This is a genomic window from Paenibacillus sp. p3-SID1389 (assembly GCF_025151705.1).
Classification (GTDB): Bacteria; Bacillota; Bacilli; order Paenibacillales; family Paenibacillaceae; genus Fontibacillus; species Fontibacillus phoenicis.
In genome coordinates, this window is the sequence record NZ_JALXVO010000003.1 from 115112 (window position 1) to 169726 (window position 54615).

Consider the following 54615-nt stretch of genomic DNA (forward strand, 5'->3'; position numbering starts at 1 on the left):
TATTGGGTGTTCTACGAGACGGAACCGGAAGGGAGAAATGGCAAATGACCTTTAAATGGAAGCCGCTGGTTCGGCACTTCTTTATGATTCTGTTTAGCTTGGTCATGATCTACCCCGTGCTGTGGTGGATCGGCGCGTCGCTGAAGACGAACGGCGAGCTGGCTTCGCCAAATATTTTCCCTTCGGTTCCTCAATGGAGCAACTTTGTGAAGGGCTGGAATGCGGTGCCGGGTCACACATTCACCGATTTCTATCTGAACACTTTCGCCTTAGAGGCCGCGGTTATTGCTGCGACGCTGGTATCCAGCACGCTCGTAGCGTTTGGGTTCGGAAGATTGAATTTCCCTTTGAAAAACCTCTGGTTCTCCTTGTTTATGCTTACGTTAATGATGCCGGGGCAAGTGCTGATTATTCCTCAATACGCTTTGTTCCACCAGCTCGGATGGGTGAATACGTATTTGCCGTTTATCGTGCCGCATATGCTTGCGGGCGGTGCGGGCGGGACGTTCTTCGTCTTCCTGCTGATCCAGTTCGTGCGCGGCATTCCGAAGGAGTTGGACGAATCGGCCAAAATCGACGGCTGCTCGTGGTTCGGGATCTACTTTCGGATTGTCATGCCGCTGATGGTTCCGGCGATCGTGACCGTCACCATCTTCTGCTTCTTGTGGAACTGGGACGACTTCCTTGGACATCTGTTGTATCTCAATTCGGTAGACAAATATACGGTTAGCCTGGCGCTGCGGATGATTAACGATTCCCAGTCGGCTCAAGAATGGGGACAACTGCTGGCGATGTCGCTCGTCTCCATCATTCCGGCTACCTTGATCTTTATGTTCTTGCAAAAATACTTCGTTGAAGGGATTGCCACAACCGGAATAAAGGGATAAGGGTGGCGGATAGCCAATTATATAACGGTAAAGCGTGAACGACCTTCGCAGCTTTACCGTTTTTTCCTTACCTGAAGGGAGTGCAGCCTTGCGCATGACGAATCCGTTTAAGAAATTCAGAATTGACAGTTTGTTTTTTCGCAGTTTTTCTATCTTTATGGTGGCCGTCTTGGCTTGTATTGCCTGGGCCAGCTATCTTATTTCATCGAATGAACTGGCCAAGACCAGTTCCCATTACCAGCAGTTGTTGCTGGATGAGCTAAATAACGAAATTACCACTCGGTTGGTGACGATTGAGCAAATTTCGTTGTCGACGTCACGCGATAATGAACTGATTACGTTCCTGCGCGATCGGCAGGATGAATACGATCGGCATCGCCGCTCTGTGAGTGTGGAGCGCGCTTTAGCGAATTTGACCTATTCGATTCCGATCATCCAAGGAATCGACTTATATATGGAGCGTCCGTTACGTGGGGACGCCAACAGCTATATCCAATTCCGTAGTCTAGGCGATCTGGCTAAGCAAGATTGGGTGGAGGCGCTCGACAAGAATGATTTTGCCTGGGTTAGCGAGCATAAAGTCCCAAGTTTCCAAGGGAACGTGCGGGTGCTCAGCTTCGCCCGCAAAATCGTCGAGGAGAACAAATACCTCGGCGTGCTCGTCGTCCACGTCAAAGCCAAAGAGATTGAACAACTCTTAGCTGGACATTCTGCGCCGGCGAATCGGATAATGATTGACACGTTGGGCCAGCTGACACTAAAAACCGGCCTGGTGCCTGAGCATACCGAGTTATCCCAATGGATCAATGTAAAAACGGATCAATCGGGATACGTTCATATCCGGGGGAACAAGGAGCTGGGGGATTCCCTGCTGGTATATTCCAAGATGCAGGATTCCCATTGGATGCTCGTGGAAGTCACGCCTTGGAGTGAAATTACGAGCGGCAGTTTCCGTCTGGCACTGGTCATCGGCGTGATTGGCGTGATCGCCATTTTGCTTGTCTTGTTGCTTACGCTTTACTTAAGCCGCCAATTTACCAAACCGATCAAACAGCTGGTGACCGCCATGCGGCAATATTTCGTAGGCGGCCGGGAAGAAGCAGGCAGCGGCGAGCATCCCGTTGATCTGCCCAACGATTACGAGAACGAGTTTGGGTATCTGTTTGATGGATATCGCAAGCAGATGGAGCAGATTGAAGAGTTGTACCGATCACTGCGACTAAGATACGAGCAGCAACGTAAAGCGGAAATCGAAGCGCTGCAGGCCAATATCAACCCGCATTTTTTGTACAACATGCTGGATCAATTAAACTGGATGGCCATCGAAGCTGGACAGGACGAGCTTAGCCGGATTCTCGAGCTGATGGGCAGGATGTTTCGGATTGGCTTATCCAACGGCAACAGCTTTATTACCATTGGCGAGGAGCTGGAGCATATCCATTGTTACTTGGAAATTCAGCAACTTCGTTGGCAAGCCGGAGGCGGCGGTGAACTGGACTACACGATCGATGCTCCGTTCTCCGTTCAGGAGTTGTTTATTCCCAAGCTGACACTGCAACCGTTCGTTGAGAATGCCATCGTCCACGGATTTAACGGACGTACTTGCGGGAAGTTGTGGATCACGCTGGAGGAACAGTCGAACCGGCTTGTGATTACGATCGATGGACGACGGCGCTGGACTGCAGCAGGCCGTGCCTCGTGAGCGGAAGCGGAGAACGGGAGGTTACGGCATCCGCAATGTGAAGGAGCGTATCGCGGGTTACTTTGAAGGCGCTTACGGCGTAGAGTTATCTCAACGGGAGGAAGGGGGAACCCGTGTGGTGATTACGTTGCCGAAGCTGTTGGAGCCCCCGGTGCCTCAACTGATCGAACCGCTTGAACCAGGACCGGCTGCATAAACCGTAGGTCCGTGCCGAAACATCTAAAACATCTTGGAGAGAACTGTCAAGGAGGTAGTTGAGGGTGTGGAAAATCGCCATCATTGATGATGAACGCCAAGTGCTGCAGGGGATGAAACGGGCGATTCCGTGGGAACAGCTTGGGGCGACCTGGGTTGGGGAAGCCCAGAACGGGAAGGACGGGCTGGAGGTGGTCCGGCAAACCAATCCGGATATCGTCATCACGGATATTTATATGCCTGCGATGAATGGCATTGATATGATTGAGCAGCTGCGGAAGGAAGGGTATGACGGGAAAGTCATTATTTTTAGCGGCTACTCCGATTTCGAGCATGCGCGGCAAGCGCTGCGCTTTAATGTCAGCGATTACGTCTCCAAGCCGATCAGTATGCCCACGCTGAAGTCAATTCTGGGCAAGGTGATCGATGAGTTGGCCGAGGAGGAAGAAAACCGTCGTAAACAGGGCGAGCTGGAGCGAAAGTTGAGCCTGTATGAGCCGTTTATTGAGAAGGAATGGGTTCGCTCGGCGGTTGTCGGAACGCTGGACAGCTCTTACCGCGAGGCTGGGCGATTGCCGGAGCCTTATCGGCATTGGACGGATTTTCGCCACGTGACGATCGGGATCGATCTTGTCCGGGATGCGCGCGTTGGCCAATTTTCCTTGACGGATTGGAATCTGTTCCGTTTTGCGATCAGCAATATTGTTTGCGAGGTGGCCCGCAAAAGGTTCGGTACTGTGGAATATACCGAGTTGCACAGCACGAGGGCTGTTTTAATCGTCCACCCGCGTCCAGAGGAGCCCAAGGAATTGCTGGAGCAGAAGCTATATGAACTGGGTGTGAAGCTGATCGATGCGATCAAAAGCTATCTGAAACTGGTTGTCCGCGTCGGGATTGGAGGCGTGAAAGCGCAGTGGCAGCACATTCCGGATTCTACGGAAGAAGCGTTCCGCGCGATCGACATGAGGTTGGGACGGCGAGATTCCACATACGCGTTATATCATTATCAGGACGAAGAAGACGGAAACACGGCAGCGGCGAATTTATTTTCGGTGAAATTTTACGTGGAATTGGCTTCGGCGTTGAAGGCGTCCCAGGAAGCGGAAGCTAAGAAGCTGGTGGCTGATTACATGAACCGGCTGGAGCTGCAGAAAGCGATGACTCCGGAAACGGTGCAAATTTTAGCTTGTGAGCTATGGGGGGTATTTACGTATTGCCTCTATGAAACTGGGGTGCTGCTGAATGATCTGGTCCCCGAAGGGCAGATCACCAAAGAGTTGGTAGGCTTAACGGGGCCAGAGCAGCTGACCGAATGGTTGTCGGATAAAATTACGCTGATCTGCAGCAGCCGCCAATGGCGGGGGAACAGCAAGCACCGGCAGGTGGTGGATTACATGACCGGTTATATTCACGAGCATTATGCTGAGGACATTACGCTGGCGGAGTTGTCGGAGAAGCTTTACATTTCCCGCAACCACTTGTCGATCATATTCAAAAACATGACCGGCGAAACGTTCAACAACTACTTAACGCGTGTTCGGATCGAAAAAGCCCGCGAGTTGTTGCTTGAGCGCAATCGGCTTGTTTATGAGGTCGCCGAACAGGTCGGCTACAAGAATGTGCCTTATTTCAGTACACTGTTCAAAAAAATCACCGGTATGAGCCCAACCGATTTGATCAAATAAAGAAACTGGGGAGAGAGATATCATGATAAACATCGCCATTATTGGCACTGGCTCGATTGCAAGTACCCATCTGGAGGCGTTTGCCCGCTTTCGTGACCGTTGCCGGATTATGGCGCTGGTCGATCGAAGCGGAGGGAAGGCGGCCAAGCTCAAAGAGCGTTTTGGATTGGACTGCACGATCTACTCGGATTACAAGGAAGTGTTGAGCTTAGAATCGGTGGATTTAGTATCGATCTGTACACCGCCGTCAACTCACGCCGACATTGCTTCGGATTTTCTGCTTGCGGGCAAGCATGTACTGGTGGAAAAGCCGATGGCTCCATCATTGTCCGAATGTGATCGGATGCTGGAGGCAGCTGCCCAAGGTCAAGCGCTGTTGTCCGTTGTGGGGCAGAACCGCTTCTATGATCCGATTCGCCGGGTGAAGCGGGTGATTGATGCCGGCTTGGCTGGCCGCATTGTCCATACCGAGGTGAATTCCTATTGGTGGCGCGGCAGCAGCTATTACGATGTGGAATGGCGGGGGACGTGGGAAAATGAAGGTGGTGGTTGTGTGATGAACCACGCGGTGCATCATCTGGACCTGCTGCTATGGCTTCGGGGGATGCCTTCTAGAGTCCACGCAGTTACCGCCAATACGTCGCACAGGAATTCCCAGGTCGAGGATTTGTCTATCGCGGTCTTGGAGTATCCCGACGGAGGTCTTGCGCAAGTGACCAGTTCCGTTGTTCATCATGGTGAAGAACAACGGCTTGTTTTTCAGGGGGAGCGCGCGAAGGTGGGAATTCCTTGGCAACTGTATGCCTCGGAAGAAGGTGAAGGCGGATTTCCGAAGCGGAATCCGGATCTGGAAGTGGAGATCCAACGAGCAGCGGAGGAGGTCGTGCCGCTTCAATACACCGGACATGCCGGGCAAATTGACGATGTGCTTACCGCCATTGAAACGGGCTCTCGGCAGGTGCTGATCGACGGGAATGAGGGGCGAAACACGATCGAGCTGATCATGGCGATTTATGAATCAGCCGCAACGGGGAAAGTGGTTACGCTGCCATTGGCTAAAGATTCAATCTTTTATTCACGGGAGAGGATTATCGGTCGAGCCCCTAGGTTTCACCAACAGGCTTAAGACGATGATTATGGAGGAGGAATCAGGCATGGCCATCACATTTAGCATTATCGGCGGAGCGGGCTTTCGTGCCCAATATTATTTACGGATTGCCGAGGCGATGCCGGATCGGTTCCAAATCGGGGGTCTGGTTGTCCGCGACGAAACGAAGGCACTCGCGATGGAGCGTCAGTGGGGCGTCCGAACGTACCGCTCGGTGGAAGCTCTGCTCCAGCAAGAGCAGCAGGATTTCGTTGTGCTGTCGGTGAGCGGCTCAGAGATGCTGCCTTACTTGCTAAAACTGGCCGAAACGGGGATTCCCGTCCTCTCGGAAACTCCACCGGCGGCGGACCTCGCAGGACTGGAGTTGCTGTATGCACGGCTCGGCCAAAGCGGGGCGAAAATCCAGGTGGCAGAGCAGTATCATCTGCATCCGATTCAGCAAGCGAGACTCCAGTTGATTGAAACGGGACGGCTGGGACGGATTACCGAAGCAACCGTCTCTATCTCCCATTTATACCACGGTGTCAGTCTGATTCGCCGGCTGCTGGGAGTTTCTTTTGAGGAAGTGCGGATTCGCGCCATGCGGTTTGAATCAAGTTGGGTACAGGGGCCAACACGCAGCGGTCCGCCTACGGAGGATCGGCTCGTCCCTTCGTTACGAGAACTGGCATGGCTTGATTTCGGCGACCGGTTGGGGATCTATGATTTTACCCGCGATCAGCATCGCTCCTGGATTCGCTCCAATCATTGCTGTGTCCGCGGCGAACGCGGTGAAATCTTCGATTCGCGGGTATTCATTCAGCAGGAAGATACCACCCCGCTGCAACTGGAGCTGAAACGGGTGAATAAGGGCGAGCTGGAGAACCAGGAGGGATATTTTCTGCAAGGTATTCTCTGCGGGGAGCAGTGGCTGTATACCAATCCGTTTGCGCCGGCTAGATTATATGATGATGAGCTGGCGATTGCGACCTGCCTGATGAAGATGGGTGAGTATGTTCAAGGCGGGCCGGAGTTTTACGGATTGTGGGAAGCTGCACAGGATCATTATCTCGGAATGATGATTGAACGGGCGGCGCTTACTGGGGAAACGGTGGTTGCTGCACGTCCGAGCTGGGCCTAAATTTTCCTTGAAAAAAGATTTGACCTTCACGTTACGTCAACGTTTATCATGAGTGTTGTCAGGAGGTGAGCTTGTGGAATACACCATTCAGAAGCTGGGGAATCTTGCAGGGGTCAGTACCCGGACGCTGCGTTATTACGATGAGATCGGACTACTGAAGCCGGCCAGAACGAACTCGTCGGGATATCGCATTTACGGTCGTCGGGAAGTCGATCTGCTGCAGCAGATTTTATTCTATCGGGAACTTGGCCTTAGTTTGGAAGATATCCGGTCCATCGTCACCGATCCCGGATTCGACGGTACCCGCGCGCTGAAAGAACATCGGAATCAACTCCTTGACAAACGCAAGCAACTCGACGCATTAATCGCCAATGTGGAAAAAACGATCGCGTCGCATGAAGGGAGAATCACGATGCAAGATCAAGAAAAATTTGAAGGCTTCAAGAAGCAGTTGATCGAGGAGAACGAGCGTAAATATGGCCGGGAGATCCGGGAAAAATATGGGGTAGACACGGTGGAGAAATCCAATCGGAAGCTGATGAATATGACCAAAGAGGAATACGAAAAGGTGACGCAGCTGGAGAACGAAGTAAAAGCCACGTTAGCCGAAGCCATCAAGACGGGCGATCCCGCCGGTGAACTTGCGCAGAAGGCCGCAGATTTGCACAAGCAGTGGTTGACGTTCTACTGGAGTGATTACAGCAAGGAAGCCCATGCCGGGCTGGCGCAAATGTACGTCGATGATGAGCGCTTTAAAGCTTATTACGACAAGGATCAGCCTGGAGCGGCCGAGTTCCTGCGGGATGCGATTCAAATCTATACCGGGATGAAATCATAAGAAATAGCTCTCCTTTCCGTTTGTCGGGGAGGAGAGCTGTTTTTTGTTGGAGCAGGGTGTGGTTTAAGGTTTACGCCCTACGACCTACGCCTTACGCCCAGTTCCCGTTGCGGAATACCGGCTCGATCGTCCCGTCGGCCAGCTCGCCGTCAATGTTGAGCTCGGCGGAGCCGATCATAAAGTCTACATGTGTTAGACTGACGTTGGCTCCTCTAGCGAGCAGCTCTTCTTTGCTTAGCTTGGCGCCGTTTTCGATATTTACCGGATAAGCGCTGCCCAAGGCGAAATGGCAAGATGCGTTCTCGTCAATCCCGGTGTTATAAAAGATCCGGTTTAGTCTTGAGATCGGCGAGTCATGCGGCACCAGGGCGATTTCACCGAGATAATTGGCTCCCTCGTCTGTTTGGAGCAGGTTCTCCATATGCTCCCGTCCGGATTTGGCGTCGAAACTTACGACTTTACCATCCTTGAACGTCAGCGTTAAGCCTTCGACAAGTTGGCCGTTCAAATTCAGCGGCATTGTGCTGGCTACGGTCCCGTTCACCCCGGTACGGTGCGGCATCGAATAGATTTCCTCCGTCGGCATATTGGCGACAAAATAGTTCCCCGCCGCATTGTAATCCCCACCGCCCAGCCATAGATGGCCTTCGGGTAACTCGACTTGGAGATCGGTGCCCGGTGCGCGGTAATGCAGCTTTTTGTACCGTTTGGCATTCATATGCCCTTGCCGTTCTTTCAACTGCTGGATATGCTCGTGCCAGGCGGCTATCGGATCCACGCGGTCAACGCGGTTCATTTGAAAGACGGCTTCCCACATGGCCGGGATCCGCTGTTCTTCGGGCAAATCGGCAAACACTTTGTTTGCCCAAGCTTTCGTTGGTGCTTTGATCAGCGACCAGGTGATCCGGTTATTGCGTGTTTGGGCGGAATGCTTCTCCCGCGCTTTCGCTGCCGCTTTGACTGCGGTAGACACCTTGGCTGAAGGGATGCCCCGGAACAGCTCCGGATCCGGTACCTTAATCCGAAGGATCGCGCCGCCTTCCTCTCCGAACTGTTCCGCCATATCCGCGAGCCACTGCGGATAGTAGGACAAGGATTCGTCCGTGGCATGCTCGTAGCGGATGCGGGTAATTTGCTCGTCTTCCCAGTCGACGTGGACGTATTTGGCTCCGGCGTCGTAGGCTTTGGCCACCAGCAGGCGGGTGAAGTCCACCGTTTCCAGCGGTGCTGTCAGCATCAGGTTTTGGCCGGGCTGGATATTCACGCCGACCCGGATGACCAATTCGGCGTATTTTTCAAGAAGTACCTCGAAAGCTTCCATCAATGTAATCCTCCAGTATGCACAGTTTTTCAAACCAAACAAAACTTATTGTAGCACGAACCGGAGGGGAGTGAAAAAGAAAGAGCCGGAAAACTCAGGGGTTCCATCGCGGATATCCAATGGATTGTGCATGATTTGAGCTTTAGTTTCACACCCTAACCTCATCATTGCTTGAGGAGGAACTGAACATGGAAAATCCATTTTCCAGCATGCAATCTCAAAATCCGATTTCACTTGCACAGCAGTCGGTAAAAAAAGCGCATCGCGCAGTAACCCAAGCTCAGTCGCATCCTCGTGAAGAAACGGTGGAGGGTGCCCGCAATGCGATCGAAAAAGCGGAAAACGCCATCGCCCAAGCCGACGGCCGGATGAATCCCGAGCCGATGGAGCGGGCCAAAGAGGATCTAGCCGAGGACCAAGCGGCATTGGCGGAAGTGGAAAACCAATTACATTCTTGAAGAACTGGTGTATGGGAAAAAAGCCGGTGGTGTACCCCTGATAAGATGGGGACGGACCGGCTTTTTGGTTGTTATGAAGGGAGGGGGGCGCCCTCCAGCGATAGATGTTTTATCCCCGAAGCGGAAAACTGTAAAAGTGCAGGTATTTTCGAGAATATCTCGATTTTGCGGGCAAAGCCTGCAAAAGTACAGTTATTTTTCGCGATATTGCTCAGATTGGGGAATTTGGCGCAAAAAGCCTGCACTTTTGCAGGAATTTCTGAGGCAACGGCGATTTGCCCCTATAAAAACTGTATTTTTGCAGTTATATGATGAGTAAGTGCGTGAATAATTGAGTCGAGTGGGGTCGTGCGATCATATTATAATTTACGTAATAAATATTATGTTTACTAATGGTGATTGCCGTACTATACCTAATCGAACACAGTATGTGCTAGAAACAGCGTATGACTAGAAACAGCCTATGTCTTATAAACAACCCATGTCCTAGAAACAACCTAACTCGATGATATAATCTAATTCAAATAGATTAGATTACCGAAATTGAAGCGAGTAAAGAGGGATGGATCATGGGAGCGATTTTTCATTATAATCCGGATCGGCCGTTTCGCGAGTCGCCGGACTTGTATTTGTGTTATTGGGGAAAAGAACGGTGCGCTCCGCTTCATTCCTTTGGCCCGGGTGTCCGTGATATCTACAAAATTCACTTTATCCATTCAGGACGAGGGATTGTGAAAGTTGAGGGAGAAACCTTCGAGCTGACCGGCGGGCAAGCTTTTCTCGCTTATCCTGAACGGGTCATCTTCTATCAAGCGGATGAGGTGGACCCTTGGACGTATTCCTGGATCGGCTTCAACGGGGAACAGGTGGCGGAGATTTTAAGCCGTACCCGGTTGACCCCGGCATCGCCTGTATTTCCCATGGATACGCATTTGATGCCGCAACTGTATGAGTTGCTTAACGAAGCAGAGGAATCGAATACGACGCGCGATTTGCGCCTGCAAACGTTGCTGTATGAGTTTATGACCCTGCTGGTGGAGCTTGTCCCTGCATCAGGGGATGCGGATTCGACAAGGACGCAAGCCAAGGATGCGTACATTCATCGTTGCCTTGATTTTCTGCACAGTCATTATAGTGAGGAAATGAGCGTCGGCCAGCTGGCTGCGATCGTCGGTCTGGATCGGAAATACTTATCGTCTTTATTTAAGCGGGCTACCGGAATGCCGCCTCAGCAATACTTGCTGAAGTATCGAATGGAGAAAGCCTGCGGCCTGCTGCGCAACGGTCATTATTCCATCGCGGAAGTGGCGCGTTCTGTGGGTTATCAGGATGCTTTATTGTTCTCCAAAATGTTCAAAAAAACGGTAGGCACCTCGCCTTCCGACTACCGCGAGCAATGGCAAAAATCAGACATTATGCCATAGAGATCATCCATGCTGATATAGGTAAGTCGCTCCCCGTGCATTATATTGGACATATATAGACTGAAGGAGGGACAAGCATTAATGTATCAAGCAGCTGATAATCGATACGAAACGATGACATACCACCGTTCGGGCCGGAGTGGGTTGAAACTTCCAGCCATTTCACTGGGCCTATGGCATAATTTTGGGGGCATCGATGTGCTCGAGAATGGGCGCGCCATGTTGCGCAGAGCCTTCGACCTCGGGATCACCCATTTCGATTTAGCGAACAACTATGGACCGCCGCCAGGCTCGGCCGAGGAAACGTTCGGACGGGTGCTGCGTGAAGATCTGCGTCCGTATCGCGATGAGCTGATCATCTCGACGAAAGCGGGATATTATATGTGGCCGGGGCCGTATGGGGAATGGGGATCCAAAAAATATCTGGTCTCAAGCCTCGATCAAAGCCTGAAGCGAATGGGGCTGGAGTATGTGGATATTTTCTATCATCATCGTCCCGATCCGGACACGCCGCTGGAAGAAACGATGGCCGCGCTTGATCTCATCGTACGACAAGGGAAAGCACTGTATGTGGGGTTGTCCAACTATCGTCCGGAAGAGACGCGCGAAGCGTCCCGAATCTTAAAACAGCTGGGCACCCCGGCGGTGATTCATCAGCCGAACTATTCGATGATGAACCGCTGGATCGAAGAAGGGTTACTGGATGTCTTGGAGGAAGAAGGCATCGGCTCGATCGTGTTCTCCCCGCTGGAGAAAGGCATCCTGACCGACCGCTACCTGAACGGAATCGCCCCGGATTCCCGCGCTGCCGGTCCTAGCGTGTTCCTTCGTCCGGAGGATGTAAACGAAGAGCGAATTGCCAAAGTCAAGGAGCTGAACGAACTGGCCGCCGCAAGAGGGCAGAAGCTCTCGCAAATGGCCTTGGCCTGGGTGCTGCGAGACGGTAGAGTGACATCCGCACTGATCGGCGCCAGCAAAGTGAGCCAAATCGAGGATGCGGTTGGCGCATTGGCGAATCGGTCGTTTACTCAAGAGGAGTTGCGCAAGATCGACGAAATTTTAGGTTTTTAAATCATTTTCGCAGGCGTCGCCCGAAGGACTTTCGGGACGGCGCTTTTTTCTACTAAATTTCCCCGCCGTATTGAGCTTTACCCTGCTTAACCAGTATAATAGGTCGAGTGTACCCTTTGATAACCATCCGAATGTTTTTAACCATAATTCATATAGAAAAGGTGTTAAATCTCCATGAGTATTTTAAATGTAGAGCGGCTGAGTCACGGATTTGGGGACCGGGCTATTTTTAACGATGTATCCTTTCGCTTGTTAAAAGGCGAGCATGTTGGCTTAGTGGGGGCCAACGGTGAAGGTAAATCGACGTTCATGAACATCATTACGGGCAAGCTGCAGCCGGACGAAGGCAAAATCGAGTGGGCTAGACGCACACGCGTTGGCTATCTCGATCAGCATGCCGTGCTGGAGAAAGGAATGACGATCCGCGACGTACTGCGCGGGGCGTTTCAATATCTGTTCGATTTGGAACAGGAAATGAACGAGATGTACGCCAAAATGGGGGATGTGTCGCCGGAAGAGTTGGAGCAGCTGCTGGAGGACGTAGGTACGATTCAAGACACGCTCACGAATCAGGATTTCTATCTCATCGATGCCAAGATTGAGGAAACCGCTCGGGGCTTGGGCTTGACGGATATCGGGCTCGAAAGAGACGTTAACGACCTCAGCGGGGGTCAGCGGACGAAGGTATTGTTGGCCAAGCTCTTACTGGAGAAACCAGACATTCTGCTGCTAGACGAACCTACCAACTATTTGGACGAGCAGCATATCGAATGGCTGAAGCGGTATTTGCAAGAATATGAGAACGCGTTTATTCTCATTTCGCACGATATCCCGTTCCTGAATAGCGTCATCAACCTGATTTACCACATGGAAAATCAAGAGCTGAACCGTTACGTCGGTGATTATGATAACTTCTTGCAGGTGTATGAGGCAAAAAAACAGCAGTTAGAGTCGGCATACAAACGCCAGCAACAGGAGATCGCCGATCTCAAAGACTTCGTGGCACGCAACAAGGCGAGCGTGGCAACGCGGAACATGGCGATGTCTCGCCAGAAGAAGCTGGACAAGATGGAAATTATCGAGTTGGCGAAGGAAAAACCGAAACCGCAATTTAATTTCAAAGATGCTCGGACATCTGGCAAGTTGATTTTTGAAACGAAGGACCTGGTTATCGGTTACGACTCACCTTTATCGAAGCCGCTGAATCTAAGAATGGAACGCGGGCAAAAAATCGCCCTCGTCGGCGCAAACGGTATCGGGAAAACCACGCTGCTTCGCAGCATCCTGGGACAAATTCCGGCAATCTCCGGCTCAGTGCATCTCGGTGACCTTCTGGAAATCGGCTACTTTGAGCAGGAGATGAAGGATGCCAATTACAATACGTGCATCGAGGAAATCTGGAACGAGTTCCCGTCGTTTACGCAGTTTGAGGTTCGTGCTGCTCTAGCGAAATGCGGCCTGACGACGAAGCATATCGAAAGCAAAATCGCCGTCTTGAGCGGGGGCGAGAAAGCGAAGGTACGCCTGTGCAAGCTAATTAACCGAGAAACGAACTTGCTCGTGCTCGACGAACCAACAAACCATTTGGACGTCGATGCCAAGGATGAGTTGAAGCGTGCGCTTAAAGCCTACAAAGGCAGTATTCTGTTAATCTCCCACGAACCGGAATTTTACCGCGACGTTGTCACGGAGACGTGGAACTGTGAATCTTGGACGACCAAGATGATCTAATCTAGTCGTAATCTAGCAATTTAGGGTTGCCTCAGGTATAATTGGTTTAAATTTGAAATCGAGGTGATCCGATGGCCGTAAGCTTGAGTAATATTTTTGTAAACCTTCCCGTAAAAGATTTGCAGAGATCGATGAATTTCTTTCAATCTATTGGCTTTGAGTTTAACCCGCAATTTTCCGATGAGAAGGCGGCTTGTTTGGTGATTGGACCGAATATTTTCGCCATGCTGCTGACGGAGGAGTACTTCAAATCGTTTACGAAGAAAGAAATTCCGGATACCACGGGCCAATCGGAGGTCATCGTCGCCTTGTCGGCCGAGAGCCGTGACCAAGTGGACGAAATCGTGAACAAAGCGCTCGCCTCGGGCGGGAAGCCTTACAGCGATCCGGTTGACCATGGTTTTATGTATACCTGGAGCTTCCAGGATCCTGACAGCCATCTCTGGGAAATCGTATTTATGGATTCAAGCGCTGTGCCATCGGAATAAAGAAGTATCATCCAATGCCCTATGTGAATCACATAGGGCATTTTTGCAATCTTGCGGGTTCATCCACAGCCATTTAAGCGTACAGCATTCATTGCCGCCAACTAAGTTGTTGGTTATAATAGTTGGGTAGATTATTAAGAAAGTGGGAAGAGTATGGGCCGCAAATGGAATAATATTAAAGAGAAAAAGGCTTCGAAAGACGCGAACACTAGTCGAATCTACGCGAAGTTCGGCGTTGAGATTTATGTTGCCGCCAAGAAAGGCGAGCCGGATCCGGAATCGAACCGCGCTTTGAAGGTCGTTCTTGAACGGGCGAAAACGTACAATGTACCGAAAGCGATCATTGACCGGGCTCTCGATAAGGCGAAGGGCGCTACGGATGAAGTATATCAAGAGCTGCGTTATGAAGGCTTTGGCCCTAACGGCGCGATGGTCATTGTAGATACATTAACGAATAACGTAAACCGTACTGCACCAGAAGTACGCTCCGCATTTAACAAGAACGGCGGAAACATGGGCGTAAGCGGATCGGTTTCTTATATGTTTGACGAAACAGCCGTCATCGGGATGGAAGGCAAATCGATTGATGAAGTGTTTGAAATCTTGATGGAAGCCGATCTTGAGGTGAGGGATATCATCGAAGAGGACGAGTCGGTGATCGTATATGCCGAACCCGATCAATTCCATGCCGTTCAAGAAGCGCTCAAGAACTCCGGGGTTACGGAGTTTACGGTAGCGGAACTGACGATGCTGCCTCAAAACTATGTCACTTTGCCGAGCAAGGAAGTGGAAGCGCAGTTCGAGAAGTTGATCGACGCGCTGGAGGATCTGGAGGACGTGCAGCAGGTTTATCACAATGTGGAATTTTCGGATTAAGCCCTCGGACGAGGCGATGAACAACGGGCTGATAAGAAGGACTCTTCTTTCAGCCCGTTTTTGGTTGTCTTTCGTCAAACACGAAACGATTTATTAACACTGAAATCGCCCAACGACATAATATACATTACTGTTTAGGAAGCAGGTAGGAAGGGGCTTTGTATGACAAGCTGGAATTTGGCTGGACTGCGAACGCAGCAGGCGTTGTCCCGTTATTCGACTTATGAAATCGGGGGAGAGGCCCGGTTTGTGGGAACGCCTCATTCAGTAGAGCAGTTGCAAGAGTTGCTGGAATTGGCGTATCGCCGCGGCATATCACCGATCTTTTTTGGCGGAGGATCCAATTTGCTGTTTCCCGATCAGCCGGATCCCGATGCATTGTTTCTGACAACTCGGGAAATGGTTGAGGTGAAGCTCGAGGGCGATCGGCTTTACGTCTCGGCTGGGGTGCCGATGTCGATGTTGGCCGTGATCGGATATGGCCTGGGGATTGCTGATTTTGATTTTACCTTTTTGCTGCCGGGAACGGTGGGCGGTGGGATTTATATGAATGCCAAATATTTTGACCGTCATATCAGCGATACGTTGGTCAATGTTCATTATATCGATTGTAGGCAGCCCGGCACCATTCAAACCATCAGCCGCGAGGCGTGCGAATTTGGGTACAAACAATCGGTGTTCCAACGCAATCGAACCCGCTGGTTCATCGTTGGCGCTGAGTTTAAGCTCAGTTCAACCACTCAGGCTACCGCTTTGACGTCGATCCCGGAGCTGGCTGCGCTTCAGGAAGGAAAACTGCCATCTCATCGATTACCGGAGTTTGCTTCGCACTTCATCACATGGCTGGAGGCGAAGGAAGGGACAGGGGAAAAAGACCCTAAGCTAACTCCGATGCGAAAAATCATTCAGGACCGCGTAGGGAAGATGCATTTCTCGTATCCTTCCTGCGGATCGGTGTTCAAAAATAACTATTCCGTTGGCGAGCCGATTGGTGCACTAGCGGACCGTCTCAACTTAAAAGGGGTTCAGCGCGGCAATGCCCGGATTTCGCCCGTTCACGGCAATGTGATTCAAAATGTGGGTGGGGCGACCGCGGCGGATGTCATTGAATTAATTCGTCATGTACAGGACGCCTTTGATCGGCATTATGGTTTTGTTCCTGAACCGGAGGTCGTGATCATTGAAGGTCAGGCCACTTTACTCCAACATGAATAAACGTTCATTACTTCAAAGCCCGTCTCCGGCAGTCGCCGGGACGGGCTTGTTCTTTTTCAAATATGAATTATTGGCTCAGCGCAACCGGTATGGGCTGGGTACAACCTAATTTGCGAGAAATTTCGTTGGCTGCTTGCTGTACTTCCTTGACCAGTTCAGGAATGCGTTCTTCCTCAAACTGGACCTCCAAACCTGCAGCGCTGAGTGCTGCGATAATTTGCCCGGTATGATCAAAGATCGGAGCGCTTAACTCTGCCGTGTAGTTCTCCAATTCAGAACGGCTAAAGCTGTAGCCTTCCTGACGGGAACGCTCCAGGATCTGACGCAGTTGCGCTTTGTCGGTGATCGTGCCGGAGGCAATCGGTTGCAGTTTCGTGGCCTCTAGATACTCCTCGCGTTCTGCCTCAGGCATAAAAGCTAAAATAATGCGGGATGAAGCGCCGGCATACAGCGGGGCTTTCCGTCCGATTTTGGTGAATAGCCGTACGGGGTGATCCGTATCCAGCTTCTCGATATAAATGCTTTCGTTCCCGTCGCGCAGCACGAGATGAATGGCCTCCTGAATTTCGTCACGCAACCGCTGCATGACCGGAAGGGCGATATGGCGGATATCTAAGCGTTCGGCTACCAGGTTGCCGTATTGAAGAAAGAGTAGACCTAGCGAATAAGAACCTTCTGCATCTTTTTTTAAGAATCCCATTTCTTCCAATGATCCGATCATGCGCAGCACTGAAGTTTTAGGGATTCCTGATAACTTGGCCATTTCACTGATATTCAGCTTGGGGTGGGTCAGGAATAACTGAAGCAGATCCATGGACCTGACCACGGTTTTGTTCTTGTGTTTTGTATTCTTTTGCACGTTATGCCTCCTGCATGGCCTCTAGTTCATTCTGTATTAGTATACAACGAATGGAAGATTGTTGAAAACCAAAAACGCTAACGGAAAATAATGCTTGATTTTTACCCAATCCCGACTATAATGATCGTATATATTGGCATTCGATTTTCGGATGATGTGATCCGAATTTCGGAACAGTATTAAAAACTTGTTATGTCATTAACGCTTTAACGGAAAAAAATCTTGATTTTTCTAGAATTAACTAACAAAATGATCATATGCAAGAAATTCGTAAATCGGTATAGAGAGTCCGAAATTCGGATGGGAGGATGGACATGACTTTTTCTCCGTCACCTGCTGAGTTTCCCGTCATCACTCCACTCGGAGATTCGGCGTTGATTGTGACGTTTGGTGATTCAATTCAAAAAAGTACACATGTAAAGGTAAGGCAGTTGGCGGAACATTTGGAGCATCACCCTTTTCCTTGGATGATCGAGACCGTTCCGGCTTTTACGTCGGTAACCATATATTATGACGTTATGAAGCTCTTGGAAGAAGCTGAGAAGCAGGAGGACCAGGCTCGCACACTGACCCCATACCAGTTAGCTGAAGAGCTTGTGACCGAGTTGCTTCACACACTGCGAGACGTTAATGCATCACCAGCCAGAATCATTGAAATTCCCGTTTGCTATGGAGGGGAGTGGGGCCCGGATCTAGAAACGGTAGCCTTCCGCAATGGACTAACACCTCAAGATGTGATCAACATTCATACATCCGCGGATTATCTAGTTTATATGCTTGGTTTTGCTCCTGGCTTCGCGTATTTGGGAGGAATGTCCAAACTCATTGCCACCCCGCGCCGGGAAACACCTCGCTTGTCCATTCCGGCCGGAACCGTTGGGATTGCCGGAGATCAGACGGGAGTTTATCCGATAGACACTCCTGGCGGCTGGCAGTTAATCGGTAAAACTCCAATCGAATTATTTAAGCCTCAGCAAATGCCGCCAACCTTGCTGCAGGCGGGAGATATCGTCCGCTTTTACTCGATCACCCGTGAACAATTTGAAGCATGGGAGGAGTTGGAGCGATGAGTCTCTTGATCGAAAAGCCCGGATTGTTGACCACGGTTCAGGATTTGGGAAGGTTTGGTGTCCAGAAGTATGGTGTGATCGTTGGCGGTGCCATGGATGCATTCGCCCTACGCATTGCGAACTTACTGGTTGGGAATGCGGAAGGTGAGGCCGGGCTCGAAATTACGCTGCTGGGTCCCGTAATCCACTTCGAGCAAACGACGCTGATCTCGCTTTGTGGAGGTGATTTATCCCCTAAGCTGAACGGTGTACCCGTTCCGTTATGGAGAACCGTTCTGGCGCCTAAGGGAAGTACGCTGACCTTCGGTCCGGCTAAGCTAGGCTGCCGCGCATACCTGGCGGTGGGGGGCGGCATCGATGTTCCGGTTCAGATGAACAGCCGTTCGACCTATTTGCGGGCAGGCATCGGCGGTTATGAAGGCCGGGCGCTTGCAGCCGGCGACCGGTTGACGCTGGGGGAAATCAGTCCGCTTGGCTCCCATTTTCTTGGTTTACTCGCCAGAGAGGCGAGCAAGGATAGCGGTGCGGTCAGCCGATGGGCGGTCTTTCCGCAGATGCTTCCGAAATATGCTGCAAATCCAACCGTGCAGCTGATTCCTGGAGAAGAATACGAATTGTTCCAAGAATCCAGCCGTCACGATTTATGGCAAGAGGAATTTGCGGTTTTGCCGCAGTCCGACCGGATGGGTTACCGTTTCAAAGGCCGGGAGTTAAAGCTGGAGCAATCGAAAGAGATGATCTCCTCGGCCGTGACGGTGGGAACTGTGCAGGTACCACCTGACGGGAACCCAATCATTTTGATGGCGGATCGCCAAACAACCGGAGGATATCCTAAAATTGCGCAAGTCGCGAGTGTAGATTTGCCGCTGCTAGCACAGGCCAGCTTAGGGGCTCGGGTGCGATTCCGGAAGATCACCTTGGAAGAGGCACAGCAGCAAATGATCGAGCGGGAACTCTCAATTCAAACGCTGCGAGAGGGTCTAAATCAGCTGGAGGTTTCGGGGCGCAAATTCTGATCAGGGACTTGGACCGGCATGCATAATCAGACAGGCAGGAATGGAAAATTCAGTATGGAGGAATGAATGATGGAGAACAAAAGCCATCCAAAACTCGAAATTCGGGATTTGCGCGTTGAATACGAATCCAAGGGCCAACGCACCGTTGCCTTGGAGAACGTTCAGCTCAAAGTGGAAGACGGCGAGTTCGTATCTGTTGTAGGTCCGAGCGGCTGTGGAAAATCGACCTTGCTGAAGGTGGTGTCCGGGTTACTGAAGCCGGCCGGCGGCCATGCCTTTTTGGATGGTCAGGAAATCCAGGGCGTGCCAAGCCAGGTCGGAATGGTGTTTCAAAACGATGCGTTGCTCCCGTGGAAAAGCGTCATCGACAATGTGCGTCTACCTTTAGAAATCAAAGGGCTCGTGAAAGACAAGCAACTGGAAGAAGCGAACCGGTTGTTGAAAATGGTTGGACTTGATGGCTTCAGCAGTTACCATCCGAAGGAGCTATCGGGCGGGATGCGCAAGCGGGTAGCCCTGGCGCGGACCTTCGCTTACGACCCCGAAATTTATTTGATGGACGAGCCGTTTGGACCGCTCGATGCGCAAACCCGGGTGAAGATTGGGGAAGAATTCCTGCAGCTATGGGAAAATGTCGGCAAAAGCGTGCTCTTTATCACCCACGATATCGAAGAGGCGATTGCACTTTCTGACCGGGTGATCGTGATGACCTCCCGGCCGGGACGAATCAAAGCGGAGTTTAAAGTGAACTTGCAGCGGCCGCGCCCATTTTACGACATCCGATTTGATCCCCAGTTCAAGGAGCTGCAGAAAGAAATTTGGGCCCAAATGTCTGACGGGGAATAGGAGAGGAGGAATCATCAATATGGCAACAAAAACATCGGCACCATCGGCAAGCTCTCCTTCCCCTAAGGCTGGACGCGGGAATCGCAGCACCACCGTATGGATTGGCAGATTGGTCGTATTTATCGTCATTATCGGATTATGGGAGCTGCTATCGGGTACGGCGTTTAATTCTTTTTGGCTGAGCAAGCCGTCCCTGATTATTAAGCGGATTATCGACATGACCGCAAGCGGGGATCTATGGTTCCACATGAGCATTACGCTGCAGGAATCCATCGTAGGTCTCATTATTGGGATGCTTGGAGGTACATTGCTGGGGATTCTGCTCGCGTTCAGTGGGATTTTTCAAAAATGGGTGTATCCGTACATCATGGCATTGTACAGCTTGCCCCGGGTATCACTGGCACCGCTCTTTATCGTTTGGTTTGGAATTGGGATGACCTCGAAGATTCTGATGGTTGTAGCGATGGTTATTTTCGTAGCTTTTTACAATGCTTATGAAGGTGTACGCAACATCGACAAAGACTTGATGGATATGATGAGCACGTTTAAGGCGAAATGGACGCATAAGCTTCGCTGGGTCGTGCTTCCATCGATTACGGTTTGGATTCTAACCAGCTTGCGGCTGAATATCGGCATGGCTTTGATCGGGTCCGTGATCGCCGAGTTGGTTGGCTCCAACCGAGGGCTTGGATATTACATCACGTATTCGTCCAACATGCTGGATACGACAGGTATTTTTACAGGCCTTGTCCTCATCATGATTATCGCCGTTGTTTTGGAACAAATTATCGTTCAGGTCGAACGGCGGTTGCTGAAATACCGTTAAGGGCTGAACTCCAAATTATTTCATCCCATGAAATAAACGTGGAGCAACCATAAATTTAGAAAGAAAGCAATTATTCAAGGAGGGGAATCACATGAAAAAAACAAAAATGCTTCTGGCAACGCTGCTCGTTTTGACGATGGCTTTGGTCAGCGCCTGCGGAAACAACAACAATGCGGCTCCTGCAGGTAATAACGGAGGCGCCGGCAATGCGGCAACAGGAACCAACGAAGGAGACAGCAATGCAACTCAAACGGAAAACGTCAAGATTCGCGTAGGTCTGGTGGGCGGCGGCATGACGCCGATTATCGCGCAAATTGGGATTAATGATGGCTCTTACGAGAAAGCCGGAATTACGATCGAGAAGCAAAGCTTCACGTCCGGCGCGGATATGGTACAAGCCTTGGTTGGCGGTAGCTTGGACATCGTATTGGGTTCTTATGAGCATGTATTAAGACAACAAAAGAACGGCCTTGGCGTGAAAGCTTACGGCGAAATTTACAATGGCGTTGGTTATTCGTTGGTCGTGAAGAATGATGCTCCGTATCAGAAGCTGGAAGATTTGAAGGGAACGACGCTGGCTGTAACCAAGGTAGGCAGCTTGTCCGACACAGGGCTGCGTGAAGGCTTGAAAGCGGCCAATATCGACCCGGACAAAGATGTACAAATCATCAATGGCGGCAGCGGCGCTACGATGCTGGCCGCAATCGAAAGCGGCAAAGCTGCTGGCGGTATGGTGTCCGAGCCTACGATTTCGCAAATGTTAGCTACCGGGAACTACCGGGTGCTGTACGATCCGCCGTATGATTTTGCCGGAATTACCGTCATGGCGAAAACGGATTGGGTTGAGAAAAATCAGGATGCGATGAAGCGGTTCCTTCAAGTCAGCAATGAAGTGAATGAGCGCGTGCAGAAGGATCCGGCCTCCGCAGTAGATGCAATGCTGCAAGAGTTCGACCAAATTCCAGCCGACGTCATGGAGACGGCAGTTAAAAATCAGCTGGCGAAAGTGCCGGCAGGACTTAAGGTAACTGAGGAAGGCGCGAAGAATGTCACGAAGACACAAATCGAGGCAGGCGTCATCGATAAAGAAATCCCGTTTGAAGATACGGTTGACCTCTCGTTACTTCCTTAAGACATATAAAGATCGGGTGAAAAACGCGCGGATGACCGTGTGTTTTCGCCCGATTTATTTCACGACCGACGATAATACAGAAAGAAGGCGATCCGCTCATGGCCAAAGATTTAAGAACCTATCTCGGGCAATTAACGCAATTTGATGTGAATAGCGTCAAGCTTGTCGACACGGAGGTTGATCCGCGTTTTGGCATTACCGCCTATGCTGCGGCATTGGCGGAGAAAGGCGAATACCCTGCCTTGTTGTTCAACAAGGTGAAGGGCGCGCAAATGGCGTGCATTTCCAACCTGTTGACCTCGTACGAGCGCGTCGCCCTCTACTTGGGATGTGAGGTCCAGGACATTCCACGGGTATATGGCGAGAAATTGCAGCAACCGATTGAACCGGTGGTCGTAGACCGCACTGCTGCCAAAGTGAAGGAAAACGTGATTGAAGAAGCAGACGTTGACCTGTCCAAGCTGCCGATTCCCGTGCACAACGAGATGGATGGCGGGCCATACTTGTCGGCAGGTGTGATGATTATCCGCGACCCGGATTCCGGGCTGATTAATGCTGGGATCTATCGTCACCAAATCTTCAACGAACGCGACATGGGCGTGTGGTTCCTTGGTGCGCACCACGGCGGATTGATTTATAAAAAGTACAAAAAACAAGGCAAGCCGGCTCCGATTGCGATCGCACTAGGTCACCATCCCGGCTTTATCATGGGAGCGGTTTCCCGGGTTCAAGGGATCGGTGGCGAATATGAAGCGGCTGGCGCGTTAATGGGCGAACCCTTGGAGCTGGTGCAAGCGGACACGTCCGATCTGCTCGTCCCGGCGCATGCCGAGATCATTCTGGAAGGCGAGATTTTGCCGGATAACGATCACAGCGAGGGGCCGTTCGGCGAATGGCCGGGCCATTATCTCGGCGGAGGTTCGGTACCTACGATCCGCATCAAACGCATTACATACCGGAATCATGCGATCTTCCAAGATATCGTCGCTTCCGGTCGAGAGCATTTGGTTGTGGGCGGAGTGCCGCGTTCCGGCAGCATTTATCATACAGTGAAGAAAATCGTACCGGGTCTCAAGACGGTAAACGTTCCTTTCTACGCCCGGATGAACTGTTATTTGTCGATTCAGAAGGAAAAGGATGCGGACGTAAAAAAAGCGGCTTTTGCAGCGCTTAACACCGAGCCGGAGAATTTGCGTCATATCGTCGTCGTGGACGAGGACATCGACGTGTTTAACGGGGAAGAGGTCGCTTGGGCGATTGGCACGCGGTTTGATGCGGAGCGCGATTTGCTGGTCATCCCGCGTTGGAACGGTCCCGGCGGTTTGCTTCCGACGAACTGGGAGTACAACGCCGAAGGCAAGAATACGCCGCGTATGTCCAGCGCCGTGATTGTAGACGCCACCAAACCTGCGCCGCCTGTGGTCTTTCCGAAACGGGCCGTGGTTCCGAAGGAGCAGGTGGAACTGGCCGATCTGGCTTCGCTGCGCAAACTGTCCGCAGAAGAGAAAAACAACTGGCAAATCTAAAGCATGTAGCCTCAACCGGCAGAAAACGGAGGAATTGGCTTCCGTTGTTCATTCTGCCGTTTGAGGCTGGCGTGTTTCATAGTTAATGTCATGAATTAATCCTATTAATGAATTGCGAGAGGAGCATCAGCATGAATAACGTAGTGGATTTGAACTGTGATATGGGCGAGAGCTTTGGCGCTTATAAGCTGGGCAGAGACAACGAGGTGTTGAAATTCGTCACCTCCGCGAACATCGCTTGCGGTTTCCATGCCGGCGACCCGGCGACGATGCGCCAGACCGTGAAGCTGGCATTGGATCATGGAGTGGCTTTAGGAGCACATCCTGGGCTGCAGGATTTGGTTGGATTTGGCCGTCGCGATATGGACCTGTCTCCGCAAGAGGCTTATGACATCGTGGTGTATCAGATTGGTGCGCTGTGGGGATTTGTACGCGCGCAAGGGGCCAAGCTGCAGCATGTCAAAGCCCATGGTTCCTTGTATAACATGGCGGCACGGAACGCCGGTTTGGCGGAGGCGATCGCCGAAGCAGTATATAAGGTAGATCCGGAGTTGATTCTGTTTGGTCTTGCTGGCAGCGAGTTGATCAAAGCCGGGAAAAAAGCCGGGTTGCGCACAGCGAGCGAAGTATTCTCCGACCGGACTTACCAATCCGACGGTTCGCTCACCTCGCGCCGTTTGCCGGACGCTCTGATTACGGATGAGGAGCAATCGGTGAAACAGGTCATTCGGATGGTTGCCGAAGGCAAAGTGATGTCGCAGCAGAACGTCGATGTGGACATCCAAGCGGATACGATTTGTATTCATGGTGACGGCATTCATGCGGTCGAATTCGCTGGTAAAATCCGCAGTTCATTAACCGCCGCAGGGATTACGGTTCAATCGGTAGGGATCACGCTGGGGCAACAAGCGTAAGCGCAGAAGGAGGGGACAACAGGATGGAACCATTGCATTTGCAGACGGATGTGTTGGTTGTCGGCTCCGGCGCCGCCGGGTTGATGGCGGCCCGAGCGGCGGCCGATGAAGGCGCCCGCGTGATTTTGACCGACAAGAGCTTAATCAGCCGGGGCGGAGCGACGATTTTGGCGCAGATGACCGTGGCCGTGGCTTTGGGCGAAGCGGAAGAGGATAGCACGGAAATTCATTTTGAGGACACGATGAAGGGAAGCCGGGGCTTGGCCGATCCGAACATCGTCCGCGCCGTTGTTGAACGGGGACCTGAAGTAATCCTCGAAGCGGAAGGTTATGGCGTTAAGTGGGCCCGAACGCCGGATGGCAAGCGTTCGCAGACGTTTGCTCCGGGGCATTCCAAAGCCCGCTGCGTCTACGTGGACATTTTGAATACGGGCGGTGCTACGGCAGCCGGTTTAAAGAAGGCGATATGGAAGGACGAGAAGATCCAGCGGCTCAAAAACGTGATGATCACGAAAGTTGTCGTCGAAAATGGGCGGGCCGTTGGTGCAATCGGCTTTGAGATGGAGGAGTACCGTCCGATTAGTATCGCCGCTTCATCGGTCATTTTGGCCACGGGCGGATTAACGGAGGTCTTTGAGCGTAACAGTGCGTCGGCGAACATGACCGGCGACGGATTCGTACTGGCGGCCGAGGCGGGCGCCGAGGTGCGCGATATGGAAATGGTGCAGTTCTTCCCGATCGCCCACCTGTTTCCGCCGCTCGTTGGCATCGATCCGATCATGTGGGATCCGTTCCGCTATAAGCTGGGCGGCCGTCTGCTGAACGGTTTAAAAGAAGAATTTATGGATAAATACAACGGGGAAGTTGCCGGAAAATACACGGCTGCGCGTGACCAAACGACGCTGGCGATTTTCCGCGAGGTGGAGGCTGGCCGCGGCACGCCGCACGGCGGGGCGTATCTTGACTTCACGATGGTGCCGGAGGACAAGCTGAAGGAAGCGTTTGGTCCGGTCATCGATATTTTGCGGAATCAAGGCGTTGATTTGACCAAAGATATGGTGGAAGTGGCGCCGATGGCGCACTTTATGCTTGGCGGCGTACGCGTGGACGAAGCGATGCGCACGCGGGTGCCAGGGCTGCTGGCATCGGGCGAGCTGATTTATGGCATGCATGGCGCTAACCGCTTATCTGGCAATGCCATCACTGAAGCGCTGGTCACCGGCCGTATCGCCGGCGAAACCGCGGCACGGGAGAAAAGCGATGCGCTGGATGAAGCTGCTGTACGTCAAGCGTTTGAGCGGGAGATGGAGCGGCTCACGCAATTTTGGCACCCTGTCCCGGTTGAACGGGATACCGCATCGCTCCAAGCGTTTAAACGCAAGCTGCAGAAGGTGATGTGGAAGGGAGCCGGACCGCTTCGTACGGAAAGCGGCTTGAAGGAAGCGTTGACGGAGCTGCAGGCACTGCGCAGCGAGCTGGACAGCATCTCGCTGGCGAAGCCGGGCAAGTTTGCGCTGTCCCTGTTCGAGAAGCTGGAAGCCGCCAACATGCTGAAGGTCAGCGAAGCGATTGTGCTGGGCGCACTGGAACGCAAGGAGACGCGCGGCGCACATGTGCGGTTGGACTACGATGAAACGCTCAGCCAACCGTCCAGCTACAGCTATGTCTTGAATGAGGCAGGGGAATGGGTCGTATCCGAGGTTCCGCTGCCGGCGGGCAGCTAACGGAGACGGATGAGATCAAGCGAGCCGGCAAGACGGTTCCGAATGAAGGGAGAAAAAGGAACAATGGCAACAGTGACTTTAAACGTAGTTCGCGGTGATGCGGAAAGCGGCGCTTCCTTGGAGAAATACGAAGTTCCGTTCCGGGACGGGATGAGCCTGCTGGATGCGATCTTTTGGATTCGGGAGCATGTAGACCCGTCCTTTTCGGTACGGTATTCCTGCCGTTCCGCCAACGCCTGCAAAGAATGCTCGGCGTTTGTGGACGGCAAACCTGGCTACTTGTGCAGCATCCGTGCCGTTCCAGGCAGTGAGGTTAAGATCGAACCGCTGACCGGCCGTCCGTGGATCAAGGATTTGGCGACAGCGCTGGAGTAGACATGACCATTATTCACATGAAGGAGGGGCAATTATGGCCTGGTTACAGCCCCGCAGTTTAGACGAAGCGCTTGAGCTGCTTCGGGAGCGGAACCCCCGCATCGTGTGCGGGGGAACCGATTTGTTCGTGAACGCGCAGCGCAAATCGTACGAGTCGGAGCATACCGACTGGCTCGACATCCGGCGCGTGCCGGAGCTGCAAGCGACCCGCCGAACCGAGGCGGGTCTCGAAATCGGCGCCGCGGTGACGGCCGCCGAAATTTGGGGCAGCGACACGTTTCGCGTCGTGCCCGCGCTGCAACAAGCCGCCCGTATCGTCGGCGGCTGGCAGATCCAAAACCGCGCATCGCTTGGCGGCAATGTGGCGAACGCCTCCCCGGCAGCCGATATGGTCGTTCCGCTCGTCGCTTACCGAGCGGAAGTCCGGCTTGCCGGGGCGGACGGCACCCGCTGCGTGCCGATCGCGGACTTCATCACCGGGCCGAAGGCGACCCAGCTTCGCGAACGCGAGCTGATCGCGTCGCTGTTCATCCCGGCCCGGGTGCTCGAGGTGCCGCAGGTGTTTCTGCGGCACGATCAGCGCGCGGCCACCGACATCTCGATCGTCTCCGTCGCCTTGCTGTTGCAAGGCAAGGGCAGCGAGATCGAGTGGGGGACTGCCGCGATTGGCGCGGCCGCGCCCAAGCCTTTCACGCTGAGCGCGGAGGAAGAGCAGCGCTGGAGCGGGGAACTTACTGCCGCTAAGCTGGACGAGCTCAGCGCGTTATACGTTCAGCATAGCTCGCCGATCACGGATGTGCGCGCCAGCGCGGAGTATCGCCGCGCCTTAGTCGGGACTTATATCAAGCGGGCCGCGAACGCTTTGCTCGCAAACGGCCTGTAACGAGGGGAAAGGAGCATCACCATGGCAGGGACAACCTTAAAGATCGCGATGTCAGAGAGCGATCGCACCTTAAAGTTGCTCAGCGGCGCCAAACCGCTGCCGGGCTTTGCGCTCGACGTGCAGCGGGAGTCGATCGAGGAGATTTTTGTTAAACAAATTTCGCAGGCGTCGTATGACGTATCCGAGCTTTCGTTGGCCTCCTACCTGATTGCCAAAGGCGGAGGAGATACGCGGTTAACGGCAATACCGGTATTTCTGTCCCGGTCATTCCGGCATAATGCGATTTATGTCCGCTCGGACAGTCCGTATACTCACCCTTCTGAACTCAAAGGCAAGCGGTTCGGATTTCCCGAGTTTCAAATGACGGCGGCCGTATGGGTCCGGGGCATGTTCCGGCATGAATGGGGGATCGCCACCGATGAGATGGAATGGTATACGTTCCGTCCAGAGCGGGTGCCGGTGGAGACGCCGGCAAAGCTGGTGGAAGGCGATATTTTTGAAGCGCTGGCTGAAGGCAAAGTGGATGCGATCATGACGGCTCGGCGCCCGCCGGCCAAGTTGTTCCCCGCTTCGGGCGAAGGCGGCGTGCTGCGCCGGTTAATCCCGGACGTCTGGAACGTCGAGCGGAAGTATTACCAGCGTACGGGGATTTTCCCGATTATGCACTTGGTTTCGCTGAAGGCGGAGACCGTTCAGCAATTTCCGGAACTGCCGAAGCAGTTGTACGAGCTGATGCGGGAGATCAAAGATGAAGGGATCACCGAGCTGCTGGAGACGATTCGCAACGCAACCTCCAATCCGTTTGTCTGGGAATCGGCTGAACAATCGGCCAAGCTGATGAACGGGGATATGTGGCCTTATGGCGTTGCTGCGAACTGGCCGCAGATCGAGACGTTTATTTCCTATCTTCAGGAGGACGGCTTGCTGGATCGCAGCTTCACGCCGCAGGAAGTGTTCCATTCCTCCGTCCAAGACACATAAGCATTTGCAAAAGGAAGAAGGTGCTGCCTCATGAACGGCGGACATAACCATAACCCTAACTCTAGTTTGACGTTAACCATTAACGGCGAGGACGTGACCTGGAACGGAGAGCCGACCGCTTCGCTGGCGGACGTGATCCGTGAAGGACAAGGCCTGACGGGGACAAAAATCGGCTGCCGCACCGGCGAATGCGGGGCTTGCACCGTGTTGCTGGACGGCCAGCCGGTCGTTTCTTGCTTGGTGCCGGTGGCTTCCGCCCAAGGGCAAACGGTTGAAACGATCGAAGGCTTAGCCCGGCATCCCGAATTCCGGGAGCTAGAGCAGGCGATGCAGGAGTACGGCGGCGTACAATGCGGTTTTTGCACCCCGGGGATGATGATGTCGACTTGGGCTTGGCTGCAAAATCCAGACTTGTTCGGCGGTGACATCGGTGCGGCGCTGAAGAACAACCTGTGCCGGTGTACCGGCTATCGCGGCATCATTGAAGCGGCGGAGCACGTCCTGGCCTCGAAAGGAGCCGTGCGATGACGAAGAACAGCCTGCAGCAACCTAGCAAATCACAAGACGCCAAGGTCATGAACCCGGCTGACCCGAACCCATCAGCTCGGCAAGGCCATCCGACGTTAAAGCAAAAGCCGTTGGATCTGAAGTCCAAGCTGGAGGGGCAAACCCGTTACCTGCACGATATGAATTTTCCCGGGCAGTTGGTTGGCGCGATTTACCGCAGCCCGCTGGCGCATGCGCGGATCAAACGGATTAACGTGGACAAAGCCCGTCAAGTGGAAGGCGTTCATGCTGTTATCACGGCAGATGACGTGCCTAACCATAAATACGGGCCTACCAAATTCAAAGACTGGAACATTCTCGCCCGCGATCGCGTGCTCTTCATCGGCGATGAAATCGCTGCGGTTGCAGCCGAGACGAAAGAAGCAGCCGAGCAAGCATTGGCCCTGATCGAGGTGGAGCTAGAGCCTTTGGAAGGCGTGTTTGACCCCGAAGCGGCGATGGCTCCTGGAGCGCCGCAGATTCACGAGGACGTGGAGCTGAACCGTCCGATGAAGGTGGATGTCGCGCGCGGCGATGTGGAAGCAGGGAAGCGGAAGGCGGCCGTCGTGAAAGGCGGGCGTTACGTTTCGAACCGAATATATCAGGGACATTTGGAGCCGGTTGGGGCGATTGCACACTGGTCGGAGGAGGAGGGCATCACCATTTGGGCGCCTTCCCACATTCCGTACCGGGCGCGGGAAGCGTATGCTGCCGGTTTTGGCTTGCCAGAAGACAAGGTGCGGATGATCGTGCCGCTGATTGGGGGTTCTTTTGGCGCTAAATACGTCCTGAAGGTTCATGTGATCGCGGCGGCCTTGGCAATGGCGACGGGACGGCACGTGAAGATCATTTTGGATCGGTATGAAGATATGATTACGGCCCATCCGCGTGTTCCGCTGACCTTTGACATTGAGATCGGGGCAGATGCGGAAGGGAAATTCGTGTACAAAGAGCTGACGGTATATGCCGATGCGGGTGCTCGCGTCTATTGGAGTCCCAACGTAATCGCCACCGCCTGCACCCGGCCGGACAACATCTATCATTTCCACAATGTGAAGTCGACGGGATACCTGGTGTACACCAACAATAGTCCAACGACGTGTATGCGCGGGTTCGGCAATGCGGAGATGCTATTCGCGGTGGAAAGCGTGATTGACGAAATTGCGCTGGAGCTGGGAATGGATCCGGCCGAGCTGCGTCTCAAAAATATCGTCCACGCCGGCGACACGACGCTGCATGGATATCGTCTCGATACGTGTAATTTGGAAGCGTGCATCGAGAAGGTGAAGGAGCTGTCCGGTTGGGAGCGGAGAAACGAACTGCCGCCTTACCGGGGCCTTGGCCTTGCGGTGGCTAACCACGTCTCGGGCTTCCGCGCGATCGATCCTCGGTTTGACGGCTCAACGGCAGTCATTCGCGTCAAACCAGGCGGATTCGTTGAAGTGGAAACCGGCGAAATCGAGTTAGGTCAAGGGATGTCAATGACTTACGCCCGCATCGCCAGCCACGTGCTCGGGATTCCGGAAGACGGGATTTTGGTCAGATCCGGGGATACCGGGCGGTATCCGTTTGGCATCGGTACGTTGGCTTCCCGCAGTACGGTGATGGGCGGCAATGCGGTGCAAAAGGCGGCGGAATCGCTGGTCCGCGAAATTCAGCAATTGGCCGTTCAGGCTCTTGGCGAAGGAGCGGTATATGAGGCGGGCGTCGTGAAGCACGAGGGAAAAACGTATTCGCTTAGCGATGTCGTTGATTGGTTCCGGGCGCGTCATGCTGGCGAGGAGTTCACTGTTAAGGAAACCTATGTGCCGGATACCGAGCTGCCGGACGCCAGTTATTTCGGACATCCTTCGCCAAACTATCCGTTTGCGGCGCATGTCGCCGAGGTTGAGGTGGATCCGGACACCGGCCGGACGAAGGTTGTCGGGTATTGGGCTGTGCACGATTCGGGCACGATCATCCACGAGACGATGGCGAAAGGTCAGGTGCTGGGCGCCGTCGCCCAAGGCATCGGCTGGGTCACGATGGAGGATTTGATCGTACAGGAAGGCAAAGTCATGAACCCTTCGATGATGGACTACCGCATGCCGGGAGCTAAAGATATGCCTGATGTTCAGGTTCATTTCGTGCAGGAAGCCGATCCGCACGGCCCGTTTGGGGCGAAGTCACTGGGCGAAGTGGCGCTGGATCCGGTTCCGGGCGCCATTGCCAATGCGATCGCCAATGCAACGGGACGGCGCGGTTATGTGCTGCCGCTGTCGGCAGAACGCGTGTGGAAATCGCTGCAATCGTAATAAAGGGTGGGGGTTCCGTTCCAGGATTGAGATAGACGGACCCGAGATTGAAGACGGGAGATGACATGAACATGGAGGAGCTCATTCTTGCATTGGACGCCTGCCTGGCGGAGCGCCGGGCTTGCGTTGTTGCCACGATTGTGGATGTGGACGGCTCCGCCTACCGCCGGGAAGGCGCCCGCTGCCTCATCCATGCGGATGGCGAGGTGACGGGCATTCTGAGCGGCGGCTGCATTGAGGAAGACTTGCGCGAGCATGCCCAGGAGGTGCTTCGCACCTTGGAGCCGCGCAAGCTGCTATACGACTTCCGCATTGGGGAAGATGAGGTGTGGGGGACCGGCCTCGGGTGTAACGGGGCGATCACGGTGTGGCTCGAGCCGTTTGATCCGGTCTGTGCGCCGGACGCGGCGGACCGGATCATCGGCGATCTGCGGCAGCGCGTGGAGACGCGCGAGCCGTATGTGGCGGCGACGGTGATCGGTTCCTCCGATCCCGCCGCCGTGCCGCCCGGCGCGCGCCGCACGCTCGCCGGCGCGGCCGAAGCCGCCGGCCTGCTGGGCGCGGGCCGGCGGGCCGGGCTGGTGCGACGCACCGAGGGCAGCGCGCAGCTGGAGCTGCTGCTGGAGCGGGTCGCACCGCGCCCGGAGCTGGTCATCGTCGGCGTTGGCGACGATGCGCGCTTGCTCTGCAGCCTGGCGCGCCGGCTGCAGTGGCGGGTGACCGTCGCGTACCATGCGACGGGGAAAGCGACGCGGGAGCGGTTTCCTGCAGCGGACGAGCTGCAGATTATCCCGCGCTTCGCGTTTGAGCAGGTCGATGTCCGCGGCAAATACGTCGTCGTCATGTCGCATAACCTGGAGCTGGACCGGGAGGCGGTCCACAAGATGCTCACGCCGGAGGTCCAATATGTCGGCCTGGTCGGCTCCCGCTACCGGTTGGAGAAGATTCTGGAGCCAATTCGGAACCCTGGCGAGCCGGAACGCGCGATCGAACCTGCGCTGCTGGATAAACTCTATTCGCCAGTAGGGCTGGACATTGGCGCGGAAACCCCTGAAGAGATTGCGATGAGTATCTTGGCAGAAATTACCGCAATCAAAAATGGACGCTCCGGCGGGTTTCTGCGTGATCGGAAAGGGGCCATCCGCGGGGGAGGAACTGACGCTTCATTGAACGCTTCGACTTCGAGTCCATCATTTCTTGACGAACCTGCCTTTCCGGAGTCCTGCCGTGTCTAAGCGCAGAGCTGGGTCAGGAGATGTATGGGCGTTAATCCTCGCGGGCGGCGCTTCCAGGCGTATGGGCGAGCCGAAGCTGCTGCTGCCAGCACCGCGCGGAAATCTGCTGCAACAAACGATACACCAGGTGTTGGTGGCAGGAAATGTTCAGATGGCGGTTATTACCGCGGAAGGCGGACCGCTTCGCCAAGAAGATACGGAGAGTGTGCCGGTGGAATGGCTGACAACCTCGCAGGCCAATCGGGGGCTTGGCGCCTCGCTGGCGGCTGGAGTCCGGCAGCTAGAGGCGCGTTATGCACCTGCAGCGATTCAAATCATCTTGGGCGATCAGCCGGAGATCTCACCGGATGCGATACGGCAAGTGACGGAAGTGTTCATCCAAACCGGAGCCGAGATTGTGCAAGCGCGTTATGATGATCGACCGGCGCATCCCGTATTGTTTGCAGCGCCGTTGTTCCCTGAGTTGACTAAGCTGGACGGTGACGTTGGGGCCAAAGAGCTGCTGCAGCAATACAGAGAGCAAATCGTTGAGGTGAAGATTTCGGGAAATGCCCCCCGCGATATCGACACACCGGAGGAATATGCGAGATACCGAGAGTCAGCTTTTTCTAAAATTTGACTTCGCTGCTGCGACACGATACGCTTAGATCATCAATCTATTGCGTGAGGGGGACAGGACATGCCGCTGATCTATCACTTTGATCCGGAGCAAGTCCGCATTCGTGAAACGGTAAATGAAGAGGACGTAGAATTCGAGTTGACTTTCCTGCAGAACGAACCGCTGTTCTCGAACATGCGGGAAGTGCAGAAAAAGTTCGAGGATAATGACGTATACACGGATGTCTTGTTCTACTTGAATCAGGATCAGGAGCGCCAATACCGGATCATCGTTCGTAAAGATTTTTATGATGATTTCCTGCTTGCCTTATTGAAATATCGCATCCTGAACGGACTCGAGTGGAAGGACTAATATAGTACCATCCCTCTTTATAAAAGCAAAAGATCCATAAGGGTGTTTTTCTCACGGGACTGACCCCGCAATGTGAGACAATTAAAAACACCTTCAGGATCATCTAATGAAGTGCACCCCTTAGAATAGACATTGGAAAATCCCTGGTTATTCCGATGAATTCTAAGGGGTATTTTTTATGGCAATATAAGAACAGCCGTTAAGTACATACGCTGAAAACTGAGGTGGAGGGGGGCTACTGTGGGATTACACATACATTTATTATAGTACGCTTATGGTAGGCGTTTCGGAAAGAGAGGTGAATTGAGCATGAAACAGCGTATCTGGATTTGGTTTGGGGGATTGTCGTTTAAAAGCAAGCTGCTCACCGTTTTTATCCCGCTAAATCCTCATACCGCTGTGCATTTTGGCATTCCTATCAAGTCGAATTTTTAGTAATCCCCTGATTGAACGAAGTGTCAATGACGTCATTAATGAATCTCGACTGACAACTAACTTGTCATTATTTAGTGAAGTCGATGTGGCTGTCTTCATCGACACGAACGGAAAAATATATACCTCATATGTTCCTGAAAAGGATGAAAGCGCTATAAACTACAGCGGCCTGACTCAAAGTTGTCAGAGCAGTGAAGTTACGGATCGGCTTATAGGTTTCCGATGGAACAACGGGATTTCCTAACTCCGGATTCTGATGTGCCCGTCTTGACCTTAAGCAAAGTGGTTGTTGATATCAATTCGGGGAATCAATAAGTAACGTTGTATTTGATCATCAAGGAAACCATATAAATCAAAAAGAGGGCTTCCTTATCAGAGACCCTCTTAAAATTTGAACAGACTTTGGATTGGAAAGGAGCGAAGCTTTGTTAATAGCCAGAAAGGATTGGATGATTATGAGTATTATTTACTCTGAGATATCCAGAGAAGAAAAGAAGATTGCTCAATCAGCTACCCAACTGATGAACCTACAGTCTTCTCTCCGATCTGGATCAAGTATATCCGTTTATGCATCTCTGCTTTCCAAACTTGGATAAGCGAAATGCTGGTTATAGTATAGCTACTCAAATAGGAGACGTCATTGTGGCGTCTCCTTTATACTGTAATGGAAGGAGGTTTATGTATGGCAGATTGGTGGTTAGAATGTAGTGATGGTTCTTTTCGTAAAGCGAGAATTGAACCAGCTACATTAAGCGACACGAGACGAATGAAATGGACGTTTGATTGGCGAAAAGAACTGCATAGTTCAAAAAGGAAGGTCTATAAACTCGTGGATGACCATAATGGCAGTATCATTGGTGGTATCTCTTTTGAGATTCGTGAGGATCACATTTATGTAGTGCTCCTGGATTCTGCCTTTCCTACTCGGTACAATGCGAACCCGCCGCGCTTTTATTTGAATGTGATGAAGCTTTTATTGGCATTCGCTTCCCTGGAGAGCGACCGACTTGGTTTCGATGGATTCTTAGCGCTGACGCCAAAAACAAAATTACAGTCTTATTATCATAAACATTTTTGTGCTTTTCTTTTACCGCAAGGCATGATGGGCATAAACGGTGGTATCATGAAAGCCATTATTGAGTTATACTATTACTAAAGGACGTGATAAACATGATGAGGAATAGACGGCCGTACAACAAGCTGCTTGCTTCTAGTCAAATTAAAATTAAACGAAGCGATCTTGGTGATTTAGGCGGACCGCAAACTATCCCCAACGCTCCTGACACGCCTGCAACACGAGCTGCAATGTCGGAGTTTATCCGAAAATCAAAAAGCGGTGAGATCGCATTTGATCTGCCGGAATGGATCCTCAAGGAAAGAGAAAAGAGAAATCAGTCATTCGAGAAGATTAAACTATAGTCACAAGCGCTCACTCATGTGGGCGCTTTTGTTTTACTCTCTTAAAATTTGTATCTCCCTTCGGGGCCATGACGCGTCCCATCCTTCGGAGGTAGGCGAAAACCTAAATCCCTTCGGCGCGCATCATTCCCTCCTCTATTCCCTACGGAGTCTTTCATCACCTGCGGTGTAAACCGGCACCTTCTCATTGAGGGATTTTCCACTTCTAAGTCACTGAAATGCTTTTCCTTCGTCCGGTGATCGAAGCTTTGCCCCGCTGACTTATCTGGATATCGAACCTAGTTTTGGCACGTGGGATGGATCCGGGAAGGTGCTTGACTCATCCAATGAGGAAGTTATTCTTGCTTGGAAAAAAGACAATAAGTATTGTAGGATTCGAGTTCAATTAACTACCTTGCAATCAACGATTACTTATGTTGACGAGCTAGGGCTAATAACTCAATACGATATTTGATCGCGAAGTAAAGAGAAACGTAATACTTTTCAAGATTAAACAACCAGTCGTCTGAAGAGAATCAGTGACTGGTTGATTAGATTTCCTGTTAGTACGTAGAACGCACCCGTTCTCGCCCTTGCGCTCGTTTTGCTGACCAAAACCGCCAGCCGGTCAAAATGGCGACGACGAAACAGATGGTAGCGGACGTCATGAACACCACATGCATGCCGGATAGAAACAGATCGGGACGATCCGGCACCAATCCGGTGACCCGGCGGCCCGCCCGACTGCTCATGACGCTGAATAAAGTCGTGGTCGCGACGGTGATGCCGACAACCATACCCATATTGCGTACGAGTGAGTTGATGCTGCCGGCGATGCCCAGCTGGGTTTTCGGAACCTTCGACATGATGAGCGAGTTGTTGGGGGACTGGAACAAACCGTTGCCGAGGCCAAGCATCGCAATCCATACCCCCACCTGGGCGATAGAGCTGCTGTCGTGCAAACGGGCCAGCCCGATTTGCGCGATCACCATCACGATCAACCCGACGAACGTCAGCAACTCGGAGCCGATCTTATCGGACAATGCACCGCTGAGCGGCGCGACGATGACCATGACGATCGGGAACAGCATCATCAGAAACCCGGCATGCGAAGGCGAGAGGTTTAAGATGCTTTGCGTATAAAATGGGGCGATGATATTAAAGCAGAAGTTGGCGACAAACACCAGGAATCCCGACAGAATGCTTAAGCTGAACAACGGATTGCGGAATAACGTCAGTTGAAGCATCGGCGCTTCGCTGCGTGTCTCGATCCACAGAAACACGAGGAACACGGCGACCGCCAGGACGAGCGCACTCACAATGCGGATATCCTGATAGCCAAGCTGCTGACCAAACAGTAAGCCGCTGAACAATGCCAGAATAAAGATGGGGAACAGCGTGCTGCCCGCTTTATCGATTTTCACCTTCAGCTTGGTTCGGTCCGCCGGGAGCAGCTTCCAGCCGATGACAATCGCGATGAGGCCGACAGGGACATTCACCCAGAAAATATATTCCCAGCCTAAGGCCGACACGATCACACCTCCAAGGCTCGGGCCCGTGATGCTTCCCAGCGAGACGAAGGTCCCGGTGAACCCAAGCGCTTTGCCTCGTTCTCCGGCCGGGAAGATGTCGGTGACAATTCCCTGACTGTTGGCCATGGTAAGCGAGGCGCCAAGCGCTTGCAGCAGCCGTGAGCCAACGAGCAGCGGCAGGTTATGGCTGAAGCCGCACAGCAGAGAGCCCACAGTAAAAATCACCATGCCCCATTTGAACACCTTAATTTTACCAACGATGTCTCCCAGTTTGCCGAAGAAAAGAATAGCTGCGCAGGTCATCATCAAATATGCGGAAACGATCCATTCTGCTTGGGCAACGGTAAGATGCAATTCTTTAGAGATCACTGGCAGGGCAATATTGACGATGCTTCCGTCCAGCGTCGACATAAATGTAAATAAATTTAATACAATCAGGATCAACCAACGTTTTCGTTGAATGTCCGGATCATCCTGATAGGAAGTTGTGCGAAGGTCAGAACGTTGAGTCGTCATATCCATATCGTTTCACACCTCTCTCTTCTCCAGCCTTTTTTTGTTGCGAACGCAACTATTTTAAGCAATCCTAGTGTACTCCAATTTAGTTGCGAACGCAACTGATTTCAGTTAAAATTTGCATAAATGAGAATCGCAAAAGAGGTGCAGGGATATGAATTACCCTTCCGTTGGCAAACTGATCTCCTATCTGCAACGGATCAACCAAAAGGAAGTCACCGCATTGTTGAAGCCGTATGGGATTGGCGGAGGCGGGAACCACAGCTATTTATTGGCGATCTTAGCGACGCCCGGGTTAAATCAGGACCAGCTGACGAACCTGGTCAAATTCGACAAGGCGACCACGACCCGCTCCGTCAAACAACTGGAGGAGGCCGGTTACATAGAACGGCGGGTGAACGAACACGACCGGCGATCGATCTTGTGGTATCCGACGGAAAAGGGAAGAGCCTTCGAGCCCACGCTTCGGCAAATTTTAGCGGATTTTAACCGCCGATTGACGGCTGTGTTAAGCGAGGAGGAAACCAATCAACTCGAGACCTCACTTACGAAAATTTACGAGAGCAAGCTGAATAGCGATGAGAATGTGTGAATCAGCCGATGATGAAGATTAACAGTAAATCGTACTGTTATTTTTCGCGATTTACGCCACCGAGGGGAATTAACAGTAAATCCTACCTTTAATTTGGCTGATCTGCTCGAAAACAGCGGATTTTATCGAAAATAACGGTACTTTTTCCAGCTAATTAGAACAATTAAGGCGGTTGGTTGAAAATTAACAGTAGTTTTTACTGTTAGTTGCACCATTCCATTGCTCGATAAGAACTCCCATTACTGCCCGCGAAATGAACGATGATGGAACGAAGTAATGTCCTGAAACAGCGATCGACCGTCATCTGTTACAGTGAATTGATCATTTAGCGGGAGATACAGCGCCCGATACGGCTCGGGAACCCAGATATATTGGTGGACGTAAGGTGTGGCAATAAATCCGCAATGGATCCAAAAACGGAGGCGCTCCCGGTTCTTTGCCGTGTCCTCCGATTCCGCCTCGATGATAATCGCCTCAACGTGGTGTTCTCGCAAGGCATAGTCACGGATATCTGCGAAGAACTGAGTGCCAAAGCCTTGTCCTCTTACATCTTGACGCACGGCCATATAATCGAGGATCAATCGCTTGTGTCCCTGCTTGCTGCTCAGGCCGGTGACGCCCATCGCTACCGCTTCGCCGTCTAACAGCCCTGCGTGCAAGCTGGCGATTCCGCGATCCAGCATGCTCTTCAGCACCTTTACAGGCTTGGCACCGTGCGGGAATGCTTCGCGATAGATGGGTTCGAGCTTGTCCCACCAAACGTCATCCCATTGGTTTAAGGTTGTGAATGTCCATTGCATTTTGGGCCCCCCATTTTAAATGTACGGTTACTTCTATTTTATCCTTCCACCAGCATTCAGGACATATGTCCTTTCCAAACGGCAGAAGATATCCTTTAATTAGGTATTGATATAAAGGATCGCGAAGATTCGAGAACGAGGAGAGAGACGATGAGGGGTTTGTTATTTGCGTTTTTGGCCGGGGCGTTCATCACCTTGCAAGGGGTGGCGAATACAAGAATCAGCGGCGAGATCGGCACATGGCCGGCGGCGGCGTTGACTCAGTGTACCGGCTTTGTCGCGGCCTTGCTGATTTGGCTGATGCTCCGTGACGGGGGGCTTCCCGACTTGCGGAAGGTGAAGCCGTTGTATATCAGCGGCGGGGCCTGGGCGGCGATTATTATTTTTAGCAACGTCACAGCGATCCAGCAGGTTGGAGTCACTTTGACGATCTCAGCGGTTTTGATTGCCCAGTTGTGCATCACCTTTCTGATTGATAGCCTAGGTTGGTTTGGTGTACCGAAGCAAAAAATGCGGCTGCCGCAGTTTATCGGAATCGGCTTGATGATTGCGGGAGTGATTATTCTCAAATTTTAACGGATGAGTGAATGGCCCAAGCCTCAAGGAGGAGAACGGATATGAAAGAAGTGGCAGACCCGGACCTGCTAAATGACTATATCGAATCGTATGGACTTCAGAAGGTATTTCCCAAAGCGTTGCTGCCTTATCTGACGCTTCACGGGTTTGACCAAGGAGAGCTGATTTGCACGCAAGGCGAGCCATCGCATACCATGTACGTGCTGGTTCGGGGGAAGATCAAAATTTATAACACCTCTCCGGAAGGCCGTACGCTGGTCATTTCCTTTAAAAATCCGCTGGAGGTCATTGGGGATGTCGAATACATTCGGGACGGGGATATCATCAATACCGTTGAGGCTGTGTCCCCGGTTCACATGATCGGGGTAGAGTACCGTTGGCTGCGGAAATACGGTGCGGATCATTCGCCGCTGTTGCATTTTTTACTGGACATAATCACCAAGAAGTTTTATATGAAATCCAGCTCGATGAGCTTTAATCTGCTGTATCCGGTGGAGATCCGCCTGGCGAGTTATCTCTTGTCTGTATCTTTCGACGAAGCGGATGCGCGGTTTCAGGGGAAACTCGGCACCGCCGATTTGGCCGATGCGGCTAATTTGATCGGTTCCAGCTATCGCCATTTGAACCGGGTGCTGCAGAAATTCGCGGCGCTAGGTTTGATCGAGCGAAGCCGCGAGGGCATCACGGTGAAGGATCGGGAAGGGCTTCACAAACTGGCGAGCCGGAATATTTACGAATAGGGGGACGGAGAGACGTGCTGTTAGGAATAATGTTCGCATTGACTGCCGGAGCGTTGGTGGGGATGCAAAACGTGTTTAATACGAAGGTGAATGAGCAGACCGGCAATTGGACGACGACGACGCTGGTGTTAGGTCTGGGGTTCGCCGCCTCCTTTGTCATTGGACTGATCGTTGAAGGAAAAGGAATGTTTACGTCATTACCCGGGATGCCGGTTTGGTTTTGGTTCAGCGGCTTGATTGGGGTGGGCGTTGTTACTTGCATGGTACAGGGTGTCAAACTGTTGGGGCCAACGTATGCTGTAGCCATCGTGATGACTTCGGAGTTAGGGTTTGCCTTGTTGTTTGATTCGCTAGGTTGGCTCGGCTTACAGAAGGTGCCGTTTACGCTGAACCAACTGATCGGCGTGTTAGTGATTGTCGGCGGCATCTTCGTATTTAAGCTGGGCGGGGGAAGCGAGAGCGAGGAGGAAAGCTCTGTTCGGAAGAGAGAAGCTTTGAATTAAGCTTGGAGTTAGGGGGCGTCAAAATATGGAGGGAAACATCGATAAAATCGCCTGGATTCACCTGCGGAATGGTCGCATGTTAAATGTCCGTTCGAAGGGGAAAGAGCTGTTTTATATACCAGGCGGCAAAAGAGAACCAGGCGAGTCCGATCACGAAACTTTGCAACGAGAGATTCAAGAGGAGTTATCCGTGACCGTAAAGCCGGAGACGATCAACTACTTTGCAACGTTTGAAGCGCAAGCTGACGGCAAGCCGGAAGGGATACTTGTACGGATGACCTGTTACTTTGCGGAGGTCGAAGGCGAGCCTCAACCCGCTTCCGAGATCGAGGAAATGGCTTGGCTTAGCTATGAGGAGCGCGTTCGGACATCGCTGGTCAGTCGGATGATCTTCGGCAAGCTCCATGAGATGAATCTGTTGTAGCGGAAGGAAGGACGCCAGATGATCATTAGACCTTTGCAAGCGGAGGACAATGCGGCGATTGAAGCCGTGATCCGCGATTGCCTGATCGAGTTCGGCGGGAACCGGGAAGGGCTGGCGTGGATAGACGAGAGCCTTAGCGCGCTCTCCCGCTATTATGAGCCGGAGGGAAGAGCTTACTGGGTTGTAGAGCAGGATGGCCGGGTGCTCGGAGGGGCCGGGATTGCCCCGTTTGCTGATTCCAGCGAGGTGTGCGAGCTGCAGAAAATGTATTTGCGGCAAGAAATCCGCGGGACCGGGATCGCAGCCCAGTTGCTGGCGACCTGCTTAGACTTTGCCAAGCGTCATTATAAGCAATGTTATCTGGAAACGCTGCAGACGATGGAGGCGGCGAACCGTTTTTACCGCAAGCATGGCTTCCGGAAGCTGGAAGTTCCGCTAGCCGGCTCCGAGCATTTTGCCTGTGACGCCTGGTACATGATGGATCTTCATTCCTAACGAATACCGAAATTTGTTCTTCAAAAAACGCCATTTGGGCGTTTTTTTGTCGTTATAGGGCGTTCACCGACAAGCCGAGGGATTTCCCTGATGGGAAAGCAAGTGAAATTCGTTTCATAATGGAGTCAGAAGCTCGAATACCATTGATTCCCCATCAAAGGCATTCATTTGGGCGATGAAGGAGTGAACACTTCCGTGAAACGAAGATCAGGACTTAGCTTTTTTAAGAAGCCGGAAACGATCTCGGGGAAATGGACCAAGATCGAAGAGAAAAGCCGGGAATGGGAAAATATGTACCGCGGCCGCTGGTCGCATGATAAAGTTGTGCGCACGACGCACGGGGTGAACTGCACCGGCTCTTGCAGCTGGAAGGTGTTCGTGAAGAACGGCATCATTACCTGGGAAAATCAACAGATTGATTACCCGTCCTGCGGACCGGATATGCCCGAGTTTGAACCGCGCGGCTGCCCACGGGGCGCCTCGTTCTCGTGGTACGAGTACAGCCCGTTGCGGGTGAAATACCCTTATATGCGCGGGAAGCTGCTGCGCTTATGGCGCGAGGCGATGACCAAGTCTCAAGGGAATCCCGTGCAAGCCTGGGCGAGCATCGTGGAGAATCCGGAAGCTGCAAGATCCTATAAGCAAGCTCGCGGGAAAGGCGGACATGTGCGCGTGACCTGGGAAGAAGCGTCCCAGCTGATTTCAGCACAAATCCTTTATACCATTAAAAAATATGGGCCTGACCGGATTGCTGGATTTACACCGATTCCAGCGATGTCGATGATCAGCTATGCATCGGGCGCGCGGTTCATTTCATTGCTGGGCGGCGAAATGCTTAGCTTCTACGACTGGTACGCTGACCTGCCGCCGGCTTCGCCGCAAATCTGGGGCGAGCAAACCGATGTACCGGAATCATCCGACTGGTATAACGCCGGATATTTGATCATGTGGGGCTCCAATGTGCCGCTCACGCGGACCCCGGATGCCCACTTTATGACCGAAGTTCGCTACAAAGGAACCAAGGTGGTGTCCGTAGCGCCGGACCATGCGGAGAACGTCAAATTTGCCGATAACTGGCTCGCGCCGCATCCGGGTACAGACGCTGCGGTTGCCCAAGCGATGACCCATGTCATCCTTGACGAGTTCTATGTGAAGCGCCAAGAACCGATGTTCTTGAATTATGCCAAACAATACACGGACATGCCGTTCCTCATTTTGTTGGATCCGCATGAAGGTGGATATAAGGCCGGACGTTTCCTGCGGGCCAGCGATCTGGGGCAGGCGACGGAGCATGCCGAATGGAAGCCGGTCATTTATGACGAGGCGGCTGGAGAGTTGATCGTTCCGAACGGAACGATGGGCCAACGTTGGGAGAAGGACGTGAAGTGGAATCTGATTCTGGAGCGGGAAGACGGCACCCGGATCGAACCGGCGCTGTCAGTCGAACCGCACGGCGGAGAATGGACAGAAATCGTCTTCCCTTACTTCGATGCGGCAGGCAACGGCACGTTTACTCGGTCGATTCCGGCCAAAACGGTCACTTTGGCAGACGGCAGCACCCGATTGGCTGCGACTGTCTTTGATTTGATGCTTAGTCAATATGGCGTGAACCGCCCTGGCAGCACCCATACCGCCAAAGGGTACGATGATGCGGAATCGCACTATACGCCTGCATGGCAAGAGCGCATTACCGGTGTGAAGGCATCGCTGGTAGTGCAAATCGCACGCGAGTTCGCGCAGAACGCGCTGGATACTGGCGGCCGTTCGATGATCATCATGGGCGCCGGGATTAACCACTGGTTCAACAGCGATACGATCTATCGCTCCATTCTGAACCTGGTTGTGTTGACGGCATCCCAAGGCGTGAACGGCGGCGGCTGGGCCCACTATGTCGGGCAAGAGAAATGCCGGCCGATTGAAGGGTGGTCGACAATCGCGTTTGCCCGCGATTGGCAGGCACCGCCGCGGCTGCAAAACGCGACCTCGTTCTTCTATTTTGCTACAGACCAATGGAAATACGAGGAGATGAGCGCGGAATCGCTGAAATCGCCAACCGGCGGGGAGATTCCGTACCGTCATCCAGCGGACTACAATGTGCTGGCTGCCCGACTGGGCTGGCTGCCATCGTACCCGCAGTTTAATAAGAACAGCCTATCGTTCGCCGAAGAAGCGGCGGCTCAAGGCAAAACCGATAATACGGACATCATCAAGCATGCTTATGAGCAAGTGGTGTCAGGCGAAACGAAGTTTGCGGTGGAAGACCCGGATGCGCCGGAGAACTTCCCGCGTACGCTGTTTGTCTGGCGGTCGAACCTGATCTCCAGTTCGGCGAAAGGGCAAGAGTTCTTCATGAAACATCTGCTCGGCACGCATAATGGGTTGTTATCCAGTCCGAACGAAGAGGAGAAGCCGGAGGAAATCGTTTGGCGTGATGAAGTGGAAGGCAAGCTGGATCTGCTAGTGGCACTGGATTTCCGGATGACAGCGACCCCGATGTATGCCGATATCGTCCTGCCTGCCGCAACTTGGTATGAGAAGGTCGACCTGTCCTCAACCGACATGCACCCGTTCGTGCATCCGTTTAACCCGGCGATCGATCCGCTGTGGGAATCGCGGACGGACTGGGATATTTACCGGTCGCTGGCCAGCGTCTTGTCTGAGATGGCGAAGGAACATATGCCGGGCGTATACAAAGACGTAGTTTCCTCTCCGCTGGGTCACGACTCAATGGCTGAAATTTCCCAGCCTTATGGGGAAGTGAAGGATTGGAAGCGCGGTGAAGTCAAACCGGTACTTGGCAAAACGATGCCTAGCTTTAGCGTGGTTGAGCGCGATTACACGAAGATCTACGACAAGTACATCACGCTGGGACCTAACCTGGAATCTGGCAAGGTGGGCGCGCACGGGGTCAGCTTCTCCGTGAAGGAAGAATACGAGGAACTGAAAAAGATCAACGGCGCTTACACCGATGATACGATCAAAAACGGTCGTCCGAAGCTGCGTACCGCAAGACAAGCGGCCAATGCAGTGCTGCACCTGTCCTCGGCAACAAACGGCAAAGTTTCGCAGAGAGCTTGGGAATCGGCTGAACAGGATACCGGCGTGGAGTTGAAGGATATCTCTGCAGATCGTGCGGCGGAACGCATCACCTTTGCGAACATTACCGCACAGCCTCGCGAGGTCATCCCAACTCCGGTATTCAGCGGTTCGAACAAATCAGGACGCCGGTATTCGCCGTTTACAACGAATATTGAACGGTTGGTGCCGTTCCGGACGTTAACGGGACGCCAGCATTTTTATCTGGATCATCAGATCTTCCTGCAATTCGGTGAGGCGCTGCCGGTTTACAAACCAACGCTTCCGCCGATGGTGTTTGGTCCACGGGACAAACAGGTTGAGGGGGGAAAGGATGCACTTGTCCTGCGCTACTTAACACCGCACGGGAAATGGAACATCCATAGCACCTATCAGGATAACCTGCACATGCTGACCCTGTTCCGCGGCGGGCCTACCGTGTGGATCAACAATGAGGATGCCGAAGCGCATCAGATTAACGATAACGATTGGCTGGAGGTCTATAACCGCAATGGCGTTGTTACGGCTAGAGCCGTAGTCAGCCACCGGATGCCCAAGGGTACGATGTTTATGTACCACGCCCAAGACAAACACATTAATGTTCCTGGTTCGGAAATTACGGGTGAGCGAGGCGGCAGCCATAATGCGCCGACGCGAATCCATTTGAAGCCAACGCAGCTCGTTGGGGGCTATGCCCAGCTTAGCTATGGTTTCAACTATTACGGACCTATCGGCAACCAGCGTGATGTGTACGTTGCCGTGCGCAAACTGAAGGAGGTTGACTGGCTTGAAGATTAAAGCGCAAATCGCCATGGTGATGAACCTGGACAAATGCATCGGCTGTCATACCTGCAGCGTGACCTGTAAGAGCACCTGGACGAACCGGGAAGGCGCCGAATATATGTGGTTTAACAACGTTGAAACGAAGCCGGGGATCGGTTATCCGAAGCGGTGGGAAGACCAAGAGCATTACAAAGGCGGCTGGACGCTGCGTAACGGGAAGCTGGAGCTGAAATCCGGCAGCAAGCTGTCCAAGATCGCGCTCGGTAAAATTTTCTATAACCCGGATATGCCGGAAATGAAAGACTACTACGAGCCTTGGACATATGATTACGAGAAGCTGACGAATTCGGGCGAGAAGAAGCACCAGCCTGTGGCCCGTCCGAAATCCGCCGTCACCGGCGACACGATGGACCTGGATTGGGGACCGAACTGGGAAGACGATCTGGCCGGCGGCCATATCACCGGACCAAAGGACCCAAACATCGAGAAGATCGAAGAGGACATCAAGTTTAACTTCGAACAGTCGTTTATGATGTACTTGCCTCGTCTATGCGAGCATTGCTTAAATCCAAGCTGCGTGGCTTCCTGTCCATCCGGCGCAATTTATAAACGCGATGAGGACGGCATCGTCCTCGTCGACCAGGAAGCTTGCCGCGGCTGGCGTTATTGCATGACGGGTTGCCCATACAAGAAGGTTTACTTTAACTGGAAAACCAACAAAGCGGAAAAATGCACATTCTGCTTCCCAAGAATCGAAGCAGGACTTCCAACCGTGTGCTCCGAAACCTGCACCGGACGTATCCGTTATCTCGGCGTGCTGTTGTATGATGCGGATCGCGTGCAAGAAGCGGCATCTACCCTGGATGAGAAGGATTTGTACGAAGCGCAGCTGAGCTTATTCCTTGACCCGAATGATCCGAAAATTATCGAGCAAGCCCGCAAAGACGGACTGTCCGAGGAATGGATCGAAGCGGCGCAAAATTCGCCGGTATATAAGCTTGCGATTGAATACAAGCTGGCCTTCCCGCTGCATCCGGAATACCGTACGCTTCCGATGGTTTGGTACGTACCGCCGCTCAGCCCGATCATGAGCCATTTTGAAGGCAAGGATTCCATTCAAAACCCGGATCTCATCTTCCCGGCAATTGAGGAAATGAGAACCCCGCTGCAATACCTGGCGAATTTGCTGACTGCAGGGGACACGGAAACGGTCAAAATCGCTCTGCAACGTATGGCGATGATGCGCCAATACCAACGCGCGCAATTCTCCAAGCAACCGTTTGACGAAAAACGATTGGACCGTGTGGGGCTAACCGCACAACAGGTCGAGGAGATGTACCGTCTTCTGGCGATCGCCAAATACGAGGACCGGTTCGTCATTCCAACCTCGCATAAGGAAGGGTACATGGACCCGTACCGGGCCCAAGGCACCGCCGGGTTTGGCATGGATTGCGACGGCTGCGGTCCTGCGACTCCGATTCCGGTGAGCACCGGCAAGAGCGGACGGGATCTGTATGAACAAAACTTCTACGGGGGGATCTGGCGTGATTGATCTGGTGAAACTGGATGCACATCGCGAGTTGTTCGGCTTTTTTGCCGGGCAGCTCGTTTACCCCGACAAGGAGACGTTCGCTTCTATTCGAGAGGGCGGGGAAGAGGCATTCCCTCCTTCTGTCATGGAGCCGGTGTCGAAATACCGGGAACAGATGCTTGCACGCAGCATGGAAGAGATTGAGGAAATTTACGTCGATACGTTTGATTTTGAGAAGTCATCAACGCTTTATATGACGTATTTCAAATATGAAGATTCCAAAGAACGCGGACAACTGCTGACTTCGCTCAAATTGGTCTACGAAATGTTTGGCATGGAGATGGTGGACCGGGAGCTGCCGGATTTTCTGCCGCTGATGCTGGAGTTTTTGTATGCCGCCGATTGGCTCAATCATCCGCATGGTTTAATGGCCATGCAAACGGTGATCACGATTCTAGAGGATGGCACGTACCAATTAATGAAGTCGCTGGAGTCGAAGGGGAACCCTTATTATCCATTAATCAAAGCCCTTCGGGAAACGTTTAAGCTGTGTTTGTCGCAGGAGGTGAAAGTCCATGAGCCTGTTTGAGCAATTTCTATGGGTGATTTTTCCCTATCTCTGTGTGGTCACGTTCGTGGTGGGGCATATCTTCCGTTACCGCTACGACCAGTTTAACTGGACGGCCAAATCTAGTGAGTTCATCGAGAAAAAACGGCTGATGCTCGGCAGCCTCCTGTTTCATATCGGGATTATCCCAGTTATTATGGGTCACGTGGCCGGGCTGGGGATTCCGAAGGCATGGATGAATGCGATTGGCGTCAACGAGCATTTGTATCATATCGGGGCGATGTATGGCGGTGGATTTTTTGGCGTGGTGACGTTTGCCGGAATGCTGATTCTGACAGCCCGTCGATTGACGATGAAAAACGTGCGCCGGCTCAGCTCCGCATCGGATATGATCGTTAACGGTTTGCTGCTGTTTATCGTTTTTATGGGGATGTACTCTACGCTGGTGACAAATAACGTGCAACCGGACTTTGACTATCGGGAGACGATATCCATTTGGTTCCGCAATTTGTTGATCTTGCGTCCGGAAGCCAGCTATATGTCAGAGGTGCCGATCACGTTCCAAATCCACATTTTAGCAGGTTTTATCATCTTTGCTCTGTGGCCGTTTACCCGGCTCGTTCATGTGTGGAGCGTACCCTTGAATTATGCCCGGAGAAGCTATATCCTTTATAGGAAGAATCGCTCGCATTCTGCGGGACGTTAAGGATTTGAGATTAGGGAGACGAGTTCATGAAACCAACCTCCGGTTGCTATCAGGTGATGATCGATCAATTAAGAGAGCAAATGGGGTATGATTTTGTGTCGCTGGCCTTTGCGGAATCGGCGATCAACGACTTTGTACTTACCTGGAAATACGCTTCAGGCAATTTGAATAACCGCTACAAACGGATCGTTCTCCAGTCGGGTAAGGGGGTTGCCGGCATCGTGTTCAAAACCGGCAGCCCCATGCTGGTTCCCCGTGTAGACGAAGTGCTTCAGCCGCAAGAGCTGTACAATTTTCCGATCTTGCTCTCGGAGCGATTAACCAGCTTGGCTGCACTCCCGTTATATTTGGCGGATCGGGTGGAAGGCGTTCTCTTGGCGGGCTACCGGGGAGAGCAGCGGATGTCCCAGGAAGATTTGCTCCAGCTGTATGAATGGCTGCAAGGCCAGTTTGGGGATTTTGAGATCAAGGAGCTGATCCCATGAATCCGTTATCCTTGAACGTACCCATCGAGCTTCTGCAGAAGCAGTATGAGCAAAGCTCCGATGCAATCATTTTCTTTGATGCACAGCATCGGATTATGGCGATGAATCCTCAGGCCGAGAAGCTGCTGGATCGCCGGGTGCTGGAGGAATCAGCAGACACCGAGCACAACGCTTTTTGCTTCTCGTGCCGTGGATATACTAGTGAAGATGAACCGATGTCCTGTATCAATTGCTATCTTTCCAACACCAAGAAGGATTTTAGCTCCTTCCAGCTCTATTTGGAGACCAAGACGAAAGGCGTCGTCCCGTTTTCGGCCAGTTTTCAGACGGTGGACCAAGAGTCGGGGGTTCGGGTGCTGATCTTGCGCGATCTGACGAATCCCATCATGACGCAGCAAATGCTGAACCGCAATACTATGATGAAGAGCATTATTAAAGCCCAGGAGGATGAACGCAAGCGGATCTCCCGCGAGTTGCACGATAGTGTCGCTCAAGAGTTGATCAGCTCGCTGGTGGATCTTCGGGTGTTGAAATATTTGAATGTGCAAGAGGAAGCCTTGCAGAAAATCCAACAAACGGAGGCTTCGCTCACCCGATTGTTGGAGCAAATTCGCAATCTATCGGTGGAGCTGCGTCCAGCCTCCTTGGACGATCTTGGTCTGGATGCGGCTTTTCGTTCGCATTTCAAATGGATTGAGAAGAACTACGGGGTCGTCGTGCGTTTTGTGGCAGAGCTAGGCGGTCAGCGTTTTAACAGTGAGGTTGAGACGGTCGTCTACCGGGTATGTCAGGAATCTGTGCTGAACGCGCTGAAATATGCCAACGTAGACGAGATTGACGTCCGTCTATTTGCTTCCGAGCATACGCTGGAGCTTGTCGTTTCCGATCAGGGATGCGGATTTAACGTGAATGCAAACGATCCGAAGGGAACCGGACTTGGCATTTATGGAATGAAAGAACGGGCAGAGCTGGTAGGCGGAGAAATCACCGTGACTTCGCAGCGGGGGAAAGGAACGACCGTTCATTTACGGATTCCGTTGGCTGCCGTTACCCCGTAATGGTGCTGCAAACGTAAGGATTTTGCTTGGATAGGGAGGTATGGATCGTGAAAGTAGTAATCGCGGATGATCATGCGGTCGTCCGAAGCGGTTTTGCGATGATTATTAATTTTCAAGAGGATATGGAGGTCGTGGCGACGGCCGCAGACGGGATCGAAGCATACAAAATGGTAGCCAAACACCGGCCTGACATCCTGTTGATGGATCTCAGCATGCCTCCAGGCGAAAGCGGCTTGATCGCGACGGCCAAAATCCATGAGGATTTTCCCGAAACGAATATTATTATCCTCACGATGCACGATGACGAGGAATATTTATTTCATGTGCTTAAGAAAGGCGCCAGAGGGTATGTCTTAAAAAATTCGCCAGATGAGCAACTCGTCTCAGCCATTCGCATGGTGCATCAAGGAGGGGTTTATATCCATCCGAAGCTCGCCTCCTCCCTTGTCCGAGAATTCGTTAGCCAAGATCAGCAAGCCGATGAGAACAACCCTTACCAGCTGTTGTCTACCCGTGAGGTTGAGATTCTGCCGCTGGTCGCCAAAGGCTACGGAAATAAAGAAATCGCTGAAATGCTGCACATCTCCGTCAAAACGGTAGAGGCCCATAAAGCCAAAATTATGGAGAAGCTGAATTTGAAATCAAGACCTGAGCTGGTGGAATACGCAATTAAGAAGAAGCTGCTGGATTTCTAATGGAGGCCTATGACATGGAACGAGGAACACTGTTAAGTGAAACGCCCGCCATGCGTATTCTAGAGAACGAGCACCGTTATTTGGCTAGTTTGATGAACGAATGGCATGCGATTGTACTGGACTTTCAAAACGACCGCTACTCCGGGGATCAGGCGACGCAGCAGTTCGCGCTTCTTCAGGAGCTGTTACATGAGTTTAAAGCGCCTTTGCGCAAGCATTTTCATAAAGAAGAAACGTACTTTTTTCCGAGATTAGGTCAACATATTGGGTATGACCAAGGGCCTCTCGTGTCTATCGAACAAGAGCATGAAGAGATCTTCGCTTATATCGATCATTTTCTTCACCATGCCAACAGTGAGCATTCGCTGGAGGAAATGAAGGCTTTGTGCCGAGACGCAGGGGAAGCGTTTGAAATTTTGACGGTGCATTTCGTGAAGGAAGAAACCGTCTTATTTCCAATGACCAGGCAGGTCATGAGATCGGCGGAACAAGAGCAGTTGAATCAGGAACTTTACACGTTAATTGTTGAATAGTTTTCCAATAAAATGTACAGCCCATAATCATTATCCAATGGTTATGGGCATTTTTGTGACCAAACCGGGCGGATAGGGAGTTTCCCTGGGCAAACGGGGGAAAACCCTATACAGGCCCCCAAAGCGGATCAGCTACAATACGAGTGGGGAAATCAATGGTCATTCAGAAGTCATTTTGGAAAAGGTGATCGATTTGATAAAAAAAGTTCAGTTACCGCTACAAACACTCAATTTGATCGTCGGTTTTGCCGTATGGGTCATTATCTCGTCCCTCGTATCCTTTATGGGAGAGGACATTCAGATCCCAGCCGATAAGGTCGCGATCATTACGGCTATTCCTGTCGTATTGGGTTCCGTTTTACGTATTCCGCTGGGGTATTACGCGAATATTTTCGGGGCAAGGTTGGTTTTTCTAATTAGTTTCATTTTGCTGTTGTTTCCAGTGTTCTACATTAGTGAGGCGAACTCTTACGTCGATTTGATCATCGGCGGGCTGTTCCTCGGCATCGGCGGCGCCGTCTTCTCCGTAGGCGTCACTTCGCTGCCGAAATATTATCCGAAGGAGCGTCATGGTCTGGTCAACGGCGTGTACGGTCTCGGGAATCTCGGGACGGCCGTGACTTCGTTCTCCGCACCGGTCATCGCGACGCAAATCGGTTGGTCGGCGACGGTCAAGCTGTACTTGATCCTTCTGCTTGTTTTTGCAGCGCTAAATCTTTTCTTTGGTGACCGTAAAGAGCCGAAGGTGAAAACGGCTATGATGGAACAAATCAAAGGCGTTTATAAGAATGAAAAGCTTTGGTTGTTCTCGCTGTTGTACTTTATTACGTTTGGTTCGTTCGTTGCGTTTACCGTCTATTTGCCCAATTTCCTGGTGACGAACTTTGAACTTACCAAGGTGGATGCAGGGATGCGTACCGCCGGATTTATCGCTTTGGCGACCTTTATGCGTCCGGTTGGCGGCTGGCTGGCGGATCGGTTTAATGCTTTGATGCTGTTGATCGTCATCTTTTCCGGGTTTACGCTTGCGGCTATCGTGCTGGCGTTCTCACCAACATTCACTTTGTACACCATCGGTTGTCTGGTAATCGCAATTGTTGCCGGCGCAGGAAATGGTGTCATCTTTAAGTTGGTTCCACAATATTTCAATAAGCAGGCCGGGATCGTCAACGGAATCGTGTCCATGATGGGCGGCCTGGGCGGATTCTTCCCGCCGCTGTTATTGTCCTATATCCATTCGGTAACCGGTCAGTATTCCATCGGTTTCATGCTGCTGTCGCAGGTCGCTTTAGCCAGCTTGATTCTCGTACTCTGGATGATTTATTCCGATAAGCTGAGTTTGTCTTCGGAAGTATTCAACAATACAGCGCAAGGGATCCTGGTCACCGACCCGAAAGGCACCATTGTGGCTGTGAATCCGGCGTTTACTGCCGTAACCGGATTTAGTCAAGAGGAAGCGTTAGGGAAGAAGCCGAATATTCTGCGAGCGAATCGACAAGCCCCGGATTTCTATGACCGCATGTGGAAGAGCATTAAAGAAACTGGCATGTGGCAGGGGGAGATTTGGAATAAGCGCAAAAACGGTGAGATCTACTTACAGTGGCTAAATATCAGCACGGTTAAAGACGAAACCGGTGAGGATATCCGCTATGTCGGAACGTTCTCTGAGCTTCCAAAGGGAAAGGCGGAGAAGTAACGAATCCAGATTACATCAGAGAATAGGGGGAGAGTCCAATGCCGGTTGGTCCATCGCTGCGGCAACTCCATGCTCATCAGGCCATTCATGACGGCGGCTTGGCAGGGGCGAAGTCGAAAACGGAGGAAGTTGCGGGTTTCTACGCCAGCGGAGATCTGGAGTTGGCAGAGCAGGCAACGAATGAATTGTTGGGATACTGGGAGTCGCGGATTCTAAGTCATGCGGATGCAGAAGAAGACGGCTTCTATCAAGAAGTAACTGAGAAGAATCCAGACCTCCAGGAGGCGGTCGTGCAATTAAAACGCGATCATGAACTGATGCGAATCGTCGTTCGCAGCATTCACCAACAGCGAGAGACCTCTGGTTGGAGCGAGGCTATTTTGCACAAGCTTTATGCTTTGCTGGAGATCAATGAACTCCACAGCAGGGAAGAAGAAAGGTTATTGTTTTAATGAAATAGGAAAAAGCGATTAAGCAGCAGGTCTGTTTAATCGCTTTTTTTTTTCATGACTTGTAAACACGAATTACTCTGGTTTTTTGAGTTGCAGAGGCGGAGGAACCAGCCAGCCCTTTTCCTTGCTCATCCGTAAGATTCTAAGCCCCAATGCGGTTTTGGTGGCGTGGTATTTTGCAAACAACGCGCCGATATCCTCTCGGATCGATAACCCCATGGCTCCGCTGCAACCGGCCAAAGAAGCTGCAGTATCCATGGCGATTTTCGCGGCGATTTCTGCATCGGCAAATCTGGCTCCTGGTGGAATATCCTCAAGCTTCGTTTCCGGTCGTTCCGGCAACATGGGGGAGGGGGTGATCCCATTGTCCGTCAACAGCTTGTCCAGTTCTTTAATCTCCAGTTTAGCCTGATCCATCAGGTCCTTTAGAATCTCTTTCAGATCTTTGTCACCCGCATGGTACGTGAACAGCTGGTAGCAGGATAACATCATTTTTGCTGCCATCGAACTTTCCCATATCGTGAAAATTTCGCCGTAGTGCATTGGCTCATGCTTCGGATTCCCGTCTAACACACCCATGAAGAAATCTCCTTTGCTTCGTCATTTTGCTTACCGCAAGTAGTATGTCTCCTTAAGTCGTGTTGTATGAAGCCGAAACTATGGGGCTAGTAAGGAACCGTGACAAATGATTAGAAGCCGCATAAAAAACAGACCCTTTGGTGAAGGGCTTCCCGTCACTAAACTCGAGTTAGCGAGGATGCTGTTCACTTATAGGGCCTGCTCTTATTTTGAGATTAACGGTGCAACGTATATTGATTCGCTTTACTTAAACTGCGAATCAGTTCAACTTCTTTCGTACTTAATTCGGGAACTTCTGCAGCAGCAAGATTTTGCAGCAGCTGCTCGCGTGAGCTGGCTCCCGGAATGACCACGGCAACCGCAGGATGGGCGAGGGAATAGCGGATAGCCAACTGAGTAAGGTTGCGCTCCGGCGTCTCCAGGTCCTGTAGTTTGCGGCGCAGTTCACGGAGTTCATCCAGCTCGTAATCCAGCACACCTTTAGCGGGTTCGCGGTTCGCTGCCAGCGCACCGCTGGCTAATGGCCCTCGAGCTATTACGCTGATCTGATGCTCTTGCAGCAGGGGGAACACTTCTTCTTCGCCGCGCCGGTCTACGATACTGTACTGATTCATGACGCTGACGATGGACGAGCGAGAGACGTATTCCCGGATGACATTCGGACGAATGGAAGATATCCCATACTCGCGGATGACACCTTCCTGCTTTAGTTGTTCAAACGCTTCGATCGTGTTATCGATCGGATCCTCGATCGTCCCGCCGTGCAGCTGATACAAATCGATATAATCCGTGCCGAGCCGGCGCAAGCTATCCTTTACCGCTGAGAGGATATACGCTTTGGACGCGTCCCAGACCCAGCCGTCTTGGCCGGGAATCCGCCGGTTGCCGACTTTGGTTGCCAGAATCACGCGATCCCGGCGCCCTTTAATTGCCTTGCCAACGATTTCTTCATTGGTTCCGTCATCGTACAAATCAGCTGTGTCGAGAAAATTGACGCCCCGGTCCAACGCCTCGTGAATCAGGCCAATCGCTTTGGATTCTTCCGTCCCTAGCGACATGCAGCCCAGCCCGATTTCACTGACAATCAGCTCGGAGTTGCCTAAACGGTTCATTTTCATTTTCTAGAC

Annotated in this window: 55 protein-coding genes (1 of these 55 running past the window's edge); 49 read left to right on the plus strand and 6 right to left on the minus strand. The window is 52.2% G+C overall.

The window, feature by feature from the left end; translation table 11 throughout:
- The 8 genes from M3G15_RS02410 to M3G15_RS02445 all read left to right on the plus strand — a co-directional run.
- On the plus strand, window positions 1–48 hold the 3' end of the coding sequence (locus tag M3G15_RS02410; protein WP_028538863.1) for a carbohydrate ABC transporter permease. The gene continues 915 nt to the left of window position 1, outside the view; only the last 48 of its 963 coding nucleotides appear in the window; its start codon lies off the left edge, out of view; it ends in the stop codon at window positions 46–48.
- On the plus strand, window positions 45–887 hold the full coding sequence (locus tag M3G15_RS02415) for a carbohydrate ABC transporter permease (protein WP_028538864.1): 843 nt from the start codon (window positions 45–47) through the stop codon (window positions 885–887). Before M3G15_RS02410 ends, M3G15_RS02415 begins: the two co-directional genes overlap by 4 nt.
- 94 nt (window positions 888–981) lie before the next feature.
- A complete protein-coding gene (locus M3G15_RS02420; protein ID WP_260069994.1) occupies window positions 982–2589 on the plus strand; it encodes a cache domain-containing sensor histidine kinase in 1608 nt (535 codons plus the stop codon).
- On the plus strand, window positions 2549–2785 hold the full coding sequence (locus M3G15_RS02425) for a sensor histidine kinase (protein WP_260069968.1): 237 nt from the start codon (window positions 2549–2551) through the stop codon (window positions 2783–2785). Before M3G15_RS02420 ends, M3G15_RS02425 begins: the two co-directional genes overlap by 41 nt.
- Before the next feature lie 64 nt (window positions 2786–2849).
- Complete coding sequence (locus M3G15_RS02430) at window positions 2850–4469, plus strand: response regulator transcription factor (protein WP_085279665.1); 1620 nt, start codon at window positions 2850–2852, stop codon at window positions 4467–4469.
- 22 nt (window positions 4470–4491) lie between these two features.
- Complete coding sequence (locus M3G15_RS02435) at window positions 4492–5595, plus strand: Gfo/Idh/MocA family protein (protein WP_028538867.1); 1104 nt, start codon at window positions 4492–4494, stop codon at window positions 5593–5595.
- A gap of 28 nt (window positions 5596–5623) precedes the next feature.
- Window positions 5624–6697 carry a Gfo/Idh/MocA family protein gene (locus M3G15_RS02440; RefSeq protein ID WP_260069969.1) on the plus strand — a complete coding sequence of 358 codons (1074 nt, stop codon included), beginning with the start codon at window positions 5624–5626 and terminating at the stop codon, window positions 6695–6697.
- 73 nt (window positions 6698–6770) lie between these two features.
- Window positions 6771–7535, plus strand: coding sequence for a MerR family transcriptional regulator (locus tag M3G15_RS02445; protein WP_009223242.1), 765 nt, complete (start codon window positions 6771–6773; stop codon window positions 7533–7535).
- A 91-nt stretch (window positions 7536–7626) separates the two neighbouring features.
- Here the strand turns inward: M3G15_RS02445 and M3G15_RS02450 are convergent, their stop codons facing one another.
- A complete protein-coding gene (locus M3G15_RS02450; RefSeq protein WP_260069970.1) occupies window positions 7627–8856 on the minus strand; it encodes an aminopeptidase in 1230 nt (409 codons plus the stop codon).
- Between the two features lie 188 nt (window positions 8857–9044).
- Here M3G15_RS02450 and M3G15_RS02455 point away from each other — a divergent pair, with 188 nt between their 5' ends.
- The 7 genes from M3G15_RS02455 to M3G15_RS02485 all read left to right on the plus strand — a co-directional run bounded on the left by M3G15_RS02455 (window position 9045) and on the right by M3G15_RS02485 (window position 16119).
- Window positions 9045–9314, plus strand: a complete 270-nt coding sequence (locus M3G15_RS02455) for a hypothetical protein (RefSeq protein WP_260069971.1) — start codon at window positions 9045–9047, stop codon at window positions 9312–9314.
- A gap of 569 nt (window positions 9315–9883) precedes the next feature.
- Window positions 9884–10738 (plus strand): AraC family transcriptional regulator, encoded by an 855-nt coding sequence (locus M3G15_RS02460; RefSeq protein ID WP_260069972.1) that lies wholly within the window; start codon window positions 9884–9886, stop codon window positions 10736–10738.
- An 81-nt stretch (window positions 10739–10819) separates the two neighbouring features.
- Entirely contained in the window at window positions 10820–11809 is a 990-nt protein-coding gene (gene mgrA / locus M3G15_RS02465; RefSeq protein WP_260069973.1) for an L-glyceraldehyde 3-phosphate reductase, read from the plus strand.
- Window positions 11810–11983: 174 nt separating this feature from the next.
- On the plus strand, window positions 11984–13540 hold the full coding sequence (locus tag M3G15_RS02470; RefSeq protein WP_009223247.1) for an ABC-F family ATP-binding cassette domain-containing protein: 1557 nt from the start codon (window positions 11984–11986) through the stop codon (window positions 13538–13540).
- A 71-nt stretch (window positions 13541–13611) separates the two neighbouring features.
- Window positions 13612–14028 carry a VOC family protein gene (locus M3G15_RS02475; RefSeq protein WP_260069974.1) on the plus strand — a complete coding sequence of 139 codons (417 nt, stop codon included), beginning with the start codon at window positions 13612–13614 and terminating at the stop codon, window positions 14026–14028.
- A gap of 153 nt (window positions 14029–14181) precedes the next feature.
- Window positions 14182–14904 (plus strand): YebC/PmpR family DNA-binding transcriptional regulator, encoded by a 723-nt coding sequence (locus tag M3G15_RS02480; RefSeq protein WP_009223249.1) that lies wholly within the window; start codon window positions 14182–14184, stop codon window positions 14902–14904.
- Between the two features lie 162 nt (window positions 14905–15066).
- Window positions 15067–16119 carry a UDP-N-acetylmuramate dehydrogenase gene (locus M3G15_RS02485; RefSeq protein ID WP_009223250.1) on the plus strand — a complete coding sequence of 351 codons (1053 nt, stop codon included), beginning with the start codon at window positions 15067–15069 and terminating at the stop codon, window positions 16117–16119.
- A gap of 67 nt (window positions 16120–16186) precedes the next feature.
- On the opposite strand, the gene M3G15_RS02490 is transcribed toward M3G15_RS02485, so the two are convergent.
- A complete protein-coding gene (locus M3G15_RS02490; protein WP_260069975.1) occupies window positions 16187–16978 on the minus strand; it encodes an IclR family transcriptional regulator in 792 nt (263 codons plus the stop codon).
- Window positions 16979–17286: 308 nt separating this feature from the next.
- Between M3G15_RS02490 and pxpB the strand changes: the two genes are divergently transcribed.
- The 18 genes from pxpB (at window position 17287) to M3G15_RS02580 (ending at window position 35170) form a co-directional block, all read left to right on the plus strand.
- Window positions 17287–18048, plus strand: a complete 762-nt coding sequence (gene pxpB / locus M3G15_RS02495; RefSeq protein WP_009223252.1) for a 5-oxoprolinase subunit PxpB — start codon at window positions 17287–17289, stop codon at window positions 18046–18048.
- Window positions 18045–19064: a 5-oxoprolinase subunit C family protein gene (locus tag M3G15_RS02500; protein WP_260069976.1), complete on the plus strand. Its 1020-nt coding sequence runs from the start codon at window positions 18045–18047 to the stop codon at window positions 19062–19064. Before pxpB ends, M3G15_RS02500 begins: the two co-directional genes overlap by 4 nt.
- 69 nt (window positions 19065–19133) lie before the next feature.
- Window positions 19134–19910 carry an ABC transporter ATP-binding protein gene (locus M3G15_RS02505; protein WP_036643812.1) on the plus strand — a complete coding sequence of 259 codons (777 nt, stop codon included), beginning with the start codon at window positions 19134–19136 and terminating at the stop codon, window positions 19908–19910.
- Window positions 19911–19929: 19 nt separating this feature from the next.
- Window positions 19930–20736, plus strand: a complete 807-nt coding sequence (locus M3G15_RS02510) for an ABC transporter permease (RefSeq protein WP_157273279.1) — start codon at window positions 19930–19932, stop codon at window positions 20734–20736.
- Between the two features lie 91 nt (window positions 20737–20827).
- On the plus strand, window positions 20828–21868 hold the full coding sequence (locus M3G15_RS02515) for an ABC transporter substrate-binding protein (RefSeq protein WP_009223256.1): 1041 nt from the start codon (window positions 20828–20830) through the stop codon (window positions 21866–21868).
- A 98-nt stretch (window positions 21869–21966) separates the two neighbouring features.
- Window positions 21967–23394: a UbiD family decarboxylase gene (locus M3G15_RS02520; protein WP_009223257.1), complete on the plus strand. Its 1428-nt coding sequence runs from the start codon at window positions 21967–21969 to the stop codon at window positions 23392–23394.
- A gap of 131 nt (window positions 23395–23525) precedes the next feature.
- Window positions 23526–24308 carry a LamB/YcsF family protein gene (locus M3G15_RS02525; protein WP_260069977.1) on the plus strand — a complete coding sequence of 261 codons (783 nt, stop codon included), beginning with the start codon at window positions 23526–23528 and terminating at the stop codon, window positions 24306–24308.
- 23 nt (window positions 24309–24331) lie between these two features.
- Complete coding sequence (locus tag M3G15_RS02530) at window positions 24332–26032, plus strand: FAD-binding protein (protein WP_009223259.1); 1701 nt, start codon at window positions 24332–24334, stop codon at window positions 26030–26032.
- Window positions 26033–26095: 63 nt separating this feature from the next.
- Window positions 26096–26407, plus strand: coding sequence for a 2Fe-2S iron-sulfur cluster-binding protein (locus M3G15_RS02535; RefSeq protein ID WP_036643815.1), 312 nt, complete (start codon window positions 26096–26098; stop codon window positions 26405–26407).
- Between the two features lie 34 nt (window positions 26408–26441).
- Window positions 26442–27290, plus strand: coding sequence for an FAD binding domain-containing protein (locus M3G15_RS02540; RefSeq protein WP_009223261.1), 849 nt, complete (start codon window positions 26442–26444; stop codon window positions 27288–27290).
- 21 nt (window positions 27291–27311) lie between these two features.
- Window positions 27312–28271, plus strand: coding sequence for a type 2 periplasmic-binding domain-containing protein (locus M3G15_RS02545; protein WP_009223262.1), 960 nt, complete (start codon window positions 27312–27314; stop codon window positions 28269–28271).
- Window positions 28272–28301: 30 nt separating this feature from the next.
- Entirely contained in the window at window positions 28302–28799 is a 498-nt protein-coding gene (locus tag M3G15_RS02550) for a (2Fe-2S)-binding protein (protein WP_009223263.1), read from the plus strand.
- On the plus strand, window positions 28796–31111 hold the full coding sequence (locus M3G15_RS02555; protein ID WP_260069978.1) for a xanthine dehydrogenase family protein molybdopterin-binding subunit: 2316 nt from the start codon (window positions 28796–28798) through the stop codon (window positions 31109–31111). The genes M3G15_RS02550 and M3G15_RS02555 overlap by 4 nt, the downstream gene beginning before the upstream one ends.
- Before the next feature lie 71 nt (window positions 31112–31182).
- On the plus strand, window positions 31183–32346 hold the full coding sequence (locus tag M3G15_RS02560; RefSeq protein WP_260069979.1) for an XdhC family protein: 1164 nt from the start codon (window positions 31183–31185) through the stop codon (window positions 32344–32346).
- Window positions 32339–32965, plus strand: a complete 627-nt coding sequence (locus M3G15_RS02565; protein WP_260069980.1) for a nucleotidyltransferase family protein — start codon at window positions 32339–32341, stop codon at window positions 32963–32965. The genes M3G15_RS02560 and M3G15_RS02565 overlap by 8 nt, the downstream gene beginning before the upstream one ends.
- 60 nt (window positions 32966–33025) lie before the next feature.
- The gene (locus M3G15_RS02570; RefSeq protein WP_260069981.1) at window positions 33026–33316 is read left to right on the plus strand and encodes a hypothetical protein; all 291 of its coding nucleotides are present in this window, start codon (window positions 33026–33028) and stop codon (window positions 33314–33316) included.
- 1117 nt (window positions 33317–34433) lie between these two features.
- The gene (locus M3G15_RS02575; RefSeq protein WP_009223269.1) at window positions 34434–34907 is read left to right on the plus strand and encodes a hypothetical protein; all 474 of its coding nucleotides are present in this window, start codon (window positions 34434–34436) and stop codon (window positions 34905–34907) included.
- Window positions 34908–34921: 14 nt separating this feature from the next.
- The gene (locus tag M3G15_RS02580; protein WP_036643821.1) at window positions 34922–35170 is read left to right on the plus strand and encodes a hypothetical protein; all 249 of its coding nucleotides are present in this window, start codon (window positions 34922–34924) and stop codon (window positions 35168–35170) included.
- A gap of 542 nt (window positions 35171–35712) precedes the next feature.
- Here M3G15_RS02580 and M3G15_RS02585 read toward each other — a convergent pair.
- Window positions 35713–37203 carry an MFS transporter gene (locus tag M3G15_RS02585; RefSeq protein ID WP_009223270.1) on the minus strand — a complete coding sequence of 497 codons (1491 nt, stop codon included), beginning with the start codon at window positions 37201–37203 and terminating at the stop codon, window positions 35713–35715.
- 148 nt (window positions 37204–37351) lie between these two features.
- Here M3G15_RS02585 and M3G15_RS02590 point away from each other — a divergent pair, with 148 nt between their 5' ends.
- Window positions 37352–37789 (plus strand): MarR family winged helix-turn-helix transcriptional regulator, encoded by a 438-nt coding sequence (locus M3G15_RS02590; RefSeq protein ID WP_260069982.1) that lies wholly within the window; start codon window positions 37352–37354, stop codon window positions 37787–37789.
- Between the two features lie 239 nt (window positions 37790–38028).
- Here the strand turns inward: M3G15_RS02590 and M3G15_RS02595 are convergent, their stop codons facing one another.
- Window positions 38029–38589 (minus strand): GNAT family N-acetyltransferase, encoded by a 561-nt coding sequence (locus tag M3G15_RS02595; RefSeq protein ID WP_260069983.1) that lies wholly within the window; start codon window positions 38587–38589, stop codon window positions 38029–38031.
- Window positions 38590–38739: 150 nt separating this feature from the next.
- Here M3G15_RS02595 and M3G15_RS02600 point away from each other — a divergent pair, with 150 nt between their 5' ends.
- The 15 genes from M3G15_RS02600 to M3G15_RS02670 all read left to right on the plus strand — a co-directional run bounded on the left by M3G15_RS02600 (window position 38740) and on the right by M3G15_RS02670 (window position 52909).
- Window positions 38740–39165 (plus strand): DMT family transporter, encoded by a 426-nt coding sequence (locus M3G15_RS02600; RefSeq protein WP_260069984.1) that lies wholly within the window; start codon window positions 38740–38742, stop codon window positions 39163–39165.
- A gap of 41 nt (window positions 39166–39206) precedes the next feature.
- A complete protein-coding gene (locus M3G15_RS02605) occupies window positions 39207–39905 on the plus strand; it encodes a Crp/Fnr family transcriptional regulator (RefSeq protein WP_260069985.1) in 699 nt (232 codons plus the stop codon).
- A 14-nt stretch (window positions 39906–39919) separates the two neighbouring features.
- The gene (locus M3G15_RS02610; RefSeq protein ID WP_085278990.1) at window positions 39920–40408 is read left to right on the plus strand and encodes a DMT family transporter; all 489 of its coding nucleotides are present in this window, start codon (window positions 39920–39922) and stop codon (window positions 40406–40408) included.
- Window positions 40409–40433: 25 nt separating this feature from the next.
- On the plus strand, window positions 40434–40832 hold the full coding sequence (locus M3G15_RS02615) for an NUDIX hydrolase (protein ID WP_260069986.1): 399 nt from the start codon (window positions 40434–40436) through the stop codon (window positions 40830–40832).
- Window positions 40833–40850: 18 nt separating this feature from the next.
- Complete coding sequence (locus M3G15_RS02620) at window positions 40851–41327, plus strand: GNAT family N-acetyltransferase (RefSeq protein ID WP_260069987.1); 477 nt, start codon at window positions 40851–40853, stop codon at window positions 41325–41327.
- Between the two features lie 195 nt (window positions 41328–41522).
- Complete coding sequence (locus M3G15_RS02625; RefSeq protein ID WP_260069988.1) at window positions 41523–45200, plus strand: nitrate reductase subunit alpha; 3678 nt, start codon at window positions 41523–41525, stop codon at window positions 45198–45200.
- Window positions 45190–46737, plus strand: coding sequence for a nitrate reductase subunit beta (narH, locus tag M3G15_RS02630; RefSeq protein WP_260069989.1), 1548 nt, complete (start codon window positions 45190–45192; stop codon window positions 46735–46737). The genes M3G15_RS02625 and narH overlap by 11 nt, the downstream gene beginning before the upstream one ends.
- Window positions 46730–47305, plus strand: coding sequence for a nitrate reductase molybdenum cofactor assembly chaperone (gene narJ, locus M3G15_RS02635; RefSeq protein ID WP_260069990.1), 576 nt, complete (start codon window positions 46730–46732; stop codon window positions 47303–47305). Before narH ends, narJ begins: the two co-directional genes overlap by 8 nt.
- Entirely contained in the window at window positions 47292–47990 is a 699-nt protein-coding gene (gene narI / locus M3G15_RS02640) for a respiratory nitrate reductase subunit gamma (RefSeq protein WP_016312187.1), read from the plus strand. Before narJ ends, narI begins: the two co-directional genes overlap by 14 nt.
- A gap of 26 nt (window positions 47991–48016) precedes the next feature.
- Window positions 48017–48475, plus strand: a complete 459-nt coding sequence (locus tag M3G15_RS02645; protein ID WP_009223282.1) for a GAF domain-containing protein — start codon at window positions 48017–48019, stop codon at window positions 48473–48475.
- Window positions 48472–49533 carry a sensor histidine kinase gene (locus tag M3G15_RS02650; RefSeq protein ID WP_009223283.1) on the plus strand — a complete coding sequence of 354 codons (1062 nt, stop codon included), beginning with the start codon at window positions 48472–48474 and terminating at the stop codon, window positions 49531–49533. The genes M3G15_RS02645 and M3G15_RS02650 overlap by 4 nt, the downstream gene beginning before the upstream one ends.
- A gap of 47 nt (window positions 49534–49580) precedes the next feature.
- Entirely contained in the window at window positions 49581–50228 is a 648-nt protein-coding gene (locus tag M3G15_RS02655) for a response regulator (RefSeq protein ID WP_036700661.1), read from the plus strand.
- A gap of 14 nt (window positions 50229–50242) precedes the next feature.
- Window positions 50243–50761: a hemerythrin domain-containing protein gene (locus tag M3G15_RS02660; RefSeq protein ID WP_085170707.1), complete on the plus strand. Its 519-nt coding sequence runs from the start codon at window positions 50243–50245 to the stop codon at window positions 50759–50761.
- Window positions 50762–50954: 193 nt separating this feature from the next.
- Complete coding sequence (locus tag M3G15_RS02665; RefSeq protein WP_127576609.1) at window positions 50955–52457, plus strand: nitrate/nitrite transporter; 1503 nt, start codon at window positions 50955–50957, stop codon at window positions 52455–52457.
- Between the two features lie 38 nt (window positions 52458–52495).
- Complete coding sequence (locus tag M3G15_RS02670; RefSeq protein WP_028539483.1) at window positions 52496–52909, plus strand: hemerythrin domain-containing protein; 414 nt, start codon at window positions 52496–52498, stop codon at window positions 52907–52909.
- Between the two features lie 72 nt (window positions 52910–52981).
- On the opposite strand, the gene M3G15_RS02675 is transcribed toward M3G15_RS02670, so the two are convergent.
- Window positions 52982–53488 (minus strand): DUF3231 family protein, encoded by a 507-nt coding sequence (locus M3G15_RS02675; RefSeq protein ID WP_009223288.1) that lies wholly within the window; start codon window positions 53486–53488, stop codon window positions 52982–52984.
- Between the two features lie 215 nt (window positions 53489–53703).
- A complete protein-coding gene (locus M3G15_RS02680; protein WP_260069991.1) occupies window positions 53704–54606 on the minus strand; it encodes an aldo/keto reductase in 903 nt (300 codons plus the stop codon).
- Between the last annotated feature and the right edge of the window lie 9 nt (window positions 54607–54615).

Bases quoted from the DNA above. Each gene is read 5' to 3' on its own strand.
- M3G15_RS02415 (WP_028538864.1), top strand. From the start codon at position 45: ATGACCTTTAAATGGAAGCCGCTGGTTCGGCACTTCTTTATGATTCTG.
- M3G15_RS02420 (WP_260069994.1), top strand. From the start codon at position 982: ATGACGAATCCGTTTAAGAAATTCAGAATTGACAGTTTGTTTTTTCGC.
- M3G15_RS02425 (WP_260069968.1), top strand. From the start codon at position 2,549: ATGGACGACGGCGCTGGACTGCAGCAGGCCGTGCCTCGTGAGCGGAAG.
- M3G15_RS02435 (WP_028538867.1), top strand. From the start codon at position 4,492: ATGATAAACATCGCCATTATTGGCACTGGCTCGATTGCAAGTACCCAT.
- M3G15_RS02440 (WP_260069969.1), top strand. From the start codon at position 5,624: ATGGCCATCACATTTAGCATTATCGGCGGAGCGGGCTTTCGTGCCCAA.
- M3G15_RS02450 (WP_260069970.1), bottom strand. From the start codon at position 8,856: ATGGAAGCTTTCGAGGTACTTCTTGAAAAATACGCCGAATTGGTCATC.
- M3G15_RS02455 (WP_260069971.1), top strand. From the start codon at position 9,045: ATGGAAAATCCATTTTCCAGCATGCAATCTCAAAATCCGATTTCACTT.
- M3G15_RS02460 (WP_260069972.1), top strand. From the start codon at position 9,884: ATGGGAGCGATTTTTCATTATAATCCGGATCGGCCGTTTCGCGAGTCG.
- mgrA (WP_260069973.1), top strand. From the start codon at position 10,820: ATGTATCAAGCAGCTGATAATCGATACGAAACGATGACATACCACCGT.
- M3G15_RS02470 (WP_009223247.1), top strand. From the start codon at position 11,984: ATGAGTATTTTAAATGTAGAGCGGCTGAGTCACGGATTTGGGGACCGG.
- M3G15_RS02475 (WP_260069974.1), top strand. From the start codon at position 13,612: ATGGCCGTAAGCTTGAGTAATATTTTTGTAAACCTTCCCGTAAAAGAT.
- M3G15_RS02480 (WP_009223249.1), top strand. From the start codon at position 14,182: ATGGGCCGCAAATGGAATAATATTAAAGAGAAAAAGGCTTCGAAAGAC.
- M3G15_RS02485 (WP_009223250.1), top strand. From the start codon at position 15,067: ATGACAAGCTGGAATTTGGCTGGACTGCGAACGCAGCAGGCGTTGTCC.
- pxpB (WP_009223252.1), top strand. From the start codon at position 17,287: ATGGACATGACTTTTTCTCCGTCACCTGCTGAGTTTCCCGTCATCACT.
- M3G15_RS02500 (WP_260069976.1), top strand. From the start codon at position 18,045: ATGAGTCTCTTGATCGAAAAGCCCGGATTGTTGACCACGGTTCAGGAT.
- M3G15_RS02505 (WP_036643812.1), top strand. From the start codon at position 19,134: ATGGAGAACAAAAGCCATCCAAAACTCGAAATTCGGGATTTGCGCGTT.
- M3G15_RS02510 (WP_157273279.1), top strand. From the start codon at position 19,930: ATGGCAACAAAAACATCGGCACCATCGGCAAGCTCTCCTTCCCCTAAG.
- M3G15_RS02515 (WP_009223256.1), top strand. From the start codon at position 20,828: ATGAAAAAAACAAAAATGCTTCTGGCAACGCTGCTCGTTTTGACGATG.
- M3G15_RS02520 (WP_009223257.1), top strand. From the start codon at position 21,967: ATGGCCAAAGATTTAAGAACCTATCTCGGGCAATTAACGCAATTTGAT.
- M3G15_RS02525 (WP_260069977.1), top strand. From the start codon at position 23,526: ATGAATAACGTAGTGGATTTGAACTGTGATATGGGCGAGAGCTTTGGC.
- M3G15_RS02530 (WP_009223259.1), top strand. From the start codon at position 24,332: ATGGAACCATTGCATTTGCAGACGGATGTGTTGGTTGTCGGCTCCGGC.
- M3G15_RS02535 (WP_036643815.1), top strand. From the start codon at position 26,096: ATGGCAACAGTGACTTTAAACGTAGTTCGCGGTGATGCGGAAAGCGGC.
- M3G15_RS02540 (WP_009223261.1), top strand. From the start codon at position 26,442: ATGGCCTGGTTACAGCCCCGCAGTTTAGACGAAGCGCTTGAGCTGCTT.
- M3G15_RS02545 (WP_009223262.1), top strand. From the start codon at position 27,312: ATGGCAGGGACAACCTTAAAGATCGCGATGTCAGAGAGCGATCGCACC.
- M3G15_RS02550 (WP_009223263.1), top strand. From the start codon at position 28,302: ATGAACGGCGGACATAACCATAACCCTAACTCTAGTTTGACGTTAACC.
- M3G15_RS02555 (WP_260069978.1), top strand. From the start codon at position 28,796: ATGACGAAGAACAGCCTGCAGCAACCTAGCAAATCACAAGACGCCAAG.
- M3G15_RS02560 (WP_260069979.1), top strand. From the start codon at position 31,183: ATGGAGGAGCTCATTCTTGCATTGGACGCCTGCCTGGCGGAGCGCCGG.
- M3G15_RS02570 (WP_260069981.1), top strand. From the start codon at position 33,026: ATGCCGCTGATCTATCACTTTGATCCGGAGCAAGTCCGCATTCGTGAA.
- M3G15_RS02575 (WP_009223269.1), top strand. From the start codon at position 34,434: ATGGCAGATTGGTGGTTAGAATGTAGTGATGGTTCTTTTCGTAAAGCG.
- M3G15_RS02580 (WP_036643821.1), top strand. From the start codon at position 34,922: ATGATGAGGAATAGACGGCCGTACAACAAGCTGCTTGCTTCTAGTCAA.
- M3G15_RS02585 (WP_009223270.1), bottom strand. From the start codon at position 37,203: ATGGATATGACGACTCAACGTTCTGACCTTCGCACAACTTCCTATCAG.
- M3G15_RS02590 (WP_260069982.1), top strand. From the start codon at position 37,352: ATGAATTACCCTTCCGTTGGCAAACTGATCTCCTATCTGCAACGGATC.
- M3G15_RS02595 (WP_260069983.1), bottom strand. From the start codon at position 38,589: ATGCAATGGACATTCACAACCTTAAACCAATGGGATGACGTTTGGTGG.
- M3G15_RS02600 (WP_260069984.1), top strand. From the start codon at position 38,740: ATGAGGGGTTTGTTATTTGCGTTTTTGGCCGGGGCGTTCATCACCTTG.
- M3G15_RS02605 (WP_260069985.1), top strand. From the start codon at position 39,207: ATGAAAGAAGTGGCAGACCCGGACCTGCTAAATGACTATATCGAATCG.
- M3G15_RS02615 (WP_260069986.1), top strand. From the start codon at position 40,434: ATGGAGGGAAACATCGATAAAATCGCCTGGATTCACCTGCGGAATGGT.
- M3G15_RS02620 (WP_260069987.1), top strand. From the start codon at position 40,851: ATGATCATTAGACCTTTGCAAGCGGAGGACAATGCGGCGATTGAAGCC.
- narI (WP_016312187.1), top strand. From the start codon at position 47,292: ATGAGCCTGTTTGAGCAATTTCTATGGGTGATTTTTCCCTATCTCTGT.
- M3G15_RS02645 (WP_009223282.1), top strand. From the start codon at position 48,017: ATGAAACCAACCTCCGGTTGCTATCAGGTGATGATCGATCAATTAAGA.
- M3G15_RS02650 (WP_009223283.1), top strand. From the start codon at position 48,472: ATGAATCCGTTATCCTTGAACGTACCCATCGAGCTTCTGCAGAAGCAG.
- M3G15_RS02660 (WP_085170707.1), top strand. From the start codon at position 50,243: ATGGAACGAGGAACACTGTTAAGTGAAACGCCCGCCATGCGTATTCTA.
- M3G15_RS02670 (WP_028539483.1), top strand. From the start codon at position 52,496: ATGCCGGTTGGTCCATCGCTGCGGCAACTCCATGCTCATCAGGCCATT.
- M3G15_RS02675 (WP_009223288.1), bottom strand. From the start codon at position 53,488: ATGGGTGTGTTAGACGGGAATCCGAAGCATGAGCCAATGCACTACGGC.
- M3G15_RS02680 (WP_260069991.1), bottom strand. From the start codon at position 54,606: ATGAAAATGAACCGTTTAGGCAACTCCGAGCTGATTGTCAGTGAAATC.